Raw genomic sequence first — 55,925 nt, 5'->3', positions numbered from 1 at the left:
CGCCTTGTCCTCAGGAATGCCTTCGAGCAGCGCCGACGTGAAGATCAGCCCGGACGGCGCCGCTGAATGGCGATAGGCATAGCCCATATCGGCATTGCTCAGCGTATGAACATTGCCCTTGCGGTCGAGTGCCCGTACCTCGACCACGCGCTCGCGCGTCTCGACGCCATTGGCGCCGGCGTTCATCCTCAGCGCTCCGCCAATGGCGCCGGGAATGCCGTGGTAGAAATGAAAGCCACCGATGCCGGCCTCGTAGGCAACGGCCGCAAGGCGCTTGTCGGGTGTCGCGGCACCCGCCTTGATCGTGGTCGGCGCAATCACTTCGGTCTCGCCAAAGCCTTTGGCCGAAAGCCGGATGACAAAGCCCGCAATGCCGCCGTCACGGACAAGCAAGTTCGAGCCGACGCCGACGATGGTCAGCGGAATTTCCTCCGGCACCGCCTTCAGGAACGTGGCAAGATCGTCCTCGTCGGCCGGCTGGAACAATGCGTCCGCCAGCCCGCCGGCTCGAAACCAGGTGATCTTGTTCATCTCGGCATTGGGCGTGATGCGGCCGCGCAGTCCGGCAAGCCGGTCGCCAAGCTTCTCGATCAACGCCTGGCCGCGCATCATGAGATGGTCCCGCCGAGTTCCCTGGGCAGCGCATAGGCCCATTGGGTGATGTTGCCGGCGCCGAGGAAGACGACGAAATCGCCCGGCTTCGCCACCTCGCGCACGATCGGCGCAATCGCCGCTGGACCTTCGATGTAGTGTGCGTCGCGATGGCCGCCGGAGCGGATGCGCGACACCAGTGCGTCGGACGTAACGCCGTCGATCGGCTCCTCGCCGGCCGCATAGACGGGCGCCACCATTACCGTATCGGCATCGTTGAAGCAGACGGAAAACTCGTCGAACAGATCGCGCAGCCGGGTGAAGCGATGCGGTTGGGTAACGGCGATGATGCGACCCTTGGTAGCGCTGCGCGCAGCCTTCAGTACCGCCGTGATCTCGACCGGATGATGGCCGTAATCGTCGAACACATCGACACCGTTCCACGAACCGGTATGGGTGAAACGGCGCTTGACGCCGGCGAAGGATGACAGGCCCTTCTTGATTGCCTCAGCCGAAAGGCCGAGCTCATGCGCGACGGCAATCGCCGCCGTCGCATTGGAAACATTGTGGCGCCCGGGCATAGGCAGCCGCAGGCCTGATATCGTTATCTGGCCGTGCGTCTTGCGGTCGCGGATCACCACGTCGAATTCCGAAGTCGGGCCGTCCATGCGGTGATTGGTGAAGCGCACGTCGGCCTGCGCATTTTCGCCATAGGTGATGACGCGCCGGTCCTCGATGCGGCCGACCAGCGCCTGCACCTCGGGGTGGTCGGTGCACATCACACCGAAGCCGTAGAACGGCACATTCTCGACGAACTGACGAAACGCTTCGCGCACTTTGTCGAAGGAGCCGTAATGGTCGAGGTGCTCGGGGTCGATATTGGTGACGACGGCAATCTCGGCCGGCAGCTTGAGGAAGGTGCCGTCGCTCTCGTCGGCCTCGACCACCATCCATTCGCCGTCTCCCATGCGGGCATTGGTGCCATAGGCATTGATGATGCCGCCATTGATTACCGTCGGGTCGAGCCCGCCGGCTTCGAGTAGCGTCGCCACCATCGAAGTCGTCGTCGTCTTGCCATGCGTGCCGCCGATCGCCACCGCTTGGCGGAAGCGCATCAGTTCGGCCAGCATTTCGGCGCGCCGCACGATCGGCAGCAACTTCTCTCTCGCCGCCTTCAGCTCCGGATTGGATTTCTTGATTGCGGTGGAGACGACGACCACTTCGGCCTCGCCGAGGTTTTCGGCCTGATGGCCGACGAAGCATTCGATGCCCTTGTCGCGCAGCCGCTGCACATTGGCGCTGTCGGCCTGATCGGATCCCTGCACCTTGTAGCCGAGATTGTGCAGCACCTCGGCGATGCCGCTCATGCCGATGCCGCCAATGCCGATGAAATGCACGAGGCCGATCGTCTGTGGCATCTTCATGCGTGCGTCTCCTTCCTGAATTCCGAAACGGATTTCCTGGACGCAATAGCCTCTGTCAGATCGGCGAGCAACCGCGCGGCATCCGGTTTTCCGGACGATTTCGCCGCCGCGGCCATTGTCGCCGCCTTGCCTGGATCATCCATCAGCCCGCCGACAAGCACGGCGATCCGCTCCGCCGAAAGCGTGGATTGCGGATGCACCTCGGCGCCGCCCGCTGCCGCAAGGGCCGCCGCATTCGCCGCCTGGTCGTGGTCGAGCGCGTGCGGATAAGGCACCAGCAGCGCCGGCCGGCCGATCACCGCGATTTCCGATACGGTCGATGCGCCGGAGCGCGACATCACCAGATGCGCCGCCGCCAGCCGCGCCGCCATGTCGGTGAAGAAGGGCGACACCTCGGCCTCGATGCCAAGCGTGGCATAGGCGGCTTTCACCCGCGTCACATCGTCGGCGCGCGCCTGCTGGGTGATCGCCAGCCGCCTGCGCTGTGCATCGGAAAGCCGGGCGATCGCCGCCGGCACCGCATCGGAAAAGAACTGCGCGCCCTGGCTGCCGCCAAACACCAGAAATCGGAACGGCTCTTCACCGGCCGATGCGGCATAAGGCGTCTTCGCCGCTTCCAGCACTTGCGGCCTGACCGGATTGCCGGTGGTCACCGTCTTGACGCCTGTAGCACTTGTGTCTTCCGGCAGGAAACCACCGGCAATAGCGTCGACGCGGCCGGCGAGCGCCCGGTTGGCGCGGCCCATCACCGCGTTCTGCTCGTGGATCAGCGTCGGCACCTTGCGCCGGGTCGCCGCGTAAAGCGGCGGCAGCGTCGGATAGCCGCCGAAGCCGACCACGATAGCGGGCTTGACGCTGGCGATGACGGCCGATGCCTGCCGCACCCCGCGCCAGATTTTCCAAAATGCGGCGAGCACGGCAAAAGGATTTTTCGACCCCATCGTCGCCGACTGGATCGGATGGATGGCGGCCGCCGGGAACTGCCCGGCAAAGCGCTCGGCGCGTTCGTCCGTCGCCAGGTGCACCGCCCAGCCGCGCCCGGTCAGTTCGTGCGCCAGTGCCTCGGCCGGGAACAGATGTCCGCCCGTTCCGCCCGCCGCCAGCAGGATGACCCCCTTCGCCATCTCACTCCGCCGGCATCGCACGCGGCGACGGCATGAAGCCCAGCTGCTTGCGCTTTTCCGGGCGCTTGCGCGTCAGCGCCAGCACCATGCCCATCGAGATGGCGATCGCGATCTGCGAGGAACCGCCGTAGGAAATGAACGGCAGCGTCATGCCCTTGGCGGGCATCAGCTGCAGATTGACGGCCATGTTGATGACCGACTGCAGGCCGAAGACCGTGACCAGGCCGCCAACCGCATAGCGTGTGAAATCGTCCTGCTCCTTGAGTGCCGTGTTGAGGCCGCGCAGCACGATGAAGCCGAAGATGGACATGATGAAGAAACACATGATCAGCCCGAATTCCTCGCCGGCGACGGAGAAGACGAAGTCGGCGTGGCTGTCGGGGATGACCCGCTTGACGGTACCCTCGCCCGGCCCGACGCCGAACCAGCCGCCATTGATCAGCGCCTCGCGGCCCATGTCGACCTGGAACGTGTCGCCCTCGCCGGTCATGAAGCGGTCGATGCGGCCGGCAACGTGCGGGAACACCGCATAGGCAGCGAACACGCCGCCGACGCCGGCAGCACCCAGCGCGACGATCCACAGCCACGGCAACCCGGCCATGAAGAACATCACCCCCCAGGTGCCGAGCACCAGCATGGTCTGCCCAAGGTCAGGCTGCGCCACCAGCAGCGAGATGACCAGCGCAAGCAGCAACATGGCGAACAAATTGCCCGGAATGTCGGGCTGGCGCTTGTGCTCGGCGAACAGCCAGGCGCAGATGATGACGAAGGCCGGTTTCAGGAACTCGGACGGCTGGATCGAGAGGCCGGCTAGCGACACCCAACGCCGCGCGCCCTTCACCTCGACGCCGATATAGAGCACCGCCACCATCAAAAACAGCATGATGCACAGCATGACCAGCGCCATGCGCCGGATCTGCCTGGATTCAAGGAACGAGACGGCCAGCATCACCCCAAGTGCCGGAATGGTGAAGATAATCTGGCGCGTCGCGAAGTGGAAACTGTCTAGCCCGATGCGCTCGGCCACCGCCGGGCTTGCGGCGAAGGACAAAACGATGCCGAGCCCCATCAGCGACAGGAACGCCGCCAGGAACCACCGATCGATCGTCCACCACCAGGTCGCCACAGGGCTTTTGTCGAGACGGCTTTGCATTATCGTGTCCCTCCGATGGGCTTCACGCCATCAATGGCGGTTGCGGCTTGCCTGAACGCCTCGCCGCGGACTTCGAAATTCTTGAATTGGTCGAAACTGGCGCAGGCCGGCGACAGCAGCACCACTGCCTCGCCGCTACTATCCCCGGCCGCATCGCGGGCGGCGTGTTCGACTGCCGCCGCCAACGTGCCTGATATCTCGTAGGGCACCGCTTCGCCCAGCGTCGCCGAAAAGGCCGGTGCGGCTTCGCCGATCAGATAGGCCTTGGCGATGCGCGGGAAGAAGCCGCGTAACGGCTCGATGCCGCCCTCTTTCGGCAGGCCGCCGGCAATCCAGTAGATACGCGCAAAGCTCGACAGCGCCGGTGCAGCGGCATCGGCATTGGTCGCCTTGGAATCGTTGACGAACAGCACATGCCCTTTGCGGCCGACCTGCTCCATGCGGTGCGCCAGCCCAGGGAAACTCTCCAGTCCGGATTGGATCTCGCCGAGCTCGAGCCCGACCTTGAGGCAGGCGGCGGCGGCGGCCAGCGCGTTCTGCGCATTGTGCTGGCCGCGCAACGAGCCGATGCCTTCGAGGAAGGCGACACGGCTGTAGCGGCCGTGCACGGCTTCCATTAAGTTGGTGCCGTCAGCGAAATAGCCGTCGGTCAGCGGCAGCCGCTTGGAGATGCGGATGACCTGCCGGCCGGCCCGCTCCAGCCGATCGGCGATCTGGGCGCACCAGGAATCGTCGACACCGATGATTGCCGTCTCGCTGCCGGCCACCAGCCGCTCCTTGATCGAGGCGTAGTGTTGCATCGTGCCATGGCGGTCGAGATGGTCCGGCGTCAGATTGAGCAGCACACCGGCCGTCGGGTTGATCGAAGGGGCAAGATCGATCTGGTAGGAAGAGCACTCAACCACATAATGCCGTTCAGGCTGCGGCGGATCGAGCGTCATCACCGCGCGGCCGATATTCCCGCCCATCTGCGTGTCGCGCCCAGCCGATTTTAGGATGTGCGCCGTCAGTGCCGTGGTCGTCGACTTGCCGTTGGTGCCGGTAATGGCAATGAAAGGTGCTGCCGGTGCCAGCAGCATCCGCTCGCGGCAGAAAAGCTCGATGTCGCCGATGATCTCCACGCCTGAGCCCCGCGCCAACTCGACGGTCCAGTGTGGCTTGGGATGCGTCAGCGGCACGCCGGGCGACAGCACGAAGGCGGAAAACCTCGCCCAGTCCGCACCGCGCAGGTCCGCTGTCGTGATGCCGACCGCGCCGGCCTTGGCGACGCTGTCGGGATTGTCGTCCCAGGCCAGCACATCCGCGCCGCCCTCGATCAGCGCGCGCGCCGTGGCAATCCCCGAGCCACCGAGCCCGAAGAGCGAAACGCGCTTGCCTGAAAAGGATGCGGCGGGGATCAAGCGGCCTCCTATCTGAGCTTCAGGGTCGACAGGCCGACCAGCGCCAGGATGACGGCGATGATCCAGAAGCGGATCACCACCTGGCTTTCGGTCCAGCCGAGCTTTTCGAAATGATGGTGGATCGGCGCCATCAGGAAGACGCGCTTGCCGGTCATCTTGAAGTAGCCGACCTGGATGATGACCGAGAATATCTCGACGACGAACAGGCCGCCGACGATGACCAGCACGATCTCGTGCTTGGTCGCCACCGCGACCGTGCCGATCAGCCCACCCAGCGCCAGCGAGCCGGTGTCGCCCATGAAGATCGCCGCCGGCGGCGCATTGAACCAGAGGAAGCCGAGACCGGCGCCGATCACCGCTCCAAGGACCACCGCAAGTTCGCCGGTGCCGGGCACGAAATGGATCTGCAGATATTCGGCGAACACCGCGTTGCCAGAGAGATAGGCGATGACGCCGAAGGATGCGGCGGCGATCATGATCGGCACGATCGCCAGCCCGTCGAGACCGTCGGTCAGGTTCACCGCATTGCCGGCGCCGACGATGACAAAGCACGAGAACGGGATGAAGAACCAGCCGAGATTGACGAGAAACTCCTTGGCGAAAGGGAATGTCAACGATGACGAGAACGGCGCCTGGCCGTTATGCATGATCACCCAGGCGGCGATGCCGGCGATGACGAATTCGAGCCCCAGCCGCGCCTTGCCGGAAAAGCCGAGATGCGATTGCTTGGTTACTTTGAGATAATCGTCGTAAAAGCCGATCGAGCCGAATCCCAGCGTCACCAGCAGGACCACCCAGACGTAGATGCTCGACAGGTTCGCCCACAGCAGCGACGAACCGACGATGCCGGACAGGATCATCAGTCCGCCCATTGTCGGCGTTCCCGCCTTCTTGAAATGCGTCTGCGGCCCGTCGGCACGGATCGGCTGGCCCTTGCCTTGCCGCAGCCGCAGCGAATTGATGATGGTCGGTCCGAAAATGAACACGATCAGTGCCGCTGTGATCAGCGCTCCGCCGGTGCGGAAGGTTATGTAGCGGAAGACGTTGAAGACCGAGATCTTGTCCGCAAATTCGACGAGCAGTGTTAGCATGCGCTTGCGTCCCCCGGACCGATCCTAGGTCTGTCTGCTGGTTGTGGCTTCCGCCGGAAACTTGCCGAGCAACGCCTCGACCAGCTTTGAAAAGCCTATGCCCTTCGACGATTTGATCATGACCACGTCGCCGGGCTTCAATTCCGATAGAAGAACCGGTTTCAGATCTTCCGCACCGGCGCGGTATTCCGTCCTGATCTCGTCGGGCAAAACGTCGGCCAGCGCCCGCATTTCCGGGCCTCCGAGAAAGACCGTGCGCGTGTCGGTGCCGACGATCAGACCGGCAAGCGCGGCATGCAATTTCGCCGAATGGCTGCCGAGCTCGAGCATATCGCCGAGCACGGCAATGCGCCTGCCCTCGCCCGACACCGGCGTCGTGTTGAGCAGTGCCATTGCAGCGCTCATCGACGCGGGATTGGCGTTGTAGCTCTCGTCGATCAGCGTGATCGGCCCGTTGGGATGACGCAACACATAGCGCTTGCCGCGTCCGCGTTCGGGCGAAAGATCGGCCAGCGCCTGCGCAACCCTGTTAACGTCGGCGCCGACCAGATGCGCGGCACCAAGCACCGCGAGCACGTTCTGCACCATATGGCGGCCCGGCGCGCCGATCCTGGCGACAATCTCGTGCCCGCCAATCTTGGCGGTGATGACCGAGTGATCGGCATTGAGCTCGCATTTGATCAGTTTGAAGGTCGCCCGGGCGTTCTCGCCGAACCCGTAGACATGCTCGACGCCGGCCTCTTTGGCCATCTTCTCCAGCAGCTTCCAGCGCGCATCGTCGCGGTTGAGAAGGGCGGCGCCACCGGGTTCCAGTCCCTCGAAAACCTCTGCCTTGGCCTTGGCGATCTCGTCCAGGTTGCGGAAGAAGCCGAGGTGAGCGGCCGCGATCAACGTGACGATGGCGACATGCGGCCGGACCATCTTGACCAGCGGCCGGATCTCGTCGGGATGGTTCATGCCGATCTCGAAGACGGCATAGTCGCAATCCTGGGGCATGCGCGCCAGCGTCAGCGGCACGCCCCAGTGATTGTTGAACGACTGGGCCGAAGCATGCACCGTACCGACCGCGGAGAGAGCGTGGCGTAGCGCTTCCTTGGTGGTGGTCTTGCCCGCCGATCCGGTCACGGCAATGACCCTGGCCTTTGAGCGTGCGCGCGCCGCAACGCCGAGCTTTTCCAGAGCGACAAGCACGTCCTCCACGACGATCATCGGTGCAGTCAGCCGCCCCAGCGACGGCAGCTTGCCCTCGGCGACGACCAGCACGCCGGCGCCCGCCTTGATGGCGGCGGTGACGAAATCATGGCCGTCCATGGCCTCGCCCTTGATGGCGAAGAAAGCGTCTCCCGGCTGCAGGCTGCGGCTGTCGATGGAAATGCCGGCGATGGCTTCAGGCATCGGACCGAGCGGCCGGCCATCCATGGCGGCAACCAGCGCCTCGGAGGTCCACAGATAGCTCACGCCGCTTGCTCCCGCAGCGCCGAGCGAACTTCCTCATGATCGGAAAAATGCAGCGTCTCGGTGCCGATGGTCTGGCCTTCCTCATGGCCCTTGCCGGCCACGATCAGCGTGTCGCCAGCGTGAAGCATCCCGACCGCCTCGTGGATGGCCTTGCGCCGGTCGCCGATCTCGATGGCGCCAGGTGCGGCTTCCAGGATCGCGGCGCGGATCGTCTCGGGTACTTCCGAGCGGGGATTGTCGTCGGTGACGATGACCACCTCGGCCAGCCTTGTGGCGATCTCGCCCATGATCGGCCGCTTGCCTCGGTCCCGGTCGCCGCCGCAACCGAATACGACGATGACGCGGCCGGTGGTAAAGGGGCGCACCGAAGCCAGCACGTTTTCCAGCGCATCCGGCTTGTGCGCGTAGTCGACATAGACCGGCGCGCCGTTGGCGGCCGTCCCGACAAGGTCGAGCCGTCCCGGCGCGCCCTTCAATTTCTCCAGCGACATCAACGCCTTGGCAACAGATGTTCCAGTCGAAATGGCGAGGCCGGCCGACACCAGCGCATTTGCAATCTGGAAGTCGCCGGCCAGCGGCAAGTCGACTTCGTGGAGAACGCCGTCCGCTTCGACCTCGGCGCGCTGGCGGTGGCGCTCGTGCTCGACCCGCTTCAGCCGCAGGAAATCGCCGTGGCGGCCGACCGTCAGCACGTTCAGTCCCGCTGCCCGCGCCGCCTTGATCGTCGGCTCCGACCACGGGTCGTCGGCAAAGATGACCGCCGGCGCGCCCTTCGGCAGCAGCGCGTCGAACAGACGCAATTTGGCGCGATGATAGTCCTCGACCGTCGGATGATAGTCCATATGGTCGCGGCCGAGATTGGTGAAGCCGCCGGCCGCGAGCTTGACGCCGTCGAGCCGGCGCTGGTCGAGGCCATGGCTGGACGCTTCCATCGAGGCGTGGGTGACGCCGGCCTGCGCCAGCTCCTTGAGCAGCCTGTGCAGTGCCACCGGATCCGGCGTGGTCAGCGAGCCATATTCGTTGCGGCCCGGCGCCACCACGCCGGTCGTGCCGATCGAGGCGGCGGCAAAACCCGCCTGCTCCCATATCTGCCGGGTGAATGCGGCGACCGAGGTCTTGCCGCTGGTTCCGGTCACCGCGACCATGGTTTGCGGTTGCATGCCGAAAAAACGTGCAGCACTCAGCGCCAGTGCAAGGCGCGGATCGTCTACGACAAGAACCGGGACTGGCAGCCCGGCGACCGCACTGCCTTTGCCGACCACGATCGCGGCAGCGCCGCGGCTTGCGGCATCGGCTGCGTAGGCTGCGCCATCCGCCTTGGAGCCGGTGAGCGCGAAAAAGACGACGCCCCGTGTTACCTGGCGGGAATCCGACGAAATCCCTGTAACCTCCATGTCGAAGGAAGCTGTCCCCTCGACAGGCAGGATACCGGCTAGATTTTTCAGCTTCATCGAACCCCGTTCATCGCAACAAAATAGCGCGCAGTTGCCGGCGCGCCCCAAGAATCACTGATAGGAAACCAGCGTTGCACCATTTTCATGGCTGAAATCTGGCTTCACGCCAAGCATGGAAGCCGCACGTCGGATGATGTTTGCAGCCATGATGCCCGCGTTCGAGGCGGCCGTACCACCCATGCCGGGCTTTTCCGGCTTCGGTTCGTCGGCGATCGTAAGCACTATGTATTGCGGATCGTCCATCGGAAAAGCCGCAACGAAGGCGTTGAAATTCTTTTCCTTCGAGTAACGGCCGTTGACAACCTTCTCCGCCGTTCCCGTCTTGCCGCCCACCCGGTATCCTGGCACCCGTGCATTGCGGCCGGATCCCTTTTCGGCATTGAGTGCATAGAGATAGCGCATGCCCTCGACCGTCTTGTCGCTGACCACTTTCTTGGCCACCGCCATCGCCTGCTCCTGCGTGCGCGGCAGGAAGGTCGGGTCCATCAGATAGCCGCCATTCATCAGCGCGGCGCAGCCGACCGCTGTCTGCAGCGGCGTCGTCGATACACCGTGGCCGAAGGCGATGGTGATCGAATTGACCTGCTTCCAGACCTTGGGCTCGGTCGGCCGAGCCACTTCCGGCAGTTCGGTCTGCATCTTCTCGAGGATTCCCAGGCGATGCAGGAATTCGCGGTGTCCGTCGATGCCAACCGCTTCGGCTTCCTTGGCAGAGCCGATATTGGAGGAGTAGATGAACACTTCCGGCACCGACAGTACCCGGCCCTTGCCATGGAAATCATGGATGGTTTGATGGCCGATCCTGATCGGGCGCGACGCGTCGAAACGGCTTTGCAGCGTTATCTTGCCGGAATCGAGCGCCATGGCGGTGGTGAAGCTCTTGAAGGTCGACCCCATTTCATAGAGGCCGGCCGACATACGGTTGAGCCGGTCCTTGTCCTGCGCGTTATAGGGGTTGTTCGGATCGAAATCCGGAACCGACGCCATCGCCAGCACCTCGCCGGTCTTGACGTTGAGCACGACGGCGCCCGCCGCGATCGCGTGGTACTTTTCCATGCCGGTGGCGACCTCATCGCGCACGATATGCTGGACGCGCAGGTCGATCGAGAGCTGCACCGGCTTCAAATCCTTGGCCACCGCCAGACCCGACGCCTGAAGGTCGCTCAAGCCTTGTTCGTCGATGTATTTCTCCATGCCGGAGATGCCCTGATTGTCGATGTTGGTGAGGCCGACAATGTAGGACGAGGTTTCGCCGGCCGGATAGAACCGGCGCTTTTCGGTGCGAAAGCCGAATCCGGGGATGCCGAGTTGCATGATGTCGGCCTGCTGCTTCGGCGTCAGTTGACGCTGCAGCCAGACGAACCCGGCGCCGCTCTTCAGCTTGTTGTATGTCTGCTCGTAGTCGATCTCGGGAAGCACCGTCGACAGCTTTTCGATCGCCTCGTCGGCATCGACGATGCGGCGCGGTTCGGCAAACAGCGACGCGGTCTTGATGTCGGTCGCCAGCACTTCGCCGTTACGGTCGACGATGTCGGGTCGCGATGCCGTCACCCGGCTCTGCGGGCCGCCCGACAGGTCGGGATTCTGGAAACCCAGATAGACCAGCCGCCCGGCAATGGTCGAATAGATGCCGAAGAACACTGCCATCGTCATGACGATGCGGGTCCTGCCCTTGCCACCGGTCGCCTTGCGGGCACCTTCGACCACGATTGATCCGCCTGCACCGGGCTTCGAACCGCGCTTCAGCAGCCTGCCAATCTTTGGAAATCTGGCAGCCATTGGAAATCCGGTGATCATTGGACGACGCCTCCGGTCACCACGGGATCCTTGCCGCCGATATCGGCCATGCCGCCCAGCCGCTGCGATGAAAGGTCCTCGATATTGACGGGTTTCGCCGGCAGATCGTCCAGCCCGACGATCTGCCGCGCATTGACCGGCTCGAGTCCGAGTTGCGATTTGTAGATTTCGGTGAGCTTCTGCAGGCGCGACGGCTGGGTAAGCAGGCTCCAGTCCGCCTTGAGCAGGTCGATCGTGTCCTCCTCATAACGGATCTGCGCCTGGATCTTGTGCACTGCCGCCATTTGCTCCTCGGCCTCGCGCTTGGTCTTGTAGGTCAGGGCGGCCGCCGAAACCATCACGGCGATCAGGACTATGTCGCTGGTACGAAACACGTGCTCACCTCTCTCCCGGTCGATCGGCGCCGGGAAGCTTTGGGCCAGGCAGTTTTGGCAGGCCGAAAATCGAAAAATCGCCGGCGCGCGCCGGCGCCTCTGTACGGATCGCAGCGCGCAGCCTTGCCGAGCGCGCCCGCGGATTTGCCGTTATCTCGGCATCGCCAGGCGTCACGCCGCCGCCCTTCTTGGTGAAGGTGGCGGTGCGCGCCTGCGCCTCGGGCAGGTGCCGCGATCCGGTCGCTGAATCGGCTCTGTCGGCGATGAAGCGCTTGACGATGCGGTCCTCCAGGGAATGGAAGGTCACCACGACAAGCCGCCCGCCCGGTTTCAGCACGCGCTCTGCGGCAAACAGTGCCTTGGCCAGTTCGCCGAGTTCGTCATTGACGAAGATGCGCAGCGCCTGGAAAACGCGGGTGGCCGGATGGATCTTGTCCTTTGGCGCGCGACCGATATGCGTCTCGATGGCATCGGCAAGATCGAGCGTGCGCTCGAAGGGGCGTTTTTCGCGACGGCTCTCGATCATGCGGGCGATGCGCCCGGCATGGCGTTCCTCGCCGAGAAAACCGAAGATGCGGGCAAGATCGCCCACCTTGAAGGTGTTCACGACGTCGGCGGCGCTCAGGCCCGCCTGCGCCATGCGCATGTCGAGCGGCCCATCGGCCCGGAACGAAAAGCCGCGCTCCGGCTGGTCGATCTGCATGGAGGAGATGCCGATGTCGAGCACGACGCCATCGGCACTTTCAACCTGTTCGTCGAGCGTCGAGAACGGTGCCTGGACAAGCCTGAGCTTGCCGCCGGACTGCTGTTCAAGGGCCCGCCCCGCCGCGATCGCATCCGGATCGCGGTCGATGGCGACGACCGAGGCTCCGCTTGCCAGAATGGCCTTCGTGTAGCCGCCGGCACCGAACGTGCCGTCGACGATCACCTCGCCTTTTGTCGGCGCCAGCGCCTCCAGAACTTCGGCAAGGAGGACCGGAATGTGACGGGCTGGTCCGCCAGCGGCATGAACTTCATCGCCGTCGCCCGCCATCATTCCGGCCGCTCCCCGGGCTTCGTCCCCTGCCGAAGTTGCAAAAGCCGGGCGCGTGCTTCCGTCCCATAGGCGCTGAGCCGTCCCGGCTCCCAGATCTGAAAGAAATTGCCGCGGCCAACGAAGGCCACTTCCGCTGAAATGCCGGTATGCTCGCGAATGAAATCGCTCATCGTGATACGGCCGTCCTGGTCGAGCTTCAGAAACGTTCCATCGCCATGGCAGAAGAACGACATGTCGTCCGCCGTCTGCAGGAACGGGTCTTCCTGGGCGATACGCTGCTCGTAGCGATCGAGCAGGTCGAGCCCACCGACATCCATCGCCGGGCGATCCAGGCAGCGTAGCGCATAAAGTTCCGAATAGCCGCGTTTCTGCACAACGGCACGGAAATGCGCCGGCACGGACACCCGTCCCTTCGCATCGATCCTGTTCACCGCGTTCGACAGAAACCGGTCCATTACGCGTTACGGCCGCTTGCGCCGCCGCACCCCTCTGCATCTTCCTGTCCGCGCCGCCCCAGCCCGGTCGGCGTCCAAAACCCACTTCGTTATAACGGGCGAACGCAGGCAAACGCGCAGCCGCCGCGGCTGCCCGATTGGCGTACGCTTCACCCTGACACGAAACGAAGGCTTGAGTATCGGAATGGGATATCATGGGGTGTTATGGGCGTCAACGGGAACAGTCTTCAAAACGCGCCTGCCACGACTGGGGAGAGCAGCTTTGACGGCACTCCCGTCTTTATCGTCTATTAAGCCTAACGAAGCGTTTAGAGCCGTGTGGCCCAACCGGAGCCGGCTTGCTGCGGATCGCTGCCGCGCATAGCCTCGGCATGTCCTTTTCCGGTCAGTAACGAGGTTGAAACCATGTCCGAAACAGCCAAGTCACGCGCCGCGGCACTTCCCCATCTGCGCCGCGGCGGGCTGGCCAAGGGCGACCCGATCCCCTTGCCCCTGACCATGGCCGCCATCTTTCATGCGCCCGGCGACGCCACCGGCTATGATCAATATGGCCGCTTCAGCAATCCAACCTGGGATGCGGTCGAGCACATGCTGGCGCATCTGGAAGACGCCCCATGCGTCGCCTTTCCCTCGGGGATGGCTGCCATCTCGGCGGTATTTTTCGGCCTGCTCAAAGCCGGCGACCGTATCCTGCTGCCGTCCGACGGCTATCACACGACGAGAGCGCTGGCAGAGCGCTTCCTCAAGTCCTTCGACGTCACTTACGATGTCCGGCCGACGTCGAGCTTCCTCGACGGCGGCTTCGACGGATACCGGCTTGCCTTCGTCGAAACGCCCGCCAACCCGGGACTGGATATATGCGACATCGCAGCCGTCGCCGAAGCCGTGCACAAAGCGGGTGCGGGGCTTGTGGTCGACAACACGACGATGACGCCTTTCGGCCAGCGCCCGCTCGATCTCGGCGCAGACATCGTCATTGCCGCCGACACCAAGGCACCAAACGGCCATTCCGACGTGCTGTTCGGCCATGTCGCCAGCCGCGACGCGGACATTATCTCAAGGGTGACCGACTGGCGCGAGACGTCGGGCGCCATCCCCGGGCCGTTCGAGGCATGGCTGGTGCATCGCGGCCTCGAAACGCTGGACGTGCGCTTCGACCGCATGTGCGCTTCCGCCGAAATAATAGCGCGACGACTGAAAAACCATCGCGCGATCAGCGGCTTGCGCTTTCCGGGACTGGAGAGCGATCCATCGCACAATCTTGCCCGCGCCCAGATGGAGCGCTTCGGCTTTCTCATCTCGTTCGTGCTCGCCTCGGAGGACAAGGCCGAGGATTTCATCAACAACTGCGCCTTGATGCAGGCAGCGACTTCGTTCGGCGGCGTACACACTTCGGCCGAACGGCGATCAAAAAGGGGAGATGCCGTTCCCCCCGGCTTCGTTCGCCTGTCGATCGGCTGCGAGCCGGTGGAAGAGCTTTGGCAGGCGATCGAGGCGTCGCTGGACGCAATCGGTGGCTGAATCGGCAATCACGAACTTAGATCGTCGGCGTCGATCTTGCGCCGGCCGTGCAGCACGCGAATGATTTCGATCGCCTCTTCGCGGACACGATACAAGGTGAGGTATTCGCCGACGATCAGGTGACGGATTCCGGTTGCGATGTCTTCGCGCGGCGCACCTGAGAAGGGGTGCAGGGTCAGCAAATCCCACCGCCTTTGCAAGAGATCCACGAGCCGAACCGCCGCATTTGGATTCTGTTCGGCAATGTAGTCGCCGATGGCTTCGAGGTCGATCAATGCCTGAGGAAGCAGGCGGTATTTCACTCCTCAAGGCCTTTGGTTCCGGTCATTTTCAGATATTTGGCGCGCAGCCGTTCCATGATTGGCGGCCCGTCCAGCCCCGGCCCGCTGTCGATCCCTTCCTGCACCAGCTTGCGCAATTCCTCGACCGTGTAGCCGAGCAGGTCGCGCCGGTCCTTCCATTGCCGCAGCGCGTCGCGGATCACCTCGCTCGCCGAGGCATATTCGCCGGCGGCGACCACGTCGTCGACCACCGCCGCCAATTCCGGCGACAGCGTGATGCTGCGTTTATCGACCTGTCCCATGACGCGCTCCTGAATACCGTCATCCAAATGGTACGATTTAATCGCACCATTTTCAAGGAATGCCGCGCTTAATTGCGGGTCGAAAACTGAACCAACGGCTGCGCCCGAAGACGCAACCTGCTGATATCAGGAGATTTCCTTTTATCGGGGAAAACTGCCAGCTGGCCTGTAAGCCGGGTTCTGTATGGCCCTCGCCGCTTACACGGCGAGAACGTGGCGGCCATTCATCTTGGGCGCATGTTGCCATACGCCTCACGCAACCTACCCGGACGGTGAGCCGGAAACAGCCCTCGAGGGTTTCCCCCCGCACCGCCCCTATTCGGTCTTGCTCCCGGTGGGGTTTACCGTGCCGCTCCTGTTGCCAGTCGCGCGGTGGGCTCTTACCCCACCCTTTCACCCTTGCCACGATTGGATCGTGGCGGTTTGCTTTCTGTGGCACTTTCCCTGGGGTCGCCCCCGCCGGCCATTAACCGGCACCGTGTCTCCATGGAGCCCGGACTTTCCTCACCCGCAGCCTTTCGGCTTCGCGGGTGCGGCCGCCCGGCCAGCTGGCAAGGCGTATAAAGGGGTTCAGGCCCGAAAACGCAAACGAAAAAGCAAGTTGTCGCTTGTCAGGCGGGCGCTCCAAGTGCAGCCAGCTGGACCTTGACCTTGCCGCAATAGGCTGCGGACACCGGGTTCATCCGTGTGGCGGCATGGCCGGCATTGTATTTCAGGATCGTGCCGCAGGTCGTGCCGCCGCCGAGATCCCGCGCCATGGCGAGGTACTTCATGCCGTATTTGATGTTGGTATCTGGATCATAGAGGCCCTGAACCGAACCGCTATAGCCCATCATCCGCGCCGTCGCCGGCTTGATCTGCATCAGGCCGATCTCGCCGGCGCTGCCGACCTGGTTCGGTTGGTAGTTGCTTTCGATCTTGATGACGGCGTTGGCGAGCGACACCGGGACGCCATAGCTGGCGGCATAACGCGCAATGATCGCCGAATACTGTCCGCTGGCGCCGACTACCACCGCCTGAGGCGCTGGCCTGCTCTTCGGAGCGACTGACGCCGTTGCCATGTGGTCGATGCTTTTGCGGTTACGCTTCACATAGTGTTTTGAGATTGTCTTTCTTGCAGCGGTTGGCTTTTTCGCAGGGGCCGGCTTTTTCGTCCTTACCGCGGTTGCTTGTTCCACTTTTGCGGTGGCGGTCTTCTCTACTTTTGCACCACGGGTGGCTTTCGGCACGGCGGTTTTGCCGGCTGCGGCACTGAAGCCCTGATCGGCCCGCTGGCTCAGCGGTGCGCTGTTTGCCGCACTGAAGGCAAAAGTCATTACGCCGGCAGCAATGGCTGCCGTTAAAACGGTCAATTTCTGCATGTGATCCTGTTCTGTTTGATCTGCACAAAGAACTTCGCGCAGATACCCTCAATCAACATCGGAACATTTGGGGGGATAGACGTCCGACAATCTGTACGGATCGCCTTTGACGACGGAATTGGCGCCAAAGAAGGCGACGCAAGTCACTTTGAGTAACAGATTGTAATTTTTAAGCTGGCAAAAGATTATTTGAGAGAGGCTATCCTTACGGAAGCGAGCAGCCTTTCCAGCGTGCGGATCGTCGATCCATCAGCCATGCCATCGACCAGGCGCTGCCGGAAATGCCGCTGAAATGCCTCTACCACGATTTCGGTCTGCCGATCGAAGGCGCCGGTGATCTCGACGCCATAACCATAGAGCGCCAGCATCGACTGCAGCGCCTCTACCTCGGCGCCGGTATCGCCTGGCTTCAGCACGGCGCCGCGCCGGATCGGTGCTGCCGGCACAACATGGCCGATACCGACGGCAAACAAGGCCTTCCATGGAAATTTCTCGCCTGGATCGACCTTGCGCCCCGGTGCCACGTCGGAATGGGCAAGCACCCGCTGCGCCGGAATGGAATGGCGCTCGATGATGCCGGCGCACAGGCCGATCACCGCACCGATCTGCGGTTTTGGAAAGTTGCGATAGCCGAGCGTATGCCCCGGATTGACGATCTCGATGCCGATCGAACAGGAGTTGATGTCGCTCTGTCCGAACCACGAGCTCTTGCCGGCATGCCAGGCGCGGTCGCTTTCCCTTACCATCTGAACAATGCGGCCGTCCTCATGGACCAGGTAGTGCGACGAGACCTCGCTTGCCGGATCGCACAACCATGCCTCGGCACCGGCGCCGGTAGCCATGCCGGTGTAGTGCAGCACGATCATATCGGGTCCGAGCGTCCCGCGCCGTGGTCCGAAATTCGGCGATACCCTGACCTCGGCGCTCGGCTCATCGGGCGGAAAGCCGCTCATGCGTGCCGCAGGCCTCGCTCGATCATTTCATAGGCCGCGTTGATCGCCGCCAGCCTGGTCGTCGCGATCTTGATGAATTCCTGCGGCAGGCCGCGTGCGATCAGCCGGTCCGGATGATTGTCGGAGACCAGCTTGCGGTAGCGCCTGCGGACCTCCTCGAACGGCTTCCCGCGCTCGATGCCGAGCACAACATAGGGATCGGCGGCACCCAGATCGACATGCCGGGCCAGGATGCTCTGGTAATGCGCCTCATCGATGCGGAATATCTCGGCGATGCGATGCAGGAATTCGCCCTCGCGCTCATGCACCAGCCCGTCGGCCTTGGCGATGTGGAACAGCCCGTCGAGTATATCCTCGAGCATCAGGCAGTTCGAATGGCCCGAACCGCAAAGCTGCGCCATCCGCTCGGCATAGGTCTCGAAACCGGCAATGTCGCGTTTGGCCAAATCGTAGAGCCGCGCCACATTGCGCCTCTGTTCCTTCGGCAGCTCGAATATTTCCTGGAAGGCGCGCACCTCGTCTTGCGTGACGATGCCGTCTGCCTTGGCCATCTTGGCCGACAGGGCGATCATCGCCACCGAGAAGGCGACGCGCCGGCGCAGATCGGCATCGCCGGAGAAAACCGTGCGCACGGCCTCGACCACTTCGGCGACGCCTGACGACGCTGAAGATGAAACGCGTGTGACGAAGTCGCCAAGGCGGTCCCAAATCGACATGGGGGCTTCATAGGACCAACCACCCATCGCTATCAAGCCAAGACAGTGCCGCAGGGGCTGGCCCAATCGATTTGGCGCAATGCCTGAGGCGGCTGGCGCCAGCGCTCACGTCGTCGCACTCGGCCGCCAGGCGCTGGTATCGTAAGCAGCAGAAAGGCCGGCCTGTGAGGCCAGCCTTTCCTTGGTTGTCACATTGACTACTGAGCCGGAGCAGCCGGCGCAGGCGCCGGAGCCGGAGCCGGCTCGGCCGGCTTGTTTGCGTCAGGAGCAGCCGGTTTCATCGTCTGGTCGGATGCCGGCGGGTTGGTGCTCTGCGTCGTGGTGTTGTCGGTGCCGCTGTTGCTGCAGGCGGCAAGGCCAAGCAACGCAAGCGCCGACACCGACGCAAGAATGAGTTTCTTCATGATATCTCTCCTCTAATCACGCCTCCGTTACCGGCGGCGGTCGAGGACACAATGCGTAAGCTGCGCATGAGTTTCGTAACGTTGCATTTCTGCCTGTAACTTATTCCAATCATTTGACGATTGCCGGTTAGGGCCTCGCAAGCTAACAGATCGAACAGGGAAAAATCCCGGGAGCCGCCGCAGTGACTGCAAAATGGGATTTCTGGATCGACCGTGGCGGCACCTTCACAGATGTCATCGGCCGTGACCCGCAAGGCGGGCTGCATCCAAGGAAACTCCTTTCGGAAAATCCCGAAGCCTATGCCGACGCTGCCATCCAGGGCATTCGCGATTTGCTCGGCGTCCAACCCGGCGCTCCAATCCCCTCCGCTCTGATCGGCGATGTCAAGATGGGCACCACGGTTGCCACCAATGCGCTTCTCGAGCGCAAGGGCGACCGTGTGCTGCTGCTCATCACCAAAGGCTTCCGCGATGCGCTGAGGATTGCCTATCAGGCCAGGCCCGATATCTTTGCCAAGCAGATCATCCTTCCCGAACAGCTCTATGAGCGTGTCGTCGAGATCGACGAAAGGGTTCGCGCCGACGGCAGTGTCGAGCGCCTGCTCGACATTGCTTCGGTACGCCCGGCTATTGAGCAAGCCAAGGCGGATGGCATCGATGCGGTCGCGATCGTCTTCATGCATGCCTGGAAACATCCCGAGCACGAAAAGGCGGTCGCCAAAGTCTGTCGAAAGCTCGGATTCTCGCAGGTCTCAGTCAGCCACGAGGTCTCGCCTCTGATCAAACTGGTCGGCCGCGGCGACACCACGGTGGTCGACGCCTACCTGTCGCCGATCCTGTCGAGATATGTGCAAAGAGTGGCAAAGGAACTGGGCGTCCTCTCCCCCCTTGAGGGGGAGATGTCGGCGGAGCCGACAGAGGGGGTCGTTGCGGCAGTGCTCGACGCCCCTGTGGTGCCTTCTGACAGGACCCCCTCTGGCCGCTTTGCGGCCATCTCCCCCTCAAGGGGGGAGAGTAGGTCGAACCCAGTCGAGCCGACCCCACCCGGCGGCTTCGCCGCCACCCTCCCCTCAAGGGGGAGGGAAAGCCCTCGCCTCATGTTCATGATGTCGTCGGGCGGCCTCACCGCCGCCGAAATGTTCCAGGGCAAGGACGCGCTGTTGTCCGGCCCGGCCGGCGGCGTCGTCGGCATGGTTGAGACGGCAAAACTCGCCGGTTTCGGCAAAGTCATAGGCTTCGACATGGGTGGCACCTCCACCGATGTCGCCCATTACGATGGCGACTACGAGCGCGCCTTCGACACCGAGGTCGCCGGCGTGCGCATCCGCGCGCCGATGATGCGCATCCACACCGTCGCTGCAGGTGGCGGCTCGATCCTGCATTACGAGGCCGGCCGCTTTCGCGCCGGGCCGGATTCGGCCGGCGCCAACCCCGGCCCGGCCGCCTATAGGCGCGGCGGCCCGCTGGCCGTCACTGACGCCAATGTCATGCTGGGCAAACTGCAGCCCGAGTTCTTCCCGGCTATTTTTGGACCGGGCCAGGACGAACCGCTCGACGTCCAGACGGTTCGCGAAAAATTCACCGCACTTGCCGCCGAGATCGGCGACGGCCGCTCACCGGAAACCGTCGCCGAAGGGTTCATCACCATCGCCGTCGAAAACATGGCCAACGCCATCAAGAAGATTTCGGTGCAGCGCGGCTACGATGTCACCGAATACCTCCTGAACTGCTTCGGCGGCGCCGGCGGCCAGCACGCTTGCCTGGTCGCCGATGCGCTCGGCATGGAGGCGGTGCTGATCCATCCCTTCTCAGGGCTGCTCTCGGCATACGGCATCGGCCTATCCTCTGTATTTGCGTCACGCCAGCAGGCGCTGCTGAAGCCGCTGGCGGACAATTCCGGGCCAGCGATCGATGAACTCATCGCAACGCTGCGCAAAGCCGTCATCGACGAACTCGCCGCGCAAGGCATCAGCGAAGACGCGGTCGTCTCGAGACCGGTGCTGCAGATCCGCTACGACGGCACCGATACCGCGCTGCCTGTGAACTTCGGGCACGGCTCGATTGCGCAGGCCAAGGCGGACTTCGAATCGGCGCACAAGGCACAGTTCGGTTTCGTCTATGACGACAAGCCGATGATCGTTGAGTCGATCGGCGTCGAAGGTACCGATACCGGCGGCACCGGCCGCGACGAAAGCGATTCAGTTGTTGAATACATGGCCGCAAATCCTTCCGGGAACCGGAAAATCTTTGTCGACGGCGTCTGGCGCGACGCCGGCATTTTCCCTCGCGAAACGCTGAAGCCTGGTAACAAGATCGCCGGCCCCGCTTTGATCATCGAGCCTAACCAGACCATCGTCGTCGAGCCGGGCTGGCAGGCCGAGATCACCGCCAAGAACCACGTATTGATGCGGCGCGTCGAGAAGAAGCGCCGACACGCCGCACTCGGCACCGAAGCCGATCCGGTGATGCTGGAGGTTTTCAACAACCTGTTCATGTCGATCGCCGAGCAGATGGGCGTGACGCTGCAGAACACCGCCTATTCGGTCAATATCAAGGAGCGCCTCGACTTCTCCTGTGCCGTTTTCGACCGGAATGGCGCGCTGGTCGCCAACGCGCCGCATATGCCGGTGCATCTCGGCTCGATGGACCGCTCGGTGGAAACCATCATCCGGCTCAACTCCGGCGACATCCGTCCCGGCGACGTCTTTGCGCTGAACGCGCCTTACAATGGCGGCACCCATCTGCCTGATATCACAGTGGTGACGCCGGTGTTTTCCCTCCCCCTTGAGGGGAGGGTGGCCGCGAAGCGGCCGGTTGGGGTCTTCGCAGAAGGCACCACAAGTGCGTCGAGCACTGCCGCAACGACCCCCTCCGGCGGCTTCGCCGCCACCTCCCCCACAAGGGGGGAGATCGGCCAATCGCCGAAGATCCTCTTCTACGTCGCCTCGCGTGGCCATCATGCCGACATCGGCGGCACCGCGCCCGGCTCGATGACGCCGCTTGCCACAACCGTCGACGAGGAAGGCGTGCTGTTTGACAATTTCCGCATCGTCGATCGCGGCCGGTTCCGCGAGAAGGACCTGGAGACGCTGCTCACCGACCACCCCTACCCGGCGCGCAATCCGCACCAGAACATCGCCGACCTCAAGGCGCAGATCGCCGCGAACGAAAAGGGCGTCGCCGAGCTGCGCAAGATGGTCGCGCATTTCGGCCTCGATGTGGTCGCAGCCTATATGGGCCATGTCCAGGACAATGCCGCCGAAAGCGTGCGCCGCGTTCTGGAGCGGCTGCCCGACAGTTCGGAATACGAATATCCGACCGACACCGGCCAAATGATCAAGGTGAAGATATCGGTCGACCGGCGGAAGCGCGAAGCGACCGTCGACTTCACCGGAACGTCGCCGGTGATGAAGAACAATTTCAATGCGCCAGAGCCGGTCGCCCGAGCCGCTGTGCTTTATGCCTTCCGCGTCATGGTCGAAGACAACATCCCTATGAATGCCGGATGTCTGCGGCCGATCAACATCATCATTCCCGACGGCTCGATGCTGAAACCCGCCTATCCCGCGGCAGTCGTCGCCGGTAATGTCGAGACCTCGCAACACGTCACCAACGCGCTATTCGGCGCCATGGGCGCGATGGCCAATGCGCAGGGCACGATGAACAATCTCACCTTCGGCAACAAGCAGTACCAGTATTACGAGACGATCTGCTCGGGCTCGCCGGCCGGCCGGATGAACGACGGCCGCGGTTTTGCCGGCACCTCCGGCGTCCACACCCATATGACCAATTCGCGCCTGACCGATCCGGAAGTGCTGGAACTGCGTTTCCCGGTATTGCTGGAGGATTTTCATATCCGCGAAGGCTCCGGCGGCGAAGGCAAATGGAATGCCGGCGACGGCACCAGGCGCACTATCCGCTTCCTCGAAAAAATGGAATGCGCGATCCTGTCCTCGCATGGCAACCGCCCGCCGCGGGGACTGGACGGAGGCGGCGATGGCGAGGCCGGTTCGACCAAGGTCCGCCGCAAGACCGGCGCGATCGAGACGCTGAAAGCCTGCGATCAGACCATCCTCGACGCTGGCGAGGCGGTCATCGTGACGACCCCGACCCCAGGTGGATTTGGCAAGGCCTGAACTCGCGTCAACAGGCTGTCACCGGCCTGTCATCACCCTGCGCTACCCGCTTGCGGCAACGCAAACGGGGAATCGCCTTGCCATGACGGACATTTCTGGGGACCTGGTTTTTCGCCGCGGCAAGGAAGTCGGCAAGGCCGTCTACCAGAACCGCCCGCTGTCGAAAGCTGGCCTCTCCGAGCGCCTGTTCGCCTTCCTGTTCTCCGGCCTCGTCTATCCGCAGATCTGGGAAGACCCCGAAATCGACATGGACGCGATGCAGCTCGGGACGGGCCACCGCATCGTCACCATTGCCTCCGGCGGCTGTAACATCCTTGCCTATCTCACCCGCTCGCCGGAAAGGATCGATGCCGTCGACCTCAACGCTGCCCATATCGCGCTGAACCGCATGAAGCTCGAAGCCGTCCGTCACCTGCCGTCGCAGGGCGACCTGTTCCGTTTCTTCGGCGCGGCTGGGACCGGGCACAATTCACAGGCCTACGATCGCTTCATCGCACCGCATCTCGACCCGGTCAGCCGCCATTATTGGGAGCGCCGCAACTGGCGCGGCCGTCGCCGCATCGCTGTCTTCGACCGCAATTTCTACCAGACCGGCCTGCTTGGCCTGTTCATCGCCGTGGGCCACCGCACCGCAAAATTCTTCGGCGTCGACCCGGCCGGCATCATGGACGCCAAGAGCATCGCCGATCAGCGCCGCTTCTTCGACGAAGAGCTGGCGCCGGTCTTCAAAAAACCGCTGCTGAAATGGGCGACCTCACGAAAAGCCTCGTTGTTCGGCCTCGGCATTCCGCCGGCCCAGTACGATTCGCTGATCACCTCGGGTGACGGCACCATGGCCAGCGTGCTGAAGGCACGACTGGAAAAGCTCGCCTGCGATTTTCCGCTGAAGACCAATTATTTCGCCTGGCAGGCTTTCGCCCGCCGCTACCCTGATCCGGGCGAGGCCGCCCTGCCCGCCTATCTCGAAAAGTGCAACTACAAGACGATCCGCAACAATGTCGATCGCGTTGCCATCCACCACGCCAATCTGATCGAGTTCCTTGCCCGCAAGGATGCCGGCTCGGTGGATCGCTTCGTGCTGCTCGATGCACAGGACTGGATGACCGACCACCAGCTCAACGGGTTGTGGGCCGAGATCACCCGAACCGCCTCAACCGGCGCCCGCGTCATCTTCCGCACCGCAGCGGAACCCAGCCTGCTGCCCGGCCGCGTCTCGAATTCGCTGCTCGACCAGTGGCGCTACGAGAACGACGCCTCGCGCGAGTTTTCGGCGCGCGACCGCTCGGCCATCTATGGCGGCTTCCATCTCTATGCGAAGCGGTCCTGATGAGCACGACCGACTTGCCGGCCAGCCATGCCGAGCTGATGGACGGCGTCTACCGCTGGCAGCGTCATATCTACGACCTGACCCGCAAATACTATCTGCTCGGCCGCGACCGGCTTATCGCCGGACTGGATGTGCCGGCCGGCGGCACCGTGCTCGAGCTCGGCTGCGGCACCGGCCGCAACATCATCCTCGCCGCCCGCCGCTATCCCGGCGCGCGCTTCTTCGGCCTCGATATTTCGGCCGGGATGCTGGAGACGGCCACCGCTGCCCTTGCCCGCGAAGGCCTCTCCGGGCGCGTCACCCTGGCGTGCGGCGACGCCACCGATTTCGACGCGAAAGCACTGTTCGGCGTCAAAAGTTTCGACCGCATTTTTGTCTCGTATTCGCTGTCGATGATTCCCGGCTGGGAGAAGACAGTGTTCGCGGCTCTTGCTGCCCTGTCACCGGGCGGCTCGCTGCACGTCGTCGATTTCGGCCAGCAGGAGGCCCTGCCCGGCTGGTTCCACACGCTGCTGCGCGGCTGGCTGAAAAAATTCCATGTCCAGCCGCGTGAAGCCCTGCGCGACGTCCTGGAATCGGAATCTGCGAGAGTTGGTGCAAGCCTTCGATTCAGAACACTTTATCGCGGCTACAGCTGGCTCGCCGTGATCAAGATCGCCATCTAATATCAATTTTGGCGTGGAAGGTTTTGGGGCTCCAATCCTAAATGGGGGCCGTGGCTGACATCAGTTTAATTGGCTAAATCACACATTGCCATGTGACCCAAGGAGTGGTACATTATCTCCTTGCCGGAAGCATGGGATGATCATCGGATTTAGAGATGGATGGCTGCGGGCTTTCTTCGTGGACGACACCCATTCCCGCAATATTCCGTCCGATCTCGAAAGCCGCTTGTTCCGCAAGCTCCAGATGATTGACGACGCGGCGATCGATCAGGATTTGCGTGTGCCGCCCAGCAACCATTTCGAGAAGTTGCGCGGCAATCTCGAAGGCTTCCATTCGATCCGTGTCAACAAACAATGGCGGCTGGTCTTCCGCTGGGACGGGGGCCGGGGCGAGGCGTCGGACATCTATCTCGACGACCACAGTTATATATAAGTGAGGTGAGACATGTTGATGACCGCACGCAAGCCAGCAACGGTTGGCGAAATTCTTACGGAAGAATTCATGCAACCACTCGGCCTGACACAGGCGGCTTTGGCCGAAGCTATGAGCGTCCAGCGCAAGCATGTGAACGAATTGTGCAACGGCCGCCGCAACGTGACGGCGGCTACCGCGCTCATTCTGGCGCGGGTGTTTGGCAACAGCCCGGATTTCTGGTTGAACGTCCAGCGCCGTAACGATCTTTGGACGGTTATGAATTCACCCGACGAGCGGGCGCGTGTTGATCGCGCCAAGCCTTTGGCGACAGCCGCATAGACAAGACTGCGACCGCCGCATTCCTCAGTGCAGCGCCTTGACCAGCGCCGCCACCATCACCTGCGGCCGATAGCCGAGCCTGGGCGGCGTCAGGCCGAGCCGCACCACAATCAGCTGCTCCGAGGGGATGATGGCGACCGTTTGCCCGTCATGCCCCTCCATCCAATAGGTGTCCTTGGGCACGCCGGCGGCAGTGCCGGCGCCGGGGTTTTCTTCGTCGCCCGGTCCTTCTATCCACAATTGCCCCTTGCCGTAGACTTTCGAGGCAGTTGCCGGTTCCCGCATCCAGTCGACGAAGCCGGCGGGCAGAATCTCCTTGCCGTTCCAGACGCCGCCCTGCAGCAGGAACTGGCCGAAGCGCGCCCAGTCGCGTGCCGTGGCATAGAGATAGGACGAGCCGACGAAGGTGCCGTGCTCGTCGGCCTCAAGCACAGCGCTGTGCATGCCGAGCGGATCGAACAGCGCGGTCCTCGGCCAGGCCAGCGCCTTGTCCTTGTCGCCGATCGCGTCCTGCCACAATCGGGACAGCATCACCGCCGTGCCGCTCGAATAGGAAAACACCTTGCCGACCTCGCCGGTCAGCGGCTTGGATCCGGCAAAGCCCGCCATGTCCGGTTCGAGATAGAGCATGCGCGTTACGTCGGCGACGTCGCCGTAATCCTCGTTGAATTCCAGCCCGCTCGACATCGCCATCATATCGGCGAGGCTGATCACGGCGCGGCCATCTCCCTTCCAGGGACCGAACAGACCCTGGTTGGTCATCGCTAGCTTGCCCTCCTTCACCAGCGTGCCGACGATCGCCGCATTCACCGTCTTGGTCATTGACCAGCCCAATAGCGGCGTCTTTTCGGAAAAGCCGTCGCCATAGCGCTCAGCGACGATGCGGCCGTTCTTGACCACCACCACCGCCCGCATGCCGGCGCCGGTCATGGCTGGATCGTCGAGGACTTTCGCGACCTCGGGATCCTGCGAGGCATCGGCCTTGTCGCCCTCCGGCCAGATCAGATCGGGCAGCGGCGCCGGCGTCGGTGGAGCTCCGGCGACAGCCTTGGCGGCGGCAATATCGCCGTCGGGAACCGAGGCGCAGCCGAGCCCGTCGCGGGCGACCGCGACACTTTTGCCGAGCGCGCCGAACAGGCCCGCCGAAACCGTTCCCTTCTCCTTGTCCACCGACACTCTCATCAGCTTCAGCAGCGGATGACCCGGCGCCTGCACATCGACGGCGAGCACGTCGTCGGCGTCTCGCCCGGCGATGAAGACGTTCGAGCAGACGATCTTGGCGGCATAGCCGGAACCGACGCGGATCAGTTCCGGCGGCGCGAAATACAGCCAGCCGGCGAGTATCGCGGCGGCCAGCGCAGCCAGGCCGAGCAGCCATTTGACGAACTTCAGGAGGATCTGCATTTTTTCGAATTCCCCTGAGCGCGATCTATGTCATCGATTTGCCGCCATTGTTTCGGCAAAATCGCGGCTCTTGTCGAGCGCCGTCAACCGAATATCAACCATGATCGGCGATCACAGGTGAATGTCGCCCAGAAGTGCGCAGCGGTTTTGGGACAACGACATGCATAGACAAAAGAGCTAAGCGCGTCGAAGCGACGCGCTTAGGATAGACCGGGCGATCCTGTGGGGTGACCGTCCGGCGGGGCTTGAATGTATGCGTCCCAAAACTGCGTAACGGTTTGGGAATGCATGAAACGAAGATCCAGGCGCGTCGCGTAAGTCGGTTTCAGACACGCTGCGCCCGGTCGAGGGGCACCCGCGGAAAGACCCATCAGCGGCCGGCTGAAACCGGCTCGGGAAGTAGCGATGCGCCGTTTCGCGGTTCTCATCACGCTGACGCTGCTTGGTGCCTGCTCGACAGTCGAGGATCTGACGCCATCGCTGTCGTCGTCCAGCGCCTCGATGGTTGCGGTACGCGCGCCGCGTTTTGCCGATTCCGACCCGCATGAATGGGACAGCGGCGCACCGTGGAGCTATGCCGTCCACGGCACCGACGTCTCCAAATACCAGACATCGATCGACTGGCCGGCGGCCAGGGCCAGCGGCATCTCCTTCGCCTTTATCAAGGCAACCGAAGGCGGAGACCGTTTCGATGAAGCTTTCAACGAGCATTGGAGCCGCACCAGGGCGTCGGGCATCCCCCGTGCCGCCTATCATTTTTTCTACTTTTGCACGCCGGCCGCTACCCAGGCGCGCTGGTTCATCCAGAACGTGCCCAAAGACAGCTCGGCGATGCCGCCGGTTCTCGACATGGAATGGAACCCGAAATCGCCGACCTGTAAGCTGCGGCCCGATCCGGCCACGGTACGCAGCGAGATGAGCACGTTCCTCGAAATCGTCGAAAAATACTACGGCAAGAAGCCAATCATCTACACGTCTGTCGATTTCTTCGAAGATAACGGTTTATCGGGCTTCCGCAATTACCCCTACTGGCTGCGCTCCGTCGCCGGGCACCCGCGCCAGAAATACGGCAGCCATCCCTTCACCTTCTGGCAGTATACCGGAACGGGTGTCGTGCCGGGCATGGCCGGAAACGCCGACATCAGCGTCTTCAACGGCTCCGAAGCCGCGTGGAAGAAGTGGTTGCGGCAGAACACCCGTTGACACCAGGCCTGCCGCCTGCTTTTCGACACAGCCAACGACGAATGCCTGCAACCGCCGGTAATCTTCTTGGAAGGATAGCGATGCGATTGCGCTTTGGACTTCTCGCGGCGCTGCTCCAGACCGCCGTGCCGGCCGCGGCACAGCAATGCGGCGGGGATTTCGAGTCATGGAAGCACGGCGTGGCGGCGGAGGCCAGGGCGGCCGGCGTCGGCGCTGCCGGCCTTGATGCGCTGGAAAACGCCACCCTCGATGAGAAGGCGTTGGCACGCGACCGCGCCCAGGGCGTCTTCACCCAGACCTTCATCGAATTCTCGAACCGCATGATCTCGTCGCATCGGCTGAAGCAAGGTGCGGCCAATCTGCAAAAATATGCCGAGGTCTTTGTCCGCGCCGATCGCGAATACGGCGTGCAGGCGCCGGTCATCGCCGCCTTCTGGGCCCTGGAGACCGATTTTGGCGCCGTGCAGGGCGATTTTCATACGCTGAACGCGCTGGTGAGCCTCTCGCATGACTGCCGCCGTCCGCAGCTGTTCCGGCCGCAGATCGTGCCGCTGCTGATGTTGATCGATCGCGGCGTGGTGCCGGCCGACGTGACCGGTGCCTGGGCCGGCGAGATCGGCCAGACGCAGATGTTGCCTTCCGACTATCTCGGCCACGGCGTCGACGGCGACGGCGACGGCCTGGTCGACCTGCGCGGCAGCGCGCCGGACGTGATCATGAGCACGGCCAGCAAGATCCAGTCGCGCGGCTGGAAGCGCGACCAGCCCTGGATCGAGGAAGTCCGTGTGCCTGACGATTTGCCGTGGGAGCAGACGGGACGCACCAACAAGCTGCCGTTGACGCAATGGAGCCAGTGGGGCGTTACCAGGCCCGACGGTACGCCGCTTCTCGACAACGGCCTGAAGGCCGGCCTGGCGCTGCCCATGGGTCGCAAGGGGCCAGCCTTCCTGACCTACGACAATTTCGACGTCTATCTCGAGTGGAACCAGTCCTTCACCTATGCCCTGACCGCGGCAAATCTTGCCGCCCGACTGGGGGGCGCGCCGCGATTCGATCCGCGCAACCCCGAACCCGGCCTCGACGCCGACCAGATGAAGGCGCTACAGACCAAGCTCGAAGCGAAAGGCTATGACGTGGGCACCGTCGACGGCATCCTGGGCACCAACACCCGCGAAGCCATCCGTAAGGAGCAGATGCGTCTGGGCCTGCCGGTCGACGGCTGGCCGACTCCGGAGCTGCTGGCCAGGCTGTGAAGGAGGTGAATGGTGAATGGTGAAAAGAATAGCACCGGAGCCGCATTGAGCACCAGAGCTACCACCATTCACTATTCACTATTCACTATTCACTATTCACTATTCACTATTCACCATTCCACCATTAACTAATCCGCCATCGTCTCCAGGCTGGCGAACCCCTGCGGTGCATCGCCTTCGTCGAACGGCGTCGCCACCTCGACGAAGGTGTCGGGATAGAAGCCGTTGAACCGTGTTCTGAGCGACAGCGAATAGGCCCCGATATGGCCGATCTCGATCCAGTCGCCGGTATCGACTGTTTCGGGCAGCCAGAACGGCCGCGACAATATGTCGACGGAATCGCAGGTCGCGCCACAGACCTTGAACGGCACGATGGTCTTGTCCTCGCCATTGCGCGAGCGGATCGCCGGATCGGGGATGAAGCGCGCCGGCAGCGTGATCTTGCCGGTCCATGAATCCGACAGCGACGCCCAGATGCCGTCATTGATGTAGAGCCTTTTGCCCTTGCGCAGCAGCACGCGCACGATCAGCGACAGGCAGCGCGCCACGATCACCCGGCCGGGCTCGGCCACCAGCGGCATCTGGTCGAACTGGTACTCCTGGAGGTCGCCCGACAGCCGCGACATGATCTGGCCGAGCGACGGCATTTCCGGCTTGCGGCTGTTCGGATCATGACCGTATTCGGCGGGAAACCCGCCGCCGACATCGAGCCCGGCAACGTCGAAGCCGACGCGGTTGCGCACCCAGTCGGCGGAGGCCAGCGCCCGCTCATAGGTGTCGGGATCCTCGATCTGGCTGCCGACGTGAAAGCACAGCCCGACCTTGTAGCCCGTCCGGTTCAGCCGTTCGGCCAGTTCGACCGCATTGGCCGGTCCGGCGCCAAACTTCTTCGACAGTTCGTAGGCCGCCGAGCCTTTCGTCTGGATGCGCACGAACACGGTGATGGCGCCCGGATCGATGTCGAGCGCCCGCACCACCCTGGTCAGCTTGGTGACCTCGTCCTCATGGTCGAGCGAAATGACGCGGATGGCGTATTTTTCCAGCGCCAGCCTGATGTCCGACTGGGCCTTCACGGGGTGCATGTAGAGCATCTCGGCGTCCGGCGAGACGGCGCGCACGGCGGCGAATTCGCCGGGCGAGGCCACATCGAAGGCACCGACGCCGGCCTCGACCAGGGCGTTGAGCACGATCTGCTCGCCATTGGTCTTGACCGCATAGGCGGTCTTGCCGGGAAACATGCCCATGAACTGTTTGGCGTCCGCCTTCAGCACCTGCGGGCGGAAGCAATAGATCGGATCGTCCGGGCGAAGCGCCAGCGCTGCCTCGCGGGCATTTTCGAATCGCTGCATGGACGAATCCCTTGACTGAGGCTGCGCACAATTAATCCAAGCTAGCGGCTAATGAAAACAATTCTATGTCTCGCCGCCCTGGCTTCGCGGCGCTACGCCGGTGCTGCACGCCGGTTATGAGCGAGCTAGGCCATCGCTCAGGTTTCGGGTGGCCCTTGCGGCCGGATCGGGTATGGCGTGAACAGACGCCTGAAGAGCAAGGCATCTCGTCTGGGAGGACGACCAATGGCGATAGCTGCCACCACCACGATGCGCGGTCCGATGGTGCTCAAGGACTGGGCGCAGCTTCTGCTGCTCGGCGCCATCTGGGGCGGCTCGTTCTTCTTTGCCCGTATTGCGGTAGCGGAACTTCCGCCGCTGGTGCTGGTGCTGTTCCGCGTCACCATAGCCGCGATCGCGTTGCAGCTCTATCTTGCGGTCCGTGGCCCGTCGTTTCGCCTCGCCTTGCCGCATGCCGGCCTGTTCTTCCTGCTGGCGCTCGCCAACAACGTCATCCCTTTCTCGCTGATCTTTGTCGGCCAGACCGAGCTTGGCGCCGGTGTCGCCTCGGTGCTCAATTCGACGACGCCGTTCTGGACGCTGATCCTCGCCAACGCCCTGACCAGCGACGAGAAGCTGTCGTGGAACAAGCTTGCCGGCATCGCCCTCGGTATCGCGGGAACGGCGGTGATGATAGGCCCCGGCCTCGTCGCCGGGCTCGGCGGTCCGGTCTGGGCGAAATTCGCGCTCATCGGAGCATCGCTATCCTATGCGGTTGCGCTGATGATCGCCCGCCGCTTCAAGGGTGTGCCGTCACCGGTCATTGCCACCGGCCAATTGACCTGCTCGACCATCATTATGATCCCGGTCGTTCTGTTCACCTATGATGCCGCCAATCTGTTTTCGGCCTCGCCGCCGGTCTGGGCGGCGGTGCTGGCACTGGCGCTGCTGTCGACGGCCTTCGCCTACATCCTCTATTTCAATCTCGTCGCCTCGGCCGGCGCCACCAACGCCTCGCTGGTCACGCTGATCGTGCCGGCCAGTGCCATCCTGCTCGGTTTCCTGTTCCTGGGCGAGCGGCTCGAACTGTTCGAGCTCGGCGGCATGGCGCTGATCGCCCTCGGCCTCGTCACCATCGACGGTCGCCTGTTCGGGCGGCGTTAGAGATGGCGCAGCGAAGTTGTCGCTCCCGATCGTGCGCTATATGGGCGTGATCGCGGGAACAGATGAACCCTGCCATTCCAGACGCCAGATACCGCCTTGCCTGAGATTCTGAACGAGATCGGGAAGGAAGGCGGCAAGGCAGGTCCCGCCGACATGTCTCACGGAAGGATACACAAGACCGGTCGCGGCGTCTTGCTTGCGGAGTTGCTTCGCCAGCGCCTGACCGGCAGGATAGGCTAAGGCAGTATCCGGATCGAGCACCGGGTCCTTGCTGAACTCAGCACCGCGCAGATCGTGAAACGAGCCTATGAAGTCGGCAACGAGCTCCGCGTAGTCGGTGACGTTTTCAAACCGTTCGATTGCGGCAAGCTCGCGCGTCAGATGAAAAGAGACCTCGCCGAGCGCAGTTTCCGCATCGAACCCACAGTACCAGACGCCCCTGGCATCATCGTTGAAACGATTGCCGCCCGGACGGGTGTAAGCGAAAGCCGCATTGATGAAGGTGTAGCCCGGCCTCCCGAAAACCAGTTCGCGCGGATCGAGGTCGGGCAATCCCCCTTGCTGCGCCTGAAGACGGCCGCTGGTGGCCCCTTCGAGCTCCGCAAGGTCCTCCAAATCTCCATGATTCCTGGCCAACGGCATCAGGACCGGTTCCTTGAGCCTGCCTGTCGAAATGAGCCGGATCGTGTCGCGCTGGGAAATGTCAGCGCGCGGCGGGATCTGCATTCAAAGTCCACCGCGCAAAGCGTCGATGTGTTGGCGAACCTGCAGCAGCTTCGGAATGCCGCCCTCGATCATCACGTCCAGGGGGCGCCGGCCACCATAGAGCGGCCCTTTGTTCGGCAACCGCACCCATTCATCGGCAAGCGCTTCGGAGAACAGAAGCCGCAGTCCCTTGAAGATGCCGATCAGGGCGCTGATGCGTGTCAGCGAATCCTGGGAGAGAACGCCCTCCCACTCGCCTTTCTTCATGCGGAACCAGGTTCTCTCCGACACGTCGCCGATCAAGGTACAGATCTCGGTGCTGGTCAGATGCCAGATGTCTGCGAGCCTGACGATGCCGGCAACAGCCGCTGGCGTGAGCCGCGCCCGTGCCGAGGCATCCGCCAGATTTGCCGGCAAAGCCTGATTTGCAGGATCGCGAACCGCATAACCGACACTCATTCCGGCCTCCATCACTTGGCAGACAATATACTGCCAATTGGCAGAAAATTCAAGTCCTGGCTATCTCACAACGCTGCCGGTTGCCCACCGCATTCGTATAGCGTGCAGCACCCGGTTGGACATGCAAAGGGCGCTCCGACGCTCCGAATCTTCAGTCGGTCCGAAAATCGATTCCGATTTCTGCCGCGGTAGCGCTGCCATTCTCGCTGCTGCCACGGCTTTGCCACAAATTATTCACAGGTCCCGAGCCGGCTTTTGACAAAGAGTTTCAATGCCTAACGGCAAACGGCAGGTCGCAAATTCCACAATCTCGTCGCATTGCAGCAAAGTTTCTGCTTGCCTGTGGCACAAATGACCCTAGACTCTCGCCATAGCTCTTTAAGAGGAGGCTATGATATGGGACTGACGAGGCCGATCAACGCATTGATGATTTGTGCTGCGTTTGCATTCATCGGCGCCCTCATTATGGGCGTCCTTCCATAAGGCCGCTGAGCGGGGGAAGACCAGCACCGAATACTCCAAACCATTTGAAAAGGCCGGGCATTTTGCCCGGCCTTTTGCATTCCCCCGATCTTTGACATTTCAAAAAGGAGCTTGCCGCCTTACGCCGCGGCTGATCCCGCCGCCTCGACTTCGTGCGACCTGATGCCGATCATGTGGCAGATGGCGAAGACCAGATCGGCCCGGTTCATCGTATAGAAGTGGAAATCGCCGACGCCGCGCTCGACAAGGTCCAGCACCTGCTCGGCGGCCACGGCAGATGCCACCAGCGCATGCGTTTGCGGATCGTTCTGCAGCCCATCGAAACGCTCGGCCAGCCATGCTGGCACCAAGGCGCCGCACCGCGCCGAGAAGTTGGCGACCTGGGTGAAATTGTGCACCGGCAATATGCCCGGCACGATGGGTATGTAGATGCCGGCCCGCCGTGCCCGCTCGACATAGCGCTCATAGAGATCGTTGTCGAAGAAGAACTGGGTGATCGCCCGCGTCGCTCCGTTGTCGGCCTTGCGCTTCAGCATATCGAAGTCGGTGGCGAAATCCGGGCTTTCCGGATGCTTTTCCGGATAGGCCGAGACCGATATGTCGAAATCGCCGGCGCCCTTCAGCGCATCAACCAGTTCGGCGCCATTGGCATAGCCTTCCGGATGCGGCCGGTAGGCCGCGCCGACGCCCTCGGCCGGATCGCCGCGCAGGGCGACGAAACGCTTGACGCCCATATCGGCGAACTCCCGGATCACCGCATCGACCTCGTGACGCGCCGCATCGACGCAAGTCATGTGCGCCGCCGGCGTCAGCGTCGTTTCATTGAGGATGCGCTTGACGGTGCGGGCCGTCCGCTCGCGGGTCGAACCACCGGCGCCATAGGTGACCGAGACGAATTTCGGCTTAAGCGGCTCAAGCCGGGTGACCGTGTCCCACAGCCTTGCTTCCATCTCATCGTTTTTCGGCGGAAAGAACTCGAACGAAACCCTGACCTTGTCGCCGATGTCGGGGCGGCGGGAGAAGCGGAACTGGTTCATCAGGCGGTTTCCCCTATCGGATACGCATTGGCCGGTTGTCTGTCGTTGGAAGGCTCGGCAATCAGCATGCGCCGATCGCGGCCGAGCCAGAGTTTGACGGTGAGCTTGGCCTCGTTGCCGCCGCGCGGCTCGAATTCCTGGCTGTCCTCGAGGTCGAGGCCGGCCTCGGAAAACCAGTCGCCAATCTGCCGGTCGGAAAAGCCGAGACGCATATGCGCGTGCTCGTCGCGTAAAAACTCCAGCGTGTGCGGCGCGAAATCGACGATCACCAGCCGGCCGGCCGGGCGCAGCAGACGCGCCGCCTCGCGGATGGCGCGGGCGGGATCGTCGAGATAGTGCAGCACCTGATGGATGGTAACGAGATCGAAGGCGTCGCGTTCGACCGGTGGCGCAAAAATGTCGCCCTGGCGCACCTGCGCATTCGAAACGCCGGCCTTGTCGAGATTGGCGCGCGCCACCGTCAGCATCTCGCGCGACATGTCGATGCCGATACCGCGCCGATAGAGCGGCGAAAAGATCTCGAGCAGCCGTCCGGTGCCGGTGCCGAGATCGAGCATCGACTGGAACGGCCGCTTGCCGACGAGCTTGATGAGGGCTGCTTCGACGGCGCGATCCGGCACATGCAGCGAGCGGATATGGTCCCAGCTTGCGGCGTTGACCGAGAAATATTCGGCGGCCCGGTCCTGCCGCTTGCGCTTGACTGCGGCCAGCCGTTCGAGATCACGCTCGACCTGCGGATCGGCGCCGCGGATGCCGGAGACCAGCCTAAGCACGAAATCGCGCGACGCATCGGAATCCGATAGCCGGAAGAACGCCCACGAGCCCTCCTGGTAGCGGCCGATCAGCCCGGCCTCCAGCAGCAATTTCAAATGGCGCGAGACGCGCGGCTGCGACTGGCCGAGGATTTCGGTGAGATCTGAAACGGTCAGATCGCCGCGCGACAGCAGCGCCAATATGCGCAGCCGGCTGGATTCCGCCGCCGCCTTCAATGTATCTACCATCGTGTCGAGAGCGACATGCATGCGAGCATTCTCTTTGAAAAGATATAAACATATGTTTATGTCGGTTTGGATAGGCTTGCAAGCGCTATGTCGCTTCCGGACAAGAAAATGACGCATGCGTGGCGGATCGCGCAAAAACGGACGCATGATCGGAGCGAGAACCATGTTCGAGACGCGCAGCGGCGAAAAGCTCCTGGAAACCGACCCGGCAACGATGCCGCCGGATGGCCATGTCGTCTTCATCGGCCGCATCGCTTCGCCTTGGATCACGCGGGAGACTTGCCCCAAAAACATGAAGGCGGCGCGGGAGACGGAACAGCCGGCGCACTTGGTCATCGACCCGCTTTATCGGGATGGCCTGCTTGGGCTGGAACGCGCCAGCCACGTGATCGTCCTGTCCTGGCTGCACCATGCTCCGCGGCAACTGATTGTCCAGAAACCCCGCCATGCCACAGAGCCGAAAGGCGTCTTTTCGCTGCGCTCCCCTGCCCGGCCAAACCCAATTGGGCTGCATGTCGCAAAGCTGGTTGCCGTCGACATCGACACCGGCCGCGTCGATCTCGATGCGATCGACGTGCTCGACGGCACGCCGGTCATCGACATCAAGCCTTATTTCGCCTCGACCGATGCCTTTGCCGATGCGACCATCGCCGGGCGGGACGAACCAGGGCCGGTGGAGTGATGAGCGCGCCGACCGGCCGCCGCCGCGCCGTCGCCAAGGCGCTGACAGCGCTCCTGCCGCTGGCGCCTTATGCCGACATGGAAAAGATCCGTGCCGATGCCGGCGCCGTGCACATGAAGACCTTGCCGCCGAGCATTGCCGTGTGGCTGGCGACAATAGCCCACATCCGCCACGCCCACACCGACTACGAAAAGCTGCTGGCCGAAGGCTATGACCGCGATTCCGCGCGCTTCTTCGTCATCGAACAGACCAACAATGTGCTCACCCGCTGGCGCGCCACCCGTCTGCTCGACGATGAGGATGAGGCGTAGAGCGACGGCAGGCACACGCGTCGAGTTCTGCGCTCTTCACTGTTGTGATTAGCGAAATCGAGAGGTGACGGCCAATCTCCCCCCGCGTGGGGGAGATGTCCGGCAGGACAGAGGGGGGCGCTGTCCCGCCGACCTCAGGTCGGCAGCATCGGAACTTTCAAAGCCTGAAATAAAAAACCCGCCTCGCGGGCGGGTCGTTGGAGCCCAATTCGCACCATACTCAAATTAGTAGCATAGCTGCCGGCACAAAGCAAGAACAAAATACGCCGTGACTAGAGGTCGCCTTGCCTGGACTAGGCCCGGTAAATCCACTGCTCGGGCACGCGCACCGAAATCTCCTCGCCGGCCGCGATCGTGCCGGGCTTCTCGACCCAGGCGACGAGCCCGCGCAACCGCTTCGCCGCCTTCGGGAACAGCAGCGCGCCGGCCTCATGGTCGGCCATCCCGGCATTTTCGGCGACCGATCGCCCGGCGATCCGGCAAGGCCCGTTCTGCGCGTCGATCTTGACGGTCGCGCCGCCTTTGAAGAACAGCAGCGTGCCGGACGGCAGCATGGAGAGGCGCGGCAGGCCGTCGATCAGGAGATTGGCGCCGATCCATTCCGGCTTGATCTCGGCGATGCCCATCCGTTCGGCGACGATTGCCAGTTCGTCCGCCGCCACGATCGACAATTGCCGTTCGTTGCGCATCTCGGTGCCGCGCGGATACCAGGGTTCCCGCCCGCCGGAGCGCCGCGTCGTGCCGGCGTGGAAATCGCCGTCGATGCCGTCGAAACCGAGTTGCAGCGTATCCACCGCTCGTGTCTCAAAACGATCGAACGGTGCGAGATAGAGCGCCGCCACCCTGGCGGCGAGTTTTCGCGACGGGACGATCTCGACCGGAGTTTCGGCTTCGGGAAACATATCCGGCATTGGTTTCATTCCTAGCTGCCGGATGCAGTTAGCCGAAGTCGATTCATAGGGTCCAGTCGAAAGCGTTGATGCTCCAATCAAGACGGCTGATACGGGTCGGCACCACCAGCGTCATGGTTGAACCAGCCTCATGCAAAAGCGTGCCGCATTGCTGCCGCGCTGCATCGGTTGATAATATCGGTCAGGTCAAGCCCGCTGAGGTTTATCATGCATCCCGCATCGGCAATCGCGCAGCTCTGGCTGCTCTGGGTGGTTTCATGGGCCGCGGCCGCCTTCTGGGCCGACCGGGCCGAAAAACGCGCCGGCTTCGGGGTGGAGCTTCCATCCCGCGCCGTCATGGTGCTCGGCACGATCCTGCTCTTCATCCCGGCGCACGGTTATGCCGGCCCGCTGAGGCTTTGGACGCCGAACCTTGCCGAAGCGTGGATCTGCGTCGCGCTGATTGCCGCCGGTCTGGCATTTGCCTGGTGGGCGCGGCTGCATCTTGGCCGCCTGTGGTCGGCCACGGTCACCGCCAAGGCCGCGCATCGCGTCGTCGACACCGGCCCTTACCGGCTGGTCCGCCACCCGATCTATACCGGCCTGCTTCTGGCGATCCTCGCCACCATGGCGGCGAAAGGCACTGTCTGGGGCGTTGCCGGCGCCATCCTCATCACCGTCGGCATCGTCATGAAGGCAAGGCTGGAGGAGCGTTTTCTGCGCGGCGAACTGGGTAGCGCTTACGACGACTATGCCAGGCGCGTTCCGATGCTGGTACCGTTCGCGCCGGGCTAATGCATGTCGCCCAAAAGCATGCCCTCGGGCTTGAACCGAGGGTGTGCAGCGGTTTTGGGACAACGACATGCGTAAAACAAAAATCTAAAGCATGCGCAACAGCGCGCCGCCGATCGAGTAGCCGGCGCCGAAGGCGCAGAGCAGGCCGTAGTCGCCGGCCTTCATGTCGGCATGGTTCTCCGAGAGGGCGATGATGGCGCCGGCGGCGGCGGTGTTGCCGAGGCGCTCCAGCACCATCGGCGCGCGGTCGTGGTCGACGTCATGGCCGAACGACAGTTTCAGGATCATGGCGTTCATCCGCGCATTGGCCTGATGCAGCCAGAAGCGCCGGATCGCTTGCGGCGTCAGCCCGTGCTCGGCCAGGAACTCGACGATGAATTTGTGGCCGGCAACGGTGACTTCCTTGAACACCTTGTTGCCGATCTGCTTGATCAGATTGCCTTCCAGATCGATCATGTACGGATCGTCCTGGGTGGCGCGGGTATAGTAACCGAGATTGGTGCGGATGCTGTTCGACATCTGCGTCCAGGCGCGCGTATCGAGCACCTCGAAGCGGCCCGGCCGCTTCTCGCCCTGGGCGAGCCCTTCGACGACCATCGACACGGAAGCGTCGCCGAAGATGAAATGCGTCTGCCGGTCGCGAAAATTGAGGTGACCGGTGATGATCTCCGGCGTCGTCACCAGCACGCGTTTATGGGCCCCTGCCCGTACCAGATTGACGGCGATGTGCAACGCCGCCGCTGCCGAAGAGCAGCCAAGCCCCATATCGAAGCCGGCGCCTTTCGTGCCCAGCGCCTGCTGCATTTCGATGGCGATCGCCGGATAGGGCCGCTGATGGTGCGAGGCCGAGCAGATCACCAGGTCGATGTCGCCAGGCTTCAGCCCGGCATGATCGAGCGCCTTGCGGGCCGAAGCGATGCCGAACTCGGCCTCCAGCGACAGCGCATCGTCGGGCCGCGCCGCGAAACGCGGCGCCATGCGGGTCGGATCGAGGATGCCTTCCCGTTCGATGACATGGCGGGTCTGGACGCCCGAGGCATGGACGATGAAGGCACTGTCCGATTTCTGTACCAGCGGCTCGCCCGACACCTCGCGGCGGACGTTCTCCATGTCCACCCAGGCGTTGAAGCTGGCGACGAGCTCCTCGTTGGTGATCGAAGCTTCGGGGATTTCAACGCCGATGCCGCTGATGATGACGCGATGCATTTCCAGTTCGTCCCGTGCGCAGGCGTTGCGGCTTCATGTCGACGCCGCAAAAAGCTCGGCGCAACCTCTTTTGCACCTAGCCAGTTTATGCCGGCTTAAATCAAGTCCCTGGGACGGGTCTTTACCAGGCGCAGAGCTTGGTATTGGTCTGCGGGTTGTTCCAGCAGGCACCGTCATCGCGGCTGCGCACGAATTGCCCGGGCAGCGGCACGTTGCGGCGGCCGAGATTGACATAGCCATAGGCAAAACCCGGTCCGTCGATTTCCAGGACGTAGGTCGGATAACCCGGCGCCGAGATGCGAAAGCTGCCGGCATCGTCCAGCGCCCGATAGCTGCACGAGAAATAGCCGTCGTCGCTGGTGAAGCAGCGCGCTCGCTTGGCCTCCGCCGATAGAGACAAGGCAAGCACAGCGGCCGCACAAATGCTGCCGCCGAAACCCATCTTTTTCAGTGTCATCATCCACCCCCATGGCCCATAAAGGGCCGTGCCCCAGCGAGATGCGCATGACGGCGAAAGCCGGTCAAGCATCCGCCATGCACTGTTTTTGGGTGTAGCTAAGAGTTTCTAAGCGGAACGCCGCGCCACGATGAAGAGACGGGGAAAGCGCAGCAACACCTTGCCGCTTGCCGTTTTCGGATAGGCTTCGCTGATCCGGGCCGTGTAGCGCTTCAGGAAAAGCTGCCGCTCGTTTTCGTCGAGAGGATCGAGGAACGGCTTCAGCCCCGTCGACTTCACCCACTCGACGATCGCTTCGGCATCGGCCAGCGGATGGTTGTAGATCGTGTGCCAGATATCGGGCCGATCCGAGAATGGCGACAAAAGGTCGTAATAGAACGCGACCGGCGGCAGCGGCGCGCGGGCCGCGCGCTCGAGCTTTTCGGTGAACGGCATCTCGGCCGCGGTCTCCCGCATCAGCCGGTGCGAAGGCTCGGCCATGTTGTCCGGCATCTGCACGGCAAGCGCGCCGCCGGGCGCCAAAAATCCCATCAACCGCTGGAAGACCGCCGGATGCTCCGGCAGCCATTGAAACACCGCATTGGCAAAGATCACGTCGACCGGTTCGGTCGGCTGCCACGCCGCCGCATCCGCCAAGGCAAAGCTGACACCGGGCAGGCGCGCCCTGGCCTTCTCGATCATGTCGGGCGAGGTATCGAAGCCGCTGATCTGCGCCCGCGGCCAGCGCTCGACCAGCAATTCGGTCGAATTGCCCGGCCCGCAGCCAATGTCGACCACCCGGCGCGGTTCCGGCACCGGCACCTGCGCAACGAGATCGCGCGCCGGCCGGGTGCGCTCGTCCTCGAATTTCAGGTAGAGGGCGGCGGACCAGTCGGGTCTCACCTTCGCGACTGTATTCATCGATAGACCTCGCGACGGTCGCCTACTTGAACCACCCAAATCGCGACAGCGCTATCATCGATCCTTGTCAGAACTCGGAATGAGCCCACACGATATTTCCAGAGACCTGCCAGTGGTCCTGTTAGCGCTTCGCCAAGTTCGCGTGGATTATCGCGCGAGGCGAGCCTGTTTTCCAGGAAGTCCACAATCCGACGCTGATCGGACCTTTGCAATCTGGAGATCTCGAGGCGTTTTTCCAGCGCGGCAGGAAGCTCGACATTAAGCATGTTTATCTCCTTCCGGTAATTCTACGAGCAGCCTGGGGCGCTTGCAACCAATCCGTTGTTACCGAGTCAGCCGCTTATACGTCATCCTGTGCGGATTGACCGCCTCAGGCCCAAGCCGGCGGATTTTGTCCTGCTCGTAGTCCTCGAAATTGCCTTCGAACCATTCGACATGGCTGTCGCCTTCGAAGGCGAGGATGTGCGTCGCCAGGCGATCGAGGAACATGCGATCGTGCGAGATGATGACGGCGCAGCCGGCGAAGCTCTCGAGCGCGTCTTCGAGTGCCGCCAGCGTTTCGGTATCGAGATCGTTGGTCGGTTCGTCGAGCAGCAGCACATTGCCGCCGGTCTTCAGCATCTTGGCCAGATGCACGCGGTTGCGTTGGCCGCCGGACAGGTTGCCGACCTTCTGCTGCTGGTCGCCGCCACGAAAGTTGAACGACGCGCAGTAGGCGCGGGTGTTGGCTTCGAACTTGCCAAGCTTGACCACTTCGGCGCCGCCCGAGATCTCTTCCCAGACCGTCTTGGTCGGGTCGAGCGCGTCGCGGCTCTGGTCGACATAACCGAGCTTGACCGTCTCGCCGACGCGGATGGTGCCGGCGTCCGGCTTTTCCTGGCCGGTGATCATGCGGAACAGCGTCGTCTTGCCGGCGCCGTTCGGGCCGATGACGCCGACGATGCCGCCCGGCGGCAGCTTGAATTCGAGATCGTCGATCAAAAGCGTGTCGCCAAAGCCCTTCGACAGGCCCTCGACCTCGATCACCACATTGCCGAGCCGCTCGCCATGCGGAATGACGATCTGGGTGTCGCTCGGACGCCGCTTGTCGGCTGCATCCAGCAGATCCTGGAAGGCCTGGATACGGGCTTTCGACTTGGTCTGCCGGGCTTTCGGGCTGGACTGGATCCACTCGCGCTCGCGGCCGATCGCCCGCTGGCGCGCATCGTCCTCGCGGCCTTCCTGCTTGAGCCGCTTGGCCTTGGCTTCGAGATATTTGGTGTAGTTGCCTTCGTAGGGGATACCGCGGCCGCGATCGAGCTCGAGGATCCAGCCGGTGACATTGTCGAGGAAGTAGCGATCGTGGGTGATGATCATCACCGCGCCCGGATAGGCCCGCAGATGCTTTTCCAGCCACGCCGTCGTCTCGGCGTCGAGATGGTTGGTCGGCTCGTCGAGCAGCAGAAGGTCGGGCTGGCGCAGCAAGAGCTGGCAAAGCGCGACGCGACGGCGTTCGCCGCCCGACAGCTTGGTGACATCGGCCTCCTTGGGCGGACAGCCGAGTGCCTCCATCGCCATCTCGACCTGCTGTTCGAGATCCCAGAGGTTGAGCCGGTCCATCTCGTCCTGCAGCTTGGCCGACTCGTCCGCCGTCTCGTCGGAATAGTTCATCATCAATTCGTTGTAGCGCTCGATGATGGCGGTCTTGGCGGCGACGCCTTCCATGACGTTTTCGAACACATTCTTGTTCGGATCGAGCGCCGGCTCCTGCGCCAGGTAACCGACGGTAGCACCCTCGGCCAGCCAGGCCTCGCCGCTCCACTCCTTGTCGATGCCGGCCATGATCTTGAGGATCGTCGACTTGCCGGCGCCGTTGGGGCCGAGGATGCCGATCTTGGCGTCCGGGTAGAAGGACAGATGAATGTTCTCGAGCACCTTCTTGGTGCCGTAGGCCTTGTTGAGGCCGGCCATGTGATAGATGAACTGGCGTGCCACGCGCGCTTTCCCTGAAAAGTCGACTGATGTCGGATTGGATGGAAGTTGGGGGCTATGTAAGCGATGCGGCCCCGAACGGCAAACAGTTTTGGCCCTAAAGCAATTCCAAGAAAAATGTGAAACGGTTTTCCGTCCGGAATTGCGTCAAAACAAAAAAGATGGAGCGGTTCAGCGGTTCCGTGAAACGATGACCCGCTCCAGGCGGATTTGGTCGCAGCCGCAAACGCTTAGCCGCTTCATTTCGTGCCGGCGCCCAGGCGAAAGCTCCGGTTAATCATTCCGCGTCAAACAATGTTGGATGGGAAATCGCTGGCCGCCGCGATTTCGGGGAGAGAGATCGGGCCGTGTTGAACAGTTTCCTGCTTTTTGCCGAAGCGGTTCTCTATTTCGGCATCATGGTCACGCTTTTCCGGTTCAGGGGCCGCATCGGCCTCGGCGTCTTTGTTTGCGCCCTTGGCGTCATGCATTTCTTGGAAACCTATCTCGCCAGCGTCTTCTACGTCGCGCTGCCGTTCGGCATGGTATCGCCGGGTTCGGCCGTGATGTTTTCCGGCAAGCTGGTGATGCTTCTCCTGCTCTACATCAAGGAGGACGCGGCAACTGTCCGGCAGCCGATTTACGGCCTGCTGCTCGGCAATGCCCTGATGGTCGGGCTCGTGCTGATCCTGCGCCTGCACGACATCGCGCCGCTGCCCGACGGCAAGCTTCCCGACATCGGCTTTATCGATGAGATGGGCTGGCTGATGGTGTGGGGCACGACGCTGCTGTTCGTCGACGCCATCCTGATCATTCTGCTCTATGAAAAGCTCGGCAAATACCTGCGCAAGGCGCTTTTCACCCGAATCCTGGTCTCCGTCGCCTGCGTGCTCACCTTCGACCAGGCAGGCTTTTTCACGGCGCTGCATTTCGTCACCGGTGCGCCGGTCGCGGTGTTCTTCGGCGGCTGGTTCGCCAAGATGGCAGCGGCCCTGGTCTACAGCACCATGCTGGTCGCCTATATCAGGTGGTTCGAGGCGCGGCAGGTGCCGGCGCCGCGCGGGCTTTCCGACATTTTCGACACGCTGACCTATCGCGAGCGCTATGAGGCGCTGGTCGAGCATGTTGGTCGCGACGGCCTCACCGGCCTCCTGCACAGGGCGCGCTTCGACAGCGATGGCGAGGCCGCCGTCGCCGCCAGCCTGCGGACCGCCAGGCCGCTCAGCCTGCTGATCATCGATGTCGACCACTTCAAATCGATCAACGACCGCTTCGGCCACGCCGAGGGAGACAAGGTGCTGAAAGCCCTGGCGATTTTGCTTGGCGAACTTGTCGGGACCGAAGATCAATTGTTCAGGATCGGCGGTGAGGAATTCGCCATCCTCGGCTGGCGTCCGCAGCCGCTCGCCAGGCTGCTGGGTGAAACCGTCAGGCAAGCGGTCAAGACGTCCGCGAGCACCAGCCGGTTCGACATTACCGTCAGCGCCGGCATCTCGACGGTCAGCGAGACGACCCGTTGCCTTGCCGATCTCTTTGCGCTGGCCGACCAGCGTCTCTACAAGGCCAAATCCACGGGACGCGATCGCGTTGTCGGCGAACCGGGCGGCAACGAAGCAGACGCCCGCAACACATGGACCAGGCCGGAGCGCAGCGCCGGCGCGTAACGCTGCCCAGGCCCCGCGATTGGCTCAATCAGGATTGTTTGCGCCGCTGCCATCCGCCGATCGCAACCGAAACCGCCATCAGCGCGATCGCCAGCCATTTCAACGCGGTAATAATCGGGTCGGCTTCGACATCGTAGGCAATGAACAGAAGAATGCCCGGCACCAGCAGGCCGCAGAGCACGAGCGTGATCCGATTGATCTGCCATGACACTTTTGCCGCAAGCGCCTGGTCGCCGGGCACGGCGACAAGCGCGGCCCGCATTGCCTTCGGCGCCACGAGCCTGGTCGAAAGACGCAGCGAAATCGGCAGGCCGATGCCGATGATCAGGAAGGCGCATGCCGCCAGGAGCAGCGAAAACTTGAGCGCACTGGTTTCGGCCGGTACCGGGAACAGCAGCGCCGCCAGCGGCAGGAAGACACAGAACATCCCGAGCGCGGCGATGGCGATGAAGATCGCCGCGTTGACCAGCGTAAACAATTGGTAGGTGCCGCCGCCGACGGGTTTGGCGAGCGTGGTCATGCGCGCCCACTCCACCTCGGTGTAGGAAAAGCCCGGCCACTCCATATGGCCGTCGCGGATCGCCGTCATGCCCTTGGCCCAGAACGCCAGCCGCGCCAGCGCGCCGCCCGTCATACCACTCATCGCCACCCCCTGCGAATGATAACCCCGGGATCATACCATCCCCGGCGCAAAGCGACAGTCGCGTACGGCCTGTTTACTGGAACCCGACGGCATCGACCGCGCCCTTTGGGCAGCCGGCCTTGGCTGTCGGCGCCGAGGCAAGCAGCAGGGCACCGAGCGAAGCGTTCGAAGCGATCGGGCCGGTCAGGCCGAGCGTCAGTTCGCCGATCAGCCGCCTGCCGTTCGAAGGATCGACCACGCAGGACACGCGGACCCGGTCGCCCGCGCCTTTGCCGAAGGCACTGTCGAAGGTGCTGCGGATCTGATCGGATGTCAGTTGCTTGCCGATGTTCTTGATGAAGAGATCGCGCACCGGCGACGCATTCATCGCGCGCATCAGGTTCAAGGCGTCGGCGAAATACTCCTGCTGGCTCTTGCCGTAGCAGGTGCCGTGCTTGATCCACTCATGCCTTTCGAGGGCGGACGCGGTGCCCGGCATCACCTGGTCGAGTTCCGCTCGCGTTTTCGGGTCAAGGGTGACCGGCGGCAAATCCCGCCAGTGTGCCGGATCGTCGTTCGCCTTGTCGCTTGCCGCGACCTGGCAATAGAAATTTCCGTTCGGCTGCGGCCACAACCCATGCAAGGTGAAGTGGGTCGCTTCGAACCCGGCGGCGGTCTGCGCACGGCATTCGGTTTTGCCGGATTTGGTCTCACAAAAAGCCGGCTGCCAGCTCAGCGCGAAGACATATTCCGGCTTTCCGGACGCCGATGGCTTGTTCGGCTCGGCAGGCGCCGGTGCAGCCGGCATCGTCGACGCGCTGCCGCCCGAAACGTGACCGCAGCTGATCTTGACCCAGCGGCGCTCCGGATCGGCGCCCGGCACGCGAATGAGGTAGTGCGTGGGCGCGTCCTTGTTGCCGGCCAGCAGATCATAACTCTGACCAGCCGCGGTCGAGACATTGCCGGGATTCTTGCCGCTCTTGATCGCCTGCGTTGCCGGACAGGCGGCATCGGCGACGAAAGAGCCGGTCATCTTCACATCGGCCCGCGCCGCGCTTGCGCCAGCAAACGCAACAAACACCGCCCCCCATATCGCCCAAATCCGCATTCCGGCACTCCTCGTGATTCACGCCGCAAGCTAGAAACTTGCGACATGTCAGAATTACGATTTCTTTCGCCGGCCGTAAAAACAATCGCCAGCGCATTGAGACGGCTCCCGCGCGGTCGATCAGGATCCGCCCGCCTCCACCCGTTCCGTCAGGGTGCGCAGCAGATCAAGCGAGGCTTTCAGCGCGTCGGCGTCCATACCCTCCAAAACGCGGTTCGCCCAAACATGCTGGCGTGTGCCGATATTCTTGACCGCTGCCCGGCCGGCATCGGTTATCGACAACAGCTTGGCGCGGCGATGCGCCGGGTTGTCGGCGTAGGCGGCAAGCCCCTCCGCAGCCAGTATGTCGGCCAGCCGCTGTACACTCTGACGGGCGAGACCCATGTCGCGGGCGATGTCGGCCACAGATTTCGGCTCCTTCAAAACTGCACCCAAAACCTGCCAGCGCGCTGCCGTCAGCCCGGTTGGAGCGGCCAGCCGGTCGGCCGCATCCAGAAAACTGCCGTTCATCCTGAACACGGCAAGCACCAGTTCGGTGAGCACATTTGCCGCTTCGGTCCTGGTCGTCATTTCTGGCCGGCCTCGATGGTCGCGACGAAATTATTAACGGCTTCGGCTACGACCTCGGGCTTGTCAAGCATCACCCAATGGCCGCTGCCCGCCACGATCTGGCGCGGAATGTCCGTGCGCAGCCGGTAGAGCGCGGCTGGAGTGTCACTGGCCTCGGTAGCCAATACGAACATAGGCCCGCGATACGCATCGAGTGCCGGCTCCGGGTTCCATTCGGCCAGTGCCTTGCCGACACCTGCCCTCGCCGCCGGATCGACCACTGCCGCATCGGCCAGAACACGCTGGCGAACAACCGCGTTAGGGCCGGCAATCGACGTGTAATAGGCGTTCAGGACATCACGGCCTTGCGGACCGGCCAGATCGCGGACAAAGCCGTCACGAATCGCCTGCGGCAGCGCACGAGGATCGGTCGCCGGGTCGACGAGCAAGACACCGGCGACCCGGTCGGCATGGCTGGCGGCATAAGCGAGCGCCACGCCACCGCCGCCGCTGTGCGCGACAATGAGAAACCGCTTCAGGCCAAACGCGTCGGCCACGGCACCGACATCCATTGCACGACCGTCATAACCATAGTCACCGTCCTGCGCCGGCGCGGAGGCGCCATGACCGCGAAAATCGAAGGCTACCGCCTCGCGGCCTTCGACGGAGAGCTGCATCACCCGGTCCCAGTGGGAAGCGCGGCTGCAATCCCCATGCAGGAACATGATCGGCAGGCCATTGCCGGCGTTGATCCTATAAGTGGCAAGCTGGCCTTGCGGGCCTGGAACAGTGGACGTCATCATGGTCATCTCCCTGGTTTCCTGACTGAACGCAGCAATCCCTGACAACAGAGTGGCCGTCGTGAAGGCGAAGCCCGCCAGCAAGATTGCACGCCGCGAAATGGCCCCGGTGGTTTTCATAGTCTTACCCCCAATCTGCCGCTGACCATTTGACAGCATGCTGTCATGTAATCACATTGACAGCATGCTGTCAACTACCGTCGAATGGGTACCCTACGTCCCTTGACGTCGATCGCTGCGTCGCCCAACAGTCGCCGACGGGAGCGAGACATGCCATTTGACAAGCAGAGGATGCTGGCATCGCCGACCGGCGCCGAGCTCAACCTTTATGTGAAACACGCCATCGGCCAACCGCGCGCCATTGTCCAGGTCAATCACGGGTTGGCCGAGCACGCGGCGCGCTATGCCCGTTTCGCCGATTTCCTTGGCGAGCGCGGCTATCAGGTCTACGCGCACGACCACCGTGGCCACGGCGCCACCAAGGCGCCCGACGCGCCACCTGGCAGGTTCGCCGATGCGGATGGCGGTGCCAAGGTCATCGCCGATGTCGCCGCCGTCCATGATCTCATCGCCAGGGAACAGCCGGGCCTGCCGGTCATCATCTTTGGTCACTCCTTGGGCGCGTCGGTCGCGCTGAACTTTGTCCTCCGCCACTCGGCGCGCATCCATGCCGCCGCGATCTGGAACGGCAATTTCTCGGCCGGACTGCTCGGCCAAATCGCGCTGGCCATGCTTGGTTGGGAAAAGTTCCGGCTTGGCTCAGACGTGCCGTCGCGCCTGCTGCCCCGGCTGACGTTCCGGGCCTGGGGCAAGGCGGTGCCCAATCACCGGACGCCGTTCGACTGGCTGTCGCGCGATGCCGCTGAAGTCGAGAAATACATCGCCGACCCGCTTTGCGGCTGGGATGCATCGGTGTCGATGTGGCAGGACATCGTCATGATGACGCTGCATTGCGGCAGCGACCGCAATTTTTCCGGCGTGCGGCGCGACCTGTTCGTCAATCTGGTCGGAGGCGAGCAAGATCCGGCCTCGGACGGCGGCAAGGCGGTCAGCCATCTTGCCGGCCGGATGCACATGATGGGTTTTTCGAATCTCGTTTCAAAGGTTTACGCCAAAACCCGCCACGAAAGCCTCAACGAGGTCAACCGAGACATCATCATGGAGGATTTTGCCGCCTGGGCCGACCGCGTGCTGAGGGCACAGTGATACTGGCCCATTGCAAGGGCCGTGACAGCGGCGCGCGGGATTGATAGAGGCTGCGCTTTCGATCAACCACGGTGATCCATGACTGAGCCTCCGCTCAAAGGCATCCGCGTCATCGAACTCGCACGCATCCTCGCCGGGCCATGGGCCGGACAGCTGCTTGCCGACCTCGGCGCCGACGTGATCAAGGTCGAGAGCCCGGACGGCGGCGACGACACCCGCAAATGGGGACCGCCCTTCGTCATCGGCCATGACGGCGAGAACCTTTCGGCCGCTTATTACCATTCCTGCAACCGCGGCAAGCGCTCCATCGCCATCGACTTCTCGACGCCCGAGGGTGCCGAGACGGTGCGCCGGCTGGTCGCGACATCGGATGTGCTGATCGAAAACTTCAAAGTCGGCGGACTGAAGAAATACGGCCTCGACTATGACAGCCTGAGGAAAATCAACCCGCGGCTGATCTATTGCTCGATCACCGGTTTTGGCCAGTCGGGACCGTATGCGCCGCGTGCCGGCTATGATTTCATCATCCAGGGCATGGCCGGCATGATGTCGATCACCGGCGAAGCCGGCCGCGAACCGCAAAAGGCGGGCGTCGCTATTTCGGATGTTTTCACCGGGCTTTATTCGGTCATCGCCATCCAGGCGGCGCTTCGCCATGCCGAGAAGACCGGCGAAGGCCAGCATATCGACATGGCGCTCTACGACACCCAGATCTCGACGCTCGGCAACCAGAACCTCAACTATCTCGTCTCCGGACAGTCGCCGGTGCAGATGGGCAATGCGCACATGAACATCGCGCCCTACGAAGTGGTGCCGGTAAAGAATGGCCACATCATCCTGGCGGTCGGCAATGATGGCCAGTTCGCAAAGTTCTGCGCTGCCGTCGGCCTCGACGAGCTGGCGTCGAACCCTGACTTCGCCACCAATCCCGCCCGCGTCGCCAACCGGGCGAAGCTGCGCGAGCACATGATCGAGGCGCTGAAAGCCTTCGATCGCGACCCGCTGCTGGCCAGGCTCGAAGCCGCCGGGGTTCCAGCCAGCCCGATCAACAACATCGGCCAGATGTTTGCCGACCCGCAGACCATCGCGCGCGGCATGCGGCTCGACCTCGATGACGGCCATGGCAATCTCTTGCCCTCGGTGCGGGCGCCGATGGTCATGTCCGGCACGCCGCTGGTCTATGAGCGCCCGTCGCCGCGTCTCGGCGAACACACCGAAGAAATCCTTGCCGAACTGGAGAGGTCAGGAAAATGAAGACCGGCGGACAACTCATCGTCGATGCGCTCGAAGCCAACGGAACGGACCGTATCTATTGCGTACCTGGCGAATCCTATCTGGCGGTGCTCGACGCGCTGCATGATTCACCGATCCGCACAATCGTCTGCCGCCAGGAGGGCGGTGCCGCAATGATGGCCGACTGCCACGGCCGCCTGACCGGCAGGCCCGGCATCTGCTTTGTCACCCGCGGCCCAGGCGCCACCAATGCCTCTGCCGGCATCCACATCGCGATGCAGGATTCAATCCCTCTCATCCTGTTCATCGGCCAGGTCGCCAGCCACGCCAAGGGGCGCGAGGCCTTCCAGGAGGTCGACTACGTCAGGTTCTTCGGCGATATCGCCAAATGGGTGGTCGAGATCGACGACGCCGCACGCATACCCGAATTCGTCACACGCGCCTTTGCGGTGGCGATGTCCGGTCGCCCGGGCCCGGTCGTCATCTCGCTGCCCGAGGACATGCTGACCAGCCTCGCCGAGGCACCGGACGCCCGGCATTATACCCCTGTCGAGACGCGGCCTGGCGAAGCCGAGCTCGATGCGCTGGAAGAGCTGCTCAGCAAGGCAAAGCGGCCCTTCGTCATCCTCGGCGGTACGCGCTGGGACGCGCAGGCCGTTGCACGGATGCGGACGATAGCCGAAGCCTGGTCGCTGCCGGTCGGCTGCTCCTTCCGCCGCCAGATGCTGTTCGACCATCTCCACCCGAACTATGCCGGCGATGTCGGCATCGGCATCAATCCCAAGGTAGCAACCGCCATCAAGCAGGCCGACCTTGTGCTGCTGATCGGCGGCCGCATGGGCGAGATGCCGTCATCCGACTACACGCTGCTGAAGAGTCCCTACCCCGACCAGACGCTGGTCCATATCCATGCCGACGCCGGCGAACTCGGCCGCGTCTACCGGCCGGCGCTGGCGATCAATGCCTCGCCTGCCGCTTTCGTCGAAGCCTTTGCCAGACGCAAGCCGGCCGCAACGCCGGTGTGGGCGGCTGAGGCAGCGAAGCTGCACGCCGCCTATCTCGACTGGTCGACGCCTCCGGAGAGCGGCCCGGGCGCCGTGCAGATGGGGCCGATCATGAATTATCTCGAAACGATGCTGCCGGACGACGCCATCCTCACCAACGGCGCCGGCAACTACGCCACTTGGGTGCATCGCTACCATCGCTTCCGGCGTTTCGGCACGCAGGCAGCACCCACATCCGGCTCGATGGGCTACGGCACGCCGGCGGCGGTCGCCGCCAAGCAGCTTTTCCCCGACCGCGACGTGATCGCCTTCGCCGGCGACGGCTGTTTTCTGATGAACGGCCAGGAATTCGCCACCGCCGTGCAATACGGGCTGCCGATCATCGTCATCGTCGTCAACAATGGCATCTACGGCACCATCCGCATGCATCAGGAGCGCGAATATCCCGGCCGTGTCGTCGCCACGGACTTGAAGAATCCCGACTTTGCTGCTTTGGCCCGTGCCTATGGCGGCCATGGCGAGACGGTGGAAAAGACCGCCGACTTCGCCGCGGCCTTCGAGCGAGCGCGGGCCAGCGGCAAGCCGTCGATCGTAGAGATCAGGCTCGACCCTGAAGCCATCACGCCGACCCGCACGATGACCCAGATTCGCGACAAGGCCTGACAAAACAGGATGATTGCCCTGTTTTGTCGTCGTGATCTGCCTATTTGGCCTTCTCGATCTGGCCGCGGATCTCGCCGTCCGCATGGGCCGCGGTGTGGATGTTGACGTAATATTTGCCAGCCTCAAGATCGGTGGCCTGGGCATCGGTCAATGTCGCCGAACCCTTGATCGGGCTCTTCAGCTTGCCTTCGAACGGCACCACCGGATCGGCGTTTTGACCCTTTGCCGCCGGGCCGTGAATGTGTGCGGCCTTCGCCGGCCCGCTGAGGCCGGAATATCTCACGGTCCAGCTGAGTTTCTTGGTGGCGGTGTTGAACCTGAGCGTGGCGGTGCCCTTGCCCTTCGTGGTGACGGGCGGGTTCTGCTGAGCACCATCGAGCGTCGCCGTCATCTTCATGGTTTCGGCCAAGGCCGGTGAAGCAGAGAAGATGGCTGCAGAAATGGCCAGCGCCGAAAGCATCGGCGTGAAGGACTGGATGCGCATGGAAACCTCCGTTGTGACACCCTTGAGGCGGATGCACCGGCACAACGATTTTGCGAGCGGATGTTTCCGCCGGTAACGTTTATTTTACCTCCCACTAAAAAGGGGCGGTCGCCCGCCCCTTTTCCGCTACAAGCCAGTTTGACAGCCCTATTTGATGGCCTTGTCGGTGATCGCCGTCGTGTAGGCGCCGGTAGGCTCCTTGCTGATGATCTTCTGGTCGAGCAGCGCCTTGGCGGTGCGCTCGTACGTCGCCGGATCGAGCTTGCCATCGGCATTGTCGATCAGCTTGGCGACTTCGCCCATCATGCGCTTCTGGTGATTCTCGTCCTGGCCGCCATTGTCCATGACGATGCCGGCCGCTTCGTCGGAATGGTCGACGGCGTATTTCCAACCCTTCATCGAAGCGCGCACGAAACGCACCATCTTGTCCTCGAAGGCCGGATCCTTGAGCTTGTCCTCCAGGGCATAGAGCCCGTCTTCGAGCAGATCGTTGCCCATGGCGGAATAGTTGAAGACGGTCAGCTCTTCCGGCTTGTAGCCGGCGTCGATGAGCTGCCAGTACTCGTTATAGGTCATGACCGAAATGCAATCCGCCTGCTTCTGGATCAGCGGCTGCACGTCAAAGCTCTGCTTGAGCACGGTGACGCCGTCCGGCCCGCCATCGGTCTTGAGGCCAAGCTTGTTCATCCAGGCATAGAACGGATACTCGTTGCCGAAGAACCAGACGCCGAGCGTGTGGCCCTTGAAGTCGGCTTCCGTCTTGACCGGACCGTCCTTCGGGCAGACCAGCTCCATGCCGGCCTTCTTGAATGGCTGGGCGATGTTGACCAGCGGCACGCCCTTCTCGCGCGCAGCCAGCGCGCCGCCCATCCAGTCGACGATGACGTCGGCGCCGCCGCCGGCGATGACCTGCTCGGGCGCAATGTCCGGGCCGCCGGGCTTGATATCGACGTCGAGGCCCTCGGCTTCATAGAAGCCCTTAGCCTTGGCGACATAATAGCCGGCGAACTGTGCCTGGGTGACCCATTTCAGCTGCAGCGTCACCTTGTCCGCGGCCATCGCCTGGAACGCGGCAAGCGACATCGCGCCGGCCAGCATCGAAACAACAAGTCTTTTCATGTTTTTACCCTCTGAAGTTAGCGCCCTAAACCCACCGCCCCTATCCACCACGGACAGAGGGATGCCAAAACGTGACTGCTCTCTCGAAAAGAGCGACCACGCCATAAAAGACCGAACCCGCAAGTGCTGCAACTGCGATTTCCGCCCACACCATGTCGATGTTCATCCGCCCGACTTCCGTCGAAATGCGAAATCCCATGCCGACCACCGGCGTGCCGAAGAACTCGGCGACGATGGCGCCGATCAGCGCCAGCGTCGAATTGATCTTCAACGCATTGAAGATGAAGGGTGCCGCCGCCGGCAGCCGCAACTTGAACAGCGTCTGCCAGTAGCTCGAGGCATAGGTGCGCATCAGGTCGCGCTCCATATGGCCGGAGGCGGCAAGCCCGGCGACGGTGTTCACCAGCATCGGGAAGAAGGTCATGATGATGACCACCGCTGCCTTTGACTGCCAGTCGAAGCCGAACCACATGACCATGATCGGCGCGACGCCGATGATCGGCAGCGCCGACACCATATTGCCGATCGGCAAAAGCCCGCGCCGCAGGAACGGCACGCGGTCGGCGGCGATGGCAACGAGGAAGCCGGCGCTGCTCCCCACCACATAGCCGAAGATAACCGCCTTGAAGATGGTCTGCCTGACATCGGCCCCCAGCACCGGCAGCGAGCCGACGATGCGTGCACCGATGGCGCTTGGCGGCGGCAACAGGATGAAGGGAATGCCGGCACCACGCGTCACCGCCTCCCAGATGATCAGGATCCAGGCGCCGAAGATGGCCGGAATGATCAGGCGCAGGGCGGTTGACGCCCAGCGCGACGTCGGGCGAAACGACGACAAGACCGTTACGCAGCGCCAGGCCAAAAACCACGCCGCGACGAGCAGCAGATAGAAGGATGCGCGAGCGCTGCCCTCATTGCCGGTTATGCCGGCGAGCAGCATCCACGCTGCGCCATGCGCGCCAAGGAACAGCAACACCACCCCGATCATCGGTGGAAAGTTGTCGGCCTCGATTGCCACGAGCAGCAAAATGAAAATCAAAACCGCAGTTGCCATGCCGTAACCGGGCGTAGCGCTGACGAGCGGCCAAAGAAGCAGCGCGCCGGCAAGCAGGACAAGCGCGGCGTACCCCTGCCAGGATCGAGGCGTGATTGAGGAAAGGCTCAGGATGGAGCTCATGCCGGCCTCCCGCCCATGGCGCGGTCGACAAGGCGCCCGGCGATGCCGACGACCATCACCAGCAGCGCCGCGACCACCGACCCGGCAACCAGAGCCGACCAGATGTCGATGGTCTGGCTGTAGTAGGCGCCGGCGAGCAATTTGGCGCCGATGCCGGCGACGGCGCCGGTCGGCAACTCGCCGACGATGGCGCCGACCAGGCTGGCGGCCACCGCCACCTTCATCGAGGTGAACAGGAACGGCACCGAAGCCGGCACACGCAATTTCCAGAAGGTCTGCGAGGCACTGGCATTATAGGTGTGCATCAGGTCGAGATGGGTGAGCTCGGGCGAGCGCAGTCCCTTCACCATGCCGACCGCCACCGGGAAGAACGACAGATAGGTCGAGATCAGCGCCTTCGGGATAAGCCCGGTGATGCCGACCGCCGCCAGCACGACGATGATCATCGGCGCCACCGCCAGGATCGGAATGGTCTGCGAGGCGATGATCCACGGCATCAGACTGCGGTCGAGCGTCGCCACATGGACGATGCCGACGGCGATGACGATGCCGAGCGCCGTGCCGAAAGCAAAGCCGAGCAGCGTTGACGACAGCGTCACCCAGGCATTGTAGACAAGGCTGCGGTTCGAGGTGATGCTACGCAGAAAGGTGTTTTCGAAAAAATTCACCGCCACCTGATGCGGTGCCGGCAGCGTCGGCTTCGGCTGTACCAGCGTCTTGCCGATGAATTCCACAATACCCGGCGTCTGATTGGCGCGGCGGTCGAGATCGCGCTGGAACGGCGCGTTGAGGATGACAGCCATGACGTACCAGACGACGACCACGCCGAGGAGGATCGAGGTCACCGGAACGATCTTGTCGCGAAACGAGTCCACCTAGCAGGCCTCGCCGGGTAAGCGCCCTCCTCTCCCCAACGGGGAGAGGAGGGCTGGAGCGAAGCGGAGGCCGGGTGAGGGTGACCGCGCTTTCGTTGTCCTAGGGCGGAGCAGCCGCGAAGCGGCGTGCGTATCGGGAGCGGCCAACCACGCCTTCGTCATCCTAGGGCGAAGCAAGGAGCGAAGCGACGCGGCGCAGACCCTAGGATCCATGCCGTAACCTCCCCGCTCCGCAACGGTGCTGAAAATGGCTCCCTCCACACCGCTCTGGCCGGCGAATATTCTGAACCGCTTGCGCCTTTCGGCTAATGTCACGGCATGATGGGGTGGACGGCGCCCGACGGCATCGGATGTGCCAGAATGAGTTCGTTGAGATCTCAAACAAGGGAGCCGTCCGTGGAACACCTTATCCGTAT

The 55,925-nt window shown here is 63.0% G+C and carries 54 protein-coding genes and 1 other RNA gene (1 of these 55 running past the window's edge); 16 read left to right on the top strand and 39 right to left on the bottom strand.

From position 1 onward, the window contains the following. The 12 genes in view from murB to mraZ are tightly spaced (at most 54 nt apart) and all read right to left on the bottom strand, a layout consistent with a single transcriptional unit that may run on beyond the window. A protein-coding gene (gene murB, locus NKJ81_RS02520; RefSeq protein ID WP_352539521.1) for a UDP-N-acetylmuramate dehydrogenase crosses the window boundary here: on the bottom strand, positions 1 to 612 show its 5' portion. 354 nt of this gene lie to the left of the window's left edge; only the first 612 of its 966 coding nucleotides appear in the window; it begins with the start codon at positions 610 to 612; the stop codon falls past the left edge of the window. Continuing rightward, positions 609 to 2,015, bottom strand: coding sequence for a UDP-N-acetylmuramate--L-alanine ligase (gene murC, locus NKJ81_RS02515; protein ID WP_352539520.1), 1,407 nt, complete (start codon positions 2,013 to 2,015; stop codon positions 609 to 611). Before murC ends, murB begins: the two co-directional genes overlap by 4 nt. Beyond that, positions 2,012 to 3,139 (bottom strand): undecaprenyldiphospho-muramoylpentapeptide beta-N-acetylglucosaminyltransferase, encoded by a 1,128-nt coding sequence (murG, locus tag NKJ81_RS02510; RefSeq protein WP_352539519.1) that lies wholly within the window; start codon positions 3,137 to 3,139, stop codon positions 2,012 to 2,014. Before murG ends, murC begins: the two co-directional genes overlap by 4 nt. A gap of 1 nt (position 3,140) precedes the next feature. Beyond that, positions 3,141 to 4,292 carry a putative lipid II flippase FtsW gene (gene ftsW / locus NKJ81_RS02505; RefSeq protein WP_023676765.1) on the bottom strand — a complete coding sequence of 384 codons (1,152 nt, stop codon included), beginning with the start codon at positions 4,290 to 4,292 and terminating at the stop codon, positions 3,141 to 3,143. Then, positions 4,292 to 5,692, bottom strand: a complete 1,401-nt coding sequence (gene murD, locus NKJ81_RS02500) for a UDP-N-acetylmuramoyl-L-alanine--D-glutamate ligase (protein ID WP_352471558.1) — start codon at positions 5,690 to 5,692, stop codon at positions 4,292 to 4,294. Before murD ends, ftsW begins: the two co-directional genes overlap by 1 nt. An 8-nt stretch (positions 5,693 to 5,700) precedes the next feature. After that, a complete protein-coding gene (gene mraY, locus NKJ81_RS02495) occupies positions 5,701 to 6,783 on the bottom strand; it encodes a phospho-N-acetylmuramoyl-pentapeptide-transferase (RefSeq protein ID WP_023676767.1) in 1,083 nt (360 codons plus the stop codon). A 24-nt stretch (positions 6,784 to 6,807) separates the two neighbouring features. Then, positions 6,808 to 8,241, bottom strand: a complete 1,434-nt coding sequence (locus tag NKJ81_RS02490) for a UDP-N-acetylmuramoylalanyl-D-glutamyl-2,6-diaminopimelate--D-alanyl-D-alanine ligase (protein WP_352539518.1) — start codon at positions 8,239 to 8,241, stop codon at positions 6,808 to 6,810. Beyond that, positions 8,238 to 9,692: a UDP-N-acetylmuramoyl-L-alanyl-D-glutamate--2,6-diaminopimelate ligase gene (locus NKJ81_RS02485; RefSeq protein ID WP_352539517.1), complete on the bottom strand. Its 1,455-nt coding sequence runs from the start codon at positions 9,690 to 9,692 to the stop codon at positions 8,238 to 8,240. The genes NKJ81_RS02490 and NKJ81_RS02485 overlap by 4 nt, the downstream gene beginning before the upstream one ends. A gap of 54 nt (positions 9,693 to 9,746) precedes the next feature. Then, positions 9,747 to 11,474, bottom strand: coding sequence for a peptidoglycan D,D-transpeptidase FtsI family protein (locus tag NKJ81_RS02480; protein WP_352471555.1), 1,728 nt, complete (start codon positions 11,472 to 11,474; stop codon positions 9,747 to 9,749). Between the two features lie 14 nt (positions 11,475 to 11,488). Next, on the bottom strand, positions 11,489 to 11,866 hold the full coding sequence (gene ftsL, locus NKJ81_RS02475; RefSeq protein ID WP_352539516.1) for a cell division protein FtsL: 378 nt from the start codon (positions 11,864 to 11,866) through the stop codon (positions 11,489 to 11,491). Positions 11,867 to 11,870: 4 nt separating this feature from the next. Next, positions 11,871 to 12,902, bottom strand: a complete 1,032-nt coding sequence (gene rsmH / locus NKJ81_RS02470; protein ID WP_352539515.1) for a 16S rRNA (cytosine(1402)-N(4))-methyltransferase RsmH — start codon at positions 12,900 to 12,902, stop codon at positions 11,871 to 11,873. Next, positions 12,899 to 13,357, bottom strand: coding sequence for a division/cell wall cluster transcriptional repressor MraZ (gene mraZ, locus NKJ81_RS02465; protein ID WP_254818997.1), 459 nt, complete (start codon positions 13,355 to 13,357; stop codon positions 12,899 to 12,901). Before mraZ ends, rsmH begins: the two co-directional genes overlap by 4 nt. 405 nt (positions 13,358 to 13,762) lie before the next feature. On the opposite strand from mraZ, the gene NKJ81_RS02460 reads away from it, so the two are divergent. Further along, positions 13,763 to 14,878, top strand: coding sequence for a cystathionine gamma-lyase (locus tag NKJ81_RS02460; protein ID WP_352539514.1), 1,116 nt, complete (start codon positions 13,763 to 13,765; stop codon positions 14,876 to 14,878). Positions 14,879 to 14,886: 8 nt separating this feature from the next. On the opposite strand, the gene NKJ81_RS02455 is transcribed toward NKJ81_RS02460, so the two are convergent. From NKJ81_RS02455 to NKJ81_RS02425, 7 genes are all read right to left on the bottom strand, one after another. Beyond that, positions 14,887 to 15,180, bottom strand: coding sequence for a type II toxin-antitoxin system RelE/ParE family toxin (locus NKJ81_RS02455; protein ID WP_352539513.1), 294 nt, complete (start codon positions 15,178 to 15,180; stop codon positions 14,887 to 14,889). Next, on the bottom strand, positions 15,177 to 15,461 hold the full coding sequence (locus tag NKJ81_RS02450) for a type II toxin-antitoxin system ParD family antitoxin (RefSeq protein ID WP_352539512.1): 285 nt from the start codon (positions 15,459 to 15,461) through the stop codon (positions 15,177 to 15,179). Before NKJ81_RS02450 ends, NKJ81_RS02455 begins: the two co-directional genes overlap by 4 nt. 153 nt (positions 15,462 to 15,614) lie before the next feature. Next, positions 15,615 to 16,013: RNase P RNA component class A (gene rnpB, locus NKJ81_RS02445), an RNA gene on the bottom strand. A 59-nt stretch (positions 16,014 to 16,072) separates the two neighbouring features. Next, a complete protein-coding gene (locus NKJ81_RS02440; protein ID WP_352471549.1) occupies positions 16,073 to 16,822 on the bottom strand; it encodes a lytic transglycosylase domain-containing protein in 750 nt (249 codons plus the stop codon). 185 nt (positions 16,823 to 17,007) lie between these two features. Next, a complete protein-coding gene (locus NKJ81_RS02435; protein WP_352539511.1) occupies positions 17,008 to 17,775 on the bottom strand; it encodes an N-acetylmuramoyl-L-alanine amidase in 768 nt (255 codons plus the stop codon). Next, positions 17,772 to 18,491: a TerB family tellurite resistance protein gene (locus tag NKJ81_RS02430; protein WP_352539510.1), complete on the bottom strand. Its 720-nt coding sequence runs from the start codon at positions 18,489 to 18,491 to the stop codon at positions 17,772 to 17,774. The genes NKJ81_RS02435 and NKJ81_RS02430 overlap by 4 nt, the downstream gene beginning before the upstream one ends. Positions 18,492 to 18,688: 197 nt before the next feature. Beyond that, positions 18,689 to 18,895: a hypothetical protein gene (locus tag NKJ81_RS02425; protein ID WP_023676780.1), complete on the bottom strand. Its 207-nt coding sequence runs from the start codon at positions 18,893 to 18,895 to the stop codon at positions 18,689 to 18,691. 182 nt (positions 18,896 to 19,077) lie between these two features. On the opposite strand from NKJ81_RS02425, the gene NKJ81_RS02420 reads away from it, so the two are divergent. From NKJ81_RS02420 to NKJ81_RS02400, 5 genes are all read left to right on the top strand, one after another. Continuing rightward, the gene (locus NKJ81_RS02420) at positions 19,078 to 23,031 is read left to right on the top strand and encodes a hydantoinase B/oxoprolinase family protein (protein WP_352539509.1); all 3,954 of its coding nucleotides are present in this window, start codon (positions 19,078 to 19,080) and stop codon (positions 23,029 to 23,031) included. A gap of 82 nt (positions 23,032 to 23,113) precedes the next feature. Continuing rightward, on the top strand, positions 23,114 to 24,358 hold the full coding sequence (locus tag NKJ81_RS02415; RefSeq protein ID WP_352539508.1) for a BtaA family protein: 1,245 nt from the start codon (positions 23,114 to 23,116) through the stop codon (positions 24,356 to 24,358). Continuing rightward, complete coding sequence (locus NKJ81_RS02410) at positions 24,358 to 25,023, top strand: class I SAM-dependent methyltransferase (RefSeq protein ID WP_352539507.1); 666 nt, start codon at positions 24,358 to 24,360, stop codon at positions 25,021 to 25,023. The genes NKJ81_RS02415 and NKJ81_RS02410 overlap by 1 nt, the downstream gene beginning before the upstream one ends. A gap of 136 nt (positions 25,024 to 25,159) precedes the next feature. Further along, a complete protein-coding gene (locus tag NKJ81_RS02405) occupies positions 25,160 to 25,456 on the top strand; it encodes a type II toxin-antitoxin system RelE/ParE family toxin (protein ID WP_352456184.1) in 297 nt (98 codons plus the stop codon). Between the two features lie 12 nt (positions 25,457 to 25,468). Continuing rightward, positions 25,469 to 25,777 carry a HigA family addiction module antitoxin gene (locus tag NKJ81_RS02400; RefSeq protein ID WP_352453138.1) on the top strand — a complete coding sequence of 103 codons (309 nt, stop codon included), beginning with the start codon at positions 25,469 to 25,471 and terminating at the stop codon, positions 25,775 to 25,777. A 24-nt stretch (positions 25,778 to 25,801) separates the two neighbouring features. Here the strand turns inward: NKJ81_RS02400 and NKJ81_RS02395 are convergent, their stop codons facing one another. Further along, complete coding sequence (locus NKJ81_RS02395) at positions 25,802 to 27,181, bottom strand: serine hydrolase domain-containing protein (RefSeq protein WP_352539506.1); 1,380 nt, start codon at positions 27,179 to 27,181, stop codon at positions 25,802 to 25,804. 405 nt (positions 27,182 to 27,586) lie between these two features. Here NKJ81_RS02395 and NKJ81_RS02390 point away from each other — a divergent pair, with 405 nt between their 5' ends. Together NKJ81_RS02390 and NKJ81_RS02385 are read left to right on the top strand one after the other, a co-directional pair. Further along, positions 27,587 to 28,384, top strand: coding sequence for a glycoside hydrolase family 25 protein (locus NKJ81_RS02390; protein WP_502898549.1), 798 nt, complete (start codon positions 27,587 to 27,589; stop codon positions 28,382 to 28,384). A gap of 80 nt (positions 28,385 to 28,464) precedes the next feature. Then, positions 28,465 to 29,637, top strand: coding sequence for a lytic murein transglycosylase (locus tag NKJ81_RS02385; RefSeq protein ID WP_352539505.1), 1,173 nt, complete (start codon positions 28,465 to 28,467; stop codon positions 29,635 to 29,637). A gap of 128 nt (positions 29,638 to 29,765) precedes the next feature. Here the strand turns inward: NKJ81_RS02385 and NKJ81_RS02380 are convergent, their stop codons facing one another. Continuing rightward, complete coding sequence (locus tag NKJ81_RS02380) at positions 29,766 to 30,986, bottom strand: alanine racemase (protein WP_352539504.1); 1,221 nt, start codon at positions 30,984 to 30,986, stop codon at positions 29,766 to 29,768. A gap of 225 nt (positions 30,987 to 31,211) precedes the next feature. On the opposite strand from NKJ81_RS02380, the gene NKJ81_RS02375 reads away from it, so the two are divergent. Beyond that, a complete protein-coding gene (locus NKJ81_RS02375; protein ID WP_352539503.1) occupies positions 31,212 to 32,129 on the top strand; it encodes a DMT family transporter in 918 nt (305 codons plus the stop codon). 36 nt (positions 32,130 to 32,165) lie between these two features. Here NKJ81_RS02375 and NKJ81_RS02370 read toward each other — a convergent pair whose 3' ends face one another. The 4 genes from NKJ81_RS02370 to NKJ81_RS02355 form a co-directional block, all read right to left on the bottom strand. Next, a complete protein-coding gene (locus tag NKJ81_RS02370) occupies positions 32,166 to 32,855 on the bottom strand; it encodes an RES family NAD+ phosphorylase (RefSeq protein WP_352471536.1) in 690 nt (229 codons plus the stop codon). Beyond that, complete coding sequence (locus NKJ81_RS02365) at positions 32,856 to 33,293, bottom strand: antitoxin Xre/MbcA/ParS toxin-binding domain-containing protein (RefSeq protein WP_352501077.1); 438 nt, start codon at positions 33,291 to 33,293, stop codon at positions 32,856 to 32,858. A 602-nt stretch (positions 33,294 to 33,895) separates the two neighbouring features. Then, positions 33,896 to 34,813 (bottom strand): methylenetetrahydrofolate reductase [NAD(P)H], encoded by a 918-nt coding sequence (gene metF / locus NKJ81_RS02360; protein WP_023676795.1) that lies wholly within the window; start codon positions 34,811 to 34,813, stop codon positions 33,896 to 33,898. Then, positions 34,813 to 35,835 (bottom strand): ArsR/SmtB family transcription factor, encoded by a 1,023-nt coding sequence (locus NKJ81_RS02355; RefSeq protein ID WP_352492725.1) that lies wholly within the window; start codon positions 35,833 to 35,835, stop codon positions 34,813 to 34,815. Before NKJ81_RS02355 ends, metF begins: the two co-directional genes overlap by 1 nt. Before the next feature lie 142 nt (positions 35,836 to 35,977). Here NKJ81_RS02355 and tsaA point away from each other — a divergent pair, with 142 nt between their 5' ends. Both tsaA and NKJ81_RS02345 read left to right on the top strand, forming a co-directional pair. Next, positions 35,978 to 36,496: a tRNA (N6-threonylcarbamoyladenosine(37)-N6)-methyltransferase TrmO gene (gene tsaA / locus NKJ81_RS02350; RefSeq protein ID WP_352539502.1), complete on the top strand. Its 519-nt coding sequence runs from the start codon at positions 35,978 to 35,980 to the stop codon at positions 36,494 to 36,496. After that, positions 36,496 to 36,807: a DUF2293 domain-containing protein gene (locus NKJ81_RS02345; protein ID WP_352539501.1), complete on the top strand. Its 312-nt coding sequence runs from the start codon at positions 36,496 to 36,498 to the stop codon at positions 36,805 to 36,807. Before tsaA ends, NKJ81_RS02345 begins: the two co-directional genes overlap by 1 nt. A 293-nt stretch (positions 36,808 to 37,100) precedes the next feature. Here NKJ81_RS02345 and NKJ81_RS02340 read toward each other — a convergent pair whose 3' ends face one another. Continuing rightward, complete coding sequence (locus tag NKJ81_RS02340; RefSeq protein WP_352539500.1) at positions 37,101 to 37,718, bottom strand: MOSC domain-containing protein; 618 nt, start codon at positions 37,716 to 37,718, stop codon at positions 37,101 to 37,103. Between the two features lie 207 nt (positions 37,719 to 37,925). On the opposite strand from NKJ81_RS02340, the gene NKJ81_RS02335 reads away from it, so the two are divergent. Beyond that, a complete protein-coding gene (locus NKJ81_RS02335; RefSeq protein WP_352471529.1) occupies positions 37,926 to 38,492 on the top strand; it encodes a methyltransferase family protein in 567 nt (188 codons plus the stop codon). Between the two features lie 84 nt (positions 38,493 to 38,576). Here the strand turns inward: NKJ81_RS02335 and NKJ81_RS02330 are convergent, their stop codons facing one another. From NKJ81_RS02330 to ettA, 5 genes are all read right to left on the bottom strand, one after another. Further along, on the bottom strand, positions 38,577 to 39,698 hold the full coding sequence (locus NKJ81_RS02330) for a beta-ketoacyl-ACP synthase III (protein WP_352539499.1): 1,122 nt from the start codon (positions 39,696 to 39,698) through the stop codon (positions 38,577 to 38,579). Positions 39,699 to 39,819: 121 nt separating this feature from the next. Then, positions 39,820 to 40,155, bottom strand: coding sequence for a hypothetical protein (locus NKJ81_RS02325; protein WP_352471527.1), 336 nt, complete (start codon positions 40,153 to 40,155; stop codon positions 39,820 to 39,822). Positions 40,156 to 40,263: 108 nt separating this feature from the next. After that, positions 40,264 to 41,055, bottom strand: a complete 792-nt coding sequence (gene tam, locus NKJ81_RS02320) for a trans-aconitate 2-methyltransferase (RefSeq protein ID WP_352539498.1) — start codon at positions 41,053 to 41,055, stop codon at positions 40,264 to 40,266. Further along, positions 41,052 to 41,321: a type II toxin-antitoxin system RelE family toxin gene (locus tag NKJ81_RS02315; protein ID WP_352539497.1), complete on the bottom strand. Its 270-nt coding sequence runs from the start codon at positions 41,319 to 41,321 to the stop codon at positions 41,052 to 41,054. The genes tam and NKJ81_RS02315 overlap by 4 nt, the downstream gene beginning before the upstream one ends. A gap of 58 nt (positions 41,322 to 41,379) precedes the next feature. Next, positions 41,380 to 43,029 carry an energy-dependent translational throttle protein EttA gene (ettA, locus tag NKJ81_RS02310; RefSeq protein WP_352453385.1) on the bottom strand — a complete coding sequence of 550 codons (1,650 nt, stop codon included), beginning with the start codon at positions 43,027 to 43,029 and terminating at the stop codon, positions 41,380 to 41,382. Positions 43,030 to 43,373: 344 nt separating this feature from the next. Between ettA and NKJ81_RS02305 the strand changes: the two genes are divergently transcribed. Next, a complete protein-coding gene (locus tag NKJ81_RS02305) occupies positions 43,374 to 44,669 on the top strand; it encodes a GGDEF domain-containing protein (protein ID WP_352539496.1) in 1,296 nt (431 codons plus the stop codon). A 28-nt stretch (positions 44,670 to 44,697) separates the two neighbouring features. On the opposite strand, the gene NKJ81_RS02300 is transcribed toward NKJ81_RS02305, so the two are convergent. The 4 genes from NKJ81_RS02300 to NKJ81_RS02285 all read right to left on the bottom strand — a co-directional run bounded on the left by NKJ81_RS02300 (position 44,698) and on the right by NKJ81_RS02285 (position 47,751). Continuing rightward, positions 44,698 to 45,312, bottom strand: a complete 615-nt coding sequence (locus NKJ81_RS02300) for a hypothetical protein (RefSeq protein ID WP_352539495.1) — start codon at positions 45,310 to 45,312, stop codon at positions 44,698 to 44,700. Between the two features lie 73 nt (positions 45,313 to 45,385). Further along, positions 45,386 to 46,399 (bottom strand): ribonuclease T2 family protein, encoded by a 1,014-nt coding sequence (locus tag NKJ81_RS02295; RefSeq protein WP_352539494.1) that lies wholly within the window; start codon positions 46,397 to 46,399, stop codon positions 45,386 to 45,388. A gap of 120 nt (positions 46,400 to 46,519) precedes the next feature. Further along, positions 46,520 to 46,969, bottom strand: coding sequence for a MarR family winged helix-turn-helix transcriptional regulator (locus tag NKJ81_RS02290; protein WP_352539493.1), 450 nt, complete (start codon positions 46,967 to 46,969; stop codon positions 46,520 to 46,522). After that, entirely contained in the window at positions 46,966 to 47,751 is a 786-nt protein-coding gene (locus tag NKJ81_RS02285; protein WP_352539492.1) for an alpha/beta fold hydrolase, read from the bottom strand. Before NKJ81_RS02285 ends, NKJ81_RS02290 begins: the two co-directional genes overlap by 4 nt. Before the next feature lie 267 nt (positions 47,752 to 48,018). On the opposite strand from NKJ81_RS02285, the gene NKJ81_RS02280 reads away from it, so the two are divergent. The 3 genes from NKJ81_RS02280 (at position 48,019) to NKJ81_RS02270 (ending at position 51,854) form a co-directional block, all read left to right on the top strand. Further along, positions 48,019 to 48,954: an alpha/beta fold hydrolase gene (locus tag NKJ81_RS02280; RefSeq protein ID WP_352539491.1), complete on the top strand. Its 936-nt coding sequence runs from the start codon at positions 48,019 to 48,021 to the stop codon at positions 48,952 to 48,954. Between the two features lie 78 nt (positions 48,955 to 49,032). Further along, complete coding sequence (locus tag NKJ81_RS02275; RefSeq protein WP_352505567.1) at positions 49,033 to 50,208, top strand: CaiB/BaiF CoA transferase family protein; 1,176 nt, start codon at positions 49,033 to 49,035, stop codon at positions 50,206 to 50,208. Continuing rightward, on the top strand, positions 50,205 to 51,854 hold the full coding sequence (locus NKJ81_RS02270; RefSeq protein WP_352539490.1) for a thiamine pyrophosphate-binding protein: 1,650 nt from the start codon (positions 50,205 to 50,207) through the stop codon (positions 51,852 to 51,854). The genes NKJ81_RS02275 and NKJ81_RS02270 overlap by 4 nt, the downstream gene beginning before the upstream one ends. Positions 51,855 to 51,894: 40 nt before the next feature. Here NKJ81_RS02270 and NKJ81_RS02265 read toward each other — a convergent pair whose 3' ends face one another. The 4 genes from NKJ81_RS02265 to NKJ81_RS02250 all read right to left on the bottom strand — a co-directional run bounded on the left by NKJ81_RS02265 (position 51,895) and on the right by NKJ81_RS02250 (position 55,509). Continuing rightward, positions 51,895 to 52,338, bottom strand: coding sequence for a CHRD domain-containing protein (locus tag NKJ81_RS02265; RefSeq protein ID WP_352471512.1), 444 nt, complete (start codon positions 52,336 to 52,338; stop codon positions 51,895 to 51,897). Positions 52,339 to 52,485: 147 nt separating this feature from the next. After that, on the bottom strand, positions 52,486 to 53,457 hold the full coding sequence (locus tag NKJ81_RS02260) for an ABC transporter substrate-binding protein (RefSeq protein ID WP_352471510.1): 972 nt from the start codon (positions 53,455 to 53,457) through the stop codon (positions 52,486 to 52,488). 40 nt (positions 53,458 to 53,497) lie between these two features. After that, complete coding sequence (locus tag NKJ81_RS02255; RefSeq protein WP_352501093.1) at positions 53,498 to 54,634, bottom strand: ABC transporter permease; 1,137 nt, start codon at positions 54,632 to 54,634, stop codon at positions 53,498 to 53,500. Continuing rightward, entirely contained in the window at positions 54,631 to 55,509 is an 879-nt protein-coding gene (locus tag NKJ81_RS02250; RefSeq protein WP_352471508.1) for an ABC transporter permease, read from the bottom strand. The genes NKJ81_RS02255 and NKJ81_RS02250 overlap by 4 nt, the downstream gene beginning before the upstream one ends. Between the last annotated feature and the right edge of the window lie 416 nt (positions 55,510 to 55,925).

Source organism: Mesorhizobium sp. M0018 (assembly GCF_040323955.1).
GTDB lineage: Bacteria > Pseudomonadota > Alphaproteobacteria > Rhizobiales > Rhizobiaceae > Mesorhizobium.
The sequence above is the reverse complement of the archived record's forward strand: the minus strand, read 5'-3'. Positions and strand labels throughout refer to the sequence as shown.

Coding starts and splice junctions, on each gene's coding strand:
- murC (WP_352539520.1), bottom strand. CDS start 2,015: ATGAAGATGCCACAGACGATCGGCCTCGTGCATTTCATCGGCATTGGC.
- murG (WP_352539519.1), bottom strand. CDS start 3,139: ATGGCGAAGGGGGTCATCCTGCTGGCGGCGGGCGGAACGGGCGGACAT.
- ftsW (WP_023676765.1), bottom strand. CDS start 4,292: ATGCAAAGCCGTCTCGACAAAAGCCCTGTGGCGACCTGGTGGTGGACG.
- mraY (WP_023676767.1), bottom strand. CDS start 6,783: ATGCTAACACTGCTCGTCGAATTTGCGGACAAGATCTCGGTCTTCAAC.
- NKJ81_RS02485 (WP_352539517.1), bottom strand. CDS start 9,692: ATGAAGCTGAAAAATCTAGCCGGTATCCTGCCTGTCGAGGGGACAGCT.
- NKJ81_RS02480 (WP_352471555.1), bottom strand. CDS start 11,474: ATGGCTGCCAGATTTCCAAAGATTGGCAGGCTGCTGAAGCGCGGTTCG.
- rsmH (WP_352539515.1), bottom strand. CDS start 12,902: ATGATGGCGGGCGACGGCGATGAAGTTCATGCCGCTGGCGGACCAGCC.
- mraZ (WP_254818997.1), bottom strand. CDS start 13,357: ATGGACCGGTTTCTGTCGAACGCGGTGAACAGGATCGATGCGAAGGGA.
- NKJ81_RS02460 (WP_352539514.1), top strand. CDS start 13,763: ATGTCCGAAACAGCCAAGTCACGCGCCGCGGCACTTCCCCATCTGCGC.
- NKJ81_RS02450 (WP_352539512.1), bottom strand. CDS start 15,461: ATGGGACAGGTCGATAAACGCAGCATCACGCTGTCGCCGGAATTGGCG.
- NKJ81_RS02440 (WP_352471549.1), bottom strand. CDS start 16,822: ATGCAGAAATTGACCGTTTTAACGGCAGCCATTGCTGCCGGCGTAATG.
- NKJ81_RS02435 (WP_352539511.1), bottom strand. CDS start 17,775: ATGAGCGGCTTTCCGCCCGATGAGCCGAGCGCCGAGGTCAGGGTATCG.
- NKJ81_RS02430 (WP_352539510.1), bottom strand. CDS start 18,491: ATGTCGATTTGGGACCGCCTTGGCGACTTCGTCACACGCGTTTCATCT.
- NKJ81_RS02425 (WP_023676780.1), bottom strand. CDS start 18,895: ATGAAGAAACTCATTCTTGCGTCGGTGTCGGCGCTTGCGTTGCTTGGC.
- NKJ81_RS02415 (WP_352539508.1), top strand. CDS start 23,114: ATGACGGACATTTCTGGGGACCTGGTTTTTCGCCGCGGCAAGGAAGTC.
- NKJ81_RS02410 (WP_352539507.1), top strand. CDS start 24,358: ATGAGCACGACCGACTTGCCGGCCAGCCATGCCGAGCTGATGGACGGC.
- NKJ81_RS02405 (WP_352456184.1), top strand. CDS start 25,160: ATGATCATCGGATTTAGAGATGGATGGCTGCGGGCTTTCTTCGTGGAC.
- NKJ81_RS02400 (WP_352453138.1), top strand. CDS start 25,469: ATGTTGATGACCGCACGCAAGCCAGCAACGGTTGGCGAAATTCTTACG.
- NKJ81_RS02395 (WP_352539506.1), bottom strand. CDS start 27,181: ATGCAGATCCTCCTGAAGTTCGTCAAATGGCTGCTCGGCCTGGCTGCG.
- NKJ81_RS02390 (WP_502898549.1), top strand. CDS start 27,587: ATGCGCCGTTTCGCGGTTCTCATCACGCTGACGCTGCTTGGTGCCTGC.
- NKJ81_RS02385 (WP_352539505.1), top strand. CDS start 28,465: ATGCGATTGCGCTTTGGACTTCTCGCGGCGCTGCTCCAGACCGCCGTG.
- NKJ81_RS02380 (WP_352539504.1), bottom strand. CDS start 30,986: ATGCAGCGATTCGAAAATGCCCGCGAGGCAGCGCTGGCGCTTCGCCCG.
- NKJ81_RS02375 (WP_352539503.1), top strand. CDS start 31,212: ATGGCGATAGCTGCCACCACCACGATGCGCGGTCCGATGGTGCTCAAG.
- NKJ81_RS02370 (WP_352471536.1), bottom strand. CDS start 32,855: ATGCAGATCCCGCCGCGCGCTGACATTTCCCAGCGCGACACGATCCGG.
- NKJ81_RS02365 (WP_352501077.1), bottom strand. CDS start 33,293: ATGAGTGTCGGTTATGCGGTTCGCGATCCTGCAAATCAGGCTTTGCCG.
- metF (WP_023676795.1), bottom strand. CDS start 34,813: ATGAACCAGTTCCGCTTCTCCCGCCGCCCCGACATCGGCGACAAGGTC.
- NKJ81_RS02355 (WP_352492725.1), bottom strand. CDS start 35,835: ATGCATGTCGCTCTCGACACGATGGTAGATACATTGAAGGCGGCGGCG.
- tsaA (WP_352539502.1), top strand. CDS start 35,978: ATGTTCGAGACGCGCAGCGGCGAAAAGCTCCTGGAAACCGACCCGGCA.
- NKJ81_RS02345 (WP_352539501.1), top strand. CDS start 36,496: ATGAGCGCGCCGACCGGCCGCCGCCGCGCCGTCGCCAAGGCGCTGACA.
- NKJ81_RS02340 (WP_352539500.1), bottom strand. CDS start 37,718: ATGCCGGATATGTTTCCCGAAGCCGAAACTCCGGTCGAGATCGTCCCG.
- NKJ81_RS02335 (WP_352471529.1), top strand. CDS start 37,926: ATGCATCCCGCATCGGCAATCGCGCAGCTCTGGCTGCTCTGGGTGGTT.
- NKJ81_RS02330 (WP_352539499.1), bottom strand. CDS start 39,698: ATGCATCGCGTCATCATCAGCGGCATCGGCGTTGAAATCCCCGAAGCT.
- NKJ81_RS02325 (WP_352471527.1), bottom strand. CDS start 40,155: ATGACACTGAAAAAGATGGGTTTCGGCGGCAGCATTTGTGCGGCCGCT.
- tam (WP_352539498.1), bottom strand. CDS start 41,055: ATGAATACAGTCGCGAAGGTGAGACCCGACTGGTCCGCCGCCCTCTAC.
- NKJ81_RS02315 (WP_352539497.1), bottom strand. CDS start 41,321: ATGCTTAATGTCGAGCTTCCTGCCGCGCTGGAAAAACGCCTCGAGATC.
- NKJ81_RS02300 (WP_352539495.1), bottom strand. CDS start 45,312: ATGAGTGGTATGACGGGCGGCGCGCTGGCGCGGCTGGCGTTCTGGGCC.
- NKJ81_RS02295 (WP_352539494.1), bottom strand. CDS start 46,399: ATGCGGATTTGGGCGATATGGGGGGCGGTGTTTGTTGCGTTTGCTGGC.
- NKJ81_RS02290 (WP_352539493.1), bottom strand. CDS start 46,969: ATGACGACCAGGACCGAAGCGGCAAATGTGCTCACCGAACTGGTGCTT.
- NKJ81_RS02285 (WP_352539492.1), bottom strand. CDS start 47,751: ATGATGACGTCCACTGTTCCAGGCCCGCAAGGCCAGCTTGCCACTTAT.
- NKJ81_RS02280 (WP_352539491.1), top strand. CDS start 48,019: ATGCCATTTGACAAGCAGAGGATGCTGGCATCGCCGACCGGCGCCGAG.
- NKJ81_RS02275 (WP_352505567.1), top strand. CDS start 49,033: ATGACTGAGCCTCCGCTCAAAGGCATCCGCGTCATCGAACTCGCACGC.
- NKJ81_RS02270 (WP_352539490.1), top strand. CDS start 50,205: ATGAAGACCGGCGGACAACTCATCGTCGATGCGCTCGAAGCCAACGGA.
- NKJ81_RS02265 (WP_352471512.1), bottom strand. CDS start 52,338: ATGCGCATCCAGTCCTTCACGCCGATGCTTTCGGCGCTGGCCATTTCT.
- NKJ81_RS02260 (WP_352471510.1), bottom strand. CDS start 53,457: ATGAAAAGACTTGTTGTTTCGATGCTGGCCGGCGCGATGTCGCTTGCC.
- NKJ81_RS02255 (WP_352501093.1), bottom strand. CDS start 54,634: ATGAGCTCCATCCTGAGCCTTTCCTCAATCACGCCTCGATCCTGGCAG.